At 70.5% G+C, this 46,299-nt stretch carries 42 protein-coding genes (1 of these 42 only partly in view); 21 read left to right on the top strand and 21 right to left on the bottom strand.

The features are described from left to right. The first annotated feature begins 252 nt into the window (after positions 1-252). The 4 genes from ABT025_RS10390 to ABT025_RS10375 all read left to right on the top strand — a co-directional run bounded on the left by ABT025_RS10390 (position 253) and on the right by ABT025_RS10375 (position 6,468). A complete protein-coding gene (locus ABT025_RS10390) occupies positions 253-912 on the top strand; it encodes a LuxR C-terminal-related transcriptional regulator (RefSeq protein WP_350992048.1) in 660 nt (219 codons plus the stop codon). Positions 913-1,242: 330 nt separating this feature from the next. Next, positions 1,243-3,198: a 2-oxoacid:acceptor oxidoreductase subunit alpha gene (locus tag ABT025_RS10385; protein WP_350992046.1), complete on the top strand. Its 1,956-nt coding sequence runs from the start codon at positions 1,243-1,245 to the stop codon at positions 3,196-3,198. Then, positions 3,191-4,249, top strand: a complete 1,059-nt coding sequence (locus ABT025_RS10380) for a 2-oxoacid:ferredoxin oxidoreductase subunit beta (RefSeq protein WP_350992044.1) — start codon at positions 3,191-3,193, stop codon at positions 4,247-4,249. Before ABT025_RS10385 ends, ABT025_RS10380 begins: the two co-directional genes overlap by 8 nt. A gap of 263 nt (positions 4,250-4,512) precedes the next feature. Then, positions 4,513-6,468: an APC family permease gene (locus ABT025_RS10375; RefSeq protein WP_350992042.1), complete on the top strand. Its 1,956-nt coding sequence runs from the start codon at positions 4,513-4,515 to the stop codon at positions 6,466-6,468. 29 nt (positions 6,469-6,497) lie between these two features. Here the strand turns inward: ABT025_RS10375 and ABT025_RS10370 are convergent, their stop codons facing one another. Then, positions 6,498-6,890: a winged helix-turn-helix transcriptional regulator gene (locus ABT025_RS10370; protein ID WP_350992040.1), complete on the bottom strand. Its 393-nt coding sequence runs from the start codon at positions 6,888-6,890 to the stop codon at positions 6,498-6,500. 110 nt (positions 6,891-7,000) lie between these two features. Here ABT025_RS10370 and ABT025_RS10365 point away from each other — a divergent pair, with 110 nt between their 5' ends. The 6 genes from ABT025_RS10365 to ABT025_RS10340 all read left to right on the top strand — a co-directional run bounded on the left by ABT025_RS10365 (position 7,001) and on the right by ABT025_RS10340 (position 13,482). After that, positions 7,001-7,861, top strand: coding sequence for an SDR family oxidoreductase (locus ABT025_RS10365; RefSeq protein ID WP_350992038.1), 861 nt, complete (start codon positions 7,001-7,003; stop codon positions 7,859-7,861). 142 nt (positions 7,862-8,003) lie between these two features. Next, positions 8,004-8,981, top strand: coding sequence for an EamA family transporter RarD (gene rarD, locus ABT025_RS10360; RefSeq protein WP_350992036.1), 978 nt, complete (start codon positions 8,004-8,006; stop codon positions 8,979-8,981). Positions 8,982-9,043: 62 nt separating this feature from the next. After that, the gene (locus ABT025_RS10355) at positions 9,044-10,612 is read left to right on the top strand and encodes an FAD-dependent monooxygenase (RefSeq protein ID WP_350992032.1); all 1,569 of its coding nucleotides are present in this window, start codon (positions 9,044-9,046) and stop codon (positions 10,610-10,612) included. Positions 10,613-10,650: 38 nt separating this feature from the next. Further along, positions 10,651-12,357 carry a hypothetical protein gene (locus ABT025_RS10350; RefSeq protein WP_350992030.1) on the top strand — a complete coding sequence of 569 codons (1,707 nt, stop codon included), beginning with the start codon at positions 10,651-10,653 and terminating at the stop codon, positions 12,355-12,357. Then, positions 12,354-13,043, top strand: coding sequence for a class F sortase (locus ABT025_RS10345; RefSeq protein ID WP_350992028.1), 690 nt, complete (start codon positions 12,354-12,356; stop codon positions 13,041-13,043). The genes ABT025_RS10350 and ABT025_RS10345 overlap by 4 nt, the downstream gene beginning before the upstream one ends. Continuing rightward, positions 13,024-13,482, top strand: a complete 459-nt coding sequence (locus tag ABT025_RS10340; RefSeq protein ID WP_350992026.1) for a VOC family protein — start codon at positions 13,024-13,026, stop codon at positions 13,480-13,482. The genes ABT025_RS10345 and ABT025_RS10340 overlap by 20 nt, the downstream gene beginning before the upstream one ends. A gap of 56 nt (positions 13,483-13,538) precedes the next feature. Here the strand turns inward: ABT025_RS10340 and ABT025_RS10335 are convergent, their stop codons facing one another. Beyond that, positions 13,539-14,396, bottom strand: coding sequence for a helix-turn-helix transcriptional regulator (locus tag ABT025_RS10335; RefSeq protein ID WP_350992024.1), 858 nt, complete (start codon positions 14,394-14,396; stop codon positions 13,539-13,541). Positions 14,397-14,542: 146 nt separating this feature from the next. Between ABT025_RS10335 and ABT025_RS10330 the strand changes: the two genes are divergently transcribed. Then, positions 14,543-15,322 (top strand): NAD(P)H-dependent oxidoreductase, encoded by a 780-nt coding sequence (locus ABT025_RS10330; protein WP_350992022.1) that lies wholly within the window; start codon positions 14,543-14,545, stop codon positions 15,320-15,322. Between the two features lie 130 nt (positions 15,323-15,452). Continuing rightward, entirely contained in the window at positions 15,453-16,739 is a 1,287-nt protein-coding gene (locus ABT025_RS10325) for a tetratricopeptide repeat protein (RefSeq protein ID WP_350992020.1), read from the top strand. Positions 16,740-16,774: 35 nt separating this feature from the next. Here the strand turns inward: ABT025_RS10325 and ABT025_RS10320 are convergent, their stop codons facing one another. Genes ABT025_RS10320 through ABT025_RS10310 form a run of 3 tightly spaced genes read right to left on the bottom strand, consistent with a single transcriptional unit; the run spans position 16,775 to position 17,426 of the window. Next, on the bottom strand, positions 16,775-17,005 hold the full coding sequence (locus ABT025_RS10320; protein WP_350992018.1) for a hypothetical protein: 231 nt from the start codon (positions 17,003-17,005) through the stop codon (positions 16,775-16,777). Then, the gene (locus tag ABT025_RS10315; RefSeq protein WP_350992016.1) at positions 17,002-17,163 is read right to left on the bottom strand and encodes a hypothetical protein; all 162 of its coding nucleotides are present in this window, start codon (positions 17,161-17,163) and stop codon (positions 17,002-17,004) included. The genes ABT025_RS10320 and ABT025_RS10315 overlap by 4 nt, the downstream gene beginning before the upstream one ends. Continuing rightward, the gene (locus tag ABT025_RS10310) at positions 17,160-17,426 is read right to left on the bottom strand and encodes a hypothetical protein (protein ID WP_350992014.1); all 267 of its coding nucleotides are present in this window, start codon (positions 17,424-17,426) and stop codon (positions 17,160-17,162) included. The genes ABT025_RS10315 and ABT025_RS10310 overlap by 4 nt, the downstream gene beginning before the upstream one ends. Positions 17,427-17,532: 106 nt before the next feature. Here ABT025_RS10310 and ABT025_RS10305 point away from each other — a divergent pair, with 106 nt between their 5' ends. The 3 genes from ABT025_RS10305 (at position 17,533) to ABT025_RS10295 (ending at position 19,101) form a co-directional block, all read left to right on the top strand. After that, complete coding sequence (locus ABT025_RS10305) at positions 17,533-18,360, top strand: helix-turn-helix domain-containing protein (protein ID WP_350992012.1); 828 nt, start codon at positions 17,533-17,535, stop codon at positions 18,358-18,360. Then, a complete protein-coding gene (locus tag ABT025_RS10300; protein WP_350992010.1) occupies positions 18,357-18,566 on the top strand; it encodes a DUF397 domain-containing protein in 210 nt (69 codons plus the stop codon). Before ABT025_RS10305 ends, ABT025_RS10300 begins: the two co-directional genes overlap by 4 nt. Positions 18,567-18,714: 148 nt before the next feature. Beyond that, a complete protein-coding gene (locus tag ABT025_RS10295) occupies positions 18,715-19,101 on the top strand; it encodes a nuclear transport factor 2 family protein (protein ID WP_350992008.1) in 387 nt (128 codons plus the stop codon). A 248-nt stretch (positions 19,102-19,349) separates the two neighbouring features. On the opposite strand, the gene ABT025_RS39475 is transcribed toward ABT025_RS10295, so the two are convergent. After that, positions 19,350-19,634, bottom strand: coding sequence for a helix-turn-helix domain-containing protein (locus ABT025_RS39475; RefSeq protein WP_502971914.1), 285 nt, complete (start codon positions 19,632-19,634; stop codon positions 19,350-19,352). Positions 19,635-19,822: 188 nt separating this feature from the next. Then, positions 19,823-20,425: a hypothetical protein gene (locus ABT025_RS10285; protein WP_350992003.1), complete on the bottom strand. Its 603-nt coding sequence runs from the start codon at positions 20,423-20,425 to the stop codon at positions 19,823-19,825. A gap of 365 nt (positions 20,426-20,790) precedes the next feature. Between ABT025_RS10285 and ABT025_RS10280 the strand changes: the two genes are divergently transcribed. Continuing rightward, positions 20,791-21,597, top strand: coding sequence for an HAD family hydrolase (locus tag ABT025_RS10280; protein WP_350992001.1), 807 nt, complete (start codon positions 20,791-20,793; stop codon positions 21,595-21,597). A 31-nt stretch (positions 21,598-21,628) separates the two neighbouring features. Here the strand turns inward: ABT025_RS10280 and ABT025_RS10275 are convergent, their stop codons facing one another. From ABT025_RS10275 to ABT025_RS10255, 5 genes are all read right to left on the bottom strand, one after another. Then, a complete protein-coding gene (locus ABT025_RS10275; RefSeq protein WP_350991999.1) occupies positions 21,629-22,219 on the bottom strand; it encodes a TetR/AcrR family transcriptional regulator in 591 nt (196 codons plus the stop codon). Between the two features lie 197 nt (positions 22,220-22,416). Beyond that, a complete protein-coding gene (locus tag ABT025_RS10270; RefSeq protein WP_350991997.1) occupies positions 22,417-23,307 on the bottom strand; it encodes an ABC transporter permease in 891 nt (296 codons plus the stop codon). Further along, complete coding sequence (locus tag ABT025_RS10265; RefSeq protein WP_350991995.1) at positions 23,294-24,286, bottom strand: ABC transporter ATP-binding protein; 993 nt, start codon at positions 24,284-24,286, stop codon at positions 23,294-23,296. Before ABT025_RS10265 ends, ABT025_RS10270 begins: the two co-directional genes overlap by 14 nt. Before the next feature lie 162 nt (positions 24,287-24,448). Beyond that, on the bottom strand, positions 24,449-25,687 hold the full coding sequence (locus ABT025_RS10260; protein ID WP_350991993.1) for a LolA family protein: 1,239 nt from the start codon (positions 25,685-25,687) through the stop codon (positions 24,449-24,451). 217 nt (positions 25,688-25,904) lie between these two features. Further along, positions 25,905-26,915: a polyprenyl synthetase family protein gene (locus ABT025_RS10255; protein WP_350991991.1), complete on the bottom strand. Its 1,011-nt coding sequence runs from the start codon at positions 26,913-26,915 to the stop codon at positions 25,905-25,907. Positions 26,916-27,071: 156 nt separating this feature from the next. Between ABT025_RS10255 and ABT025_RS10250 the strand changes: the two genes are divergently transcribed. The 5 genes from ABT025_RS10250 (at position 27,072) to ABT025_RS10230 (ending at position 33,400) form a co-directional block, all read left to right on the top strand. After that, complete coding sequence (locus ABT025_RS10250) at positions 27,072-28,571, top strand: peptide MFS transporter (protein ID WP_350991989.1); 1,500 nt, start codon at positions 27,072-27,074, stop codon at positions 28,569-28,571. Between the two features lie 9 nt (positions 28,572-28,580). Then, positions 28,581-30,575, top strand: coding sequence for a CocE/NonD family hydrolase (locus ABT025_RS10245; RefSeq protein ID WP_350991987.1), 1,995 nt, complete (start codon positions 28,581-28,583; stop codon positions 30,573-30,575). Between the two features lie 138 nt (positions 30,576-30,713). Next, the gene (gene fahA / locus ABT025_RS10240; protein ID WP_350991985.1) at positions 30,714-31,943 is read left to right on the top strand and encodes a fumarylacetoacetase; all 1,230 of its coding nucleotides are present in this window, start codon (positions 30,714-30,716) and stop codon (positions 31,941-31,943) included. Beyond that, positions 31,940-32,620, top strand: coding sequence for a GOLPH3/VPS74 family protein (locus tag ABT025_RS10235; protein ID WP_350991983.1), 681 nt, complete (start codon positions 31,940-31,942; stop codon positions 32,618-32,620). The genes fahA and ABT025_RS10235 overlap by 4 nt, the downstream gene beginning before the upstream one ends. A gap of 171 nt (positions 32,621-32,791) precedes the next feature. Next, complete coding sequence (locus ABT025_RS10230) at positions 32,792-33,400, top strand: Uma2 family endonuclease (protein WP_350992073.1); 609 nt, start codon at positions 32,792-32,794, stop codon at positions 33,398-33,400. 25 nt (positions 33,401-33,425) lie between these two features. On the opposite strand, the gene recQ is transcribed toward ABT025_RS10230, so the two are convergent. The 9 genes from recQ to ABT025_RS10185 all read right to left on the bottom strand — a co-directional run. After that, entirely contained in the window at positions 33,426-35,465 is a 2,040-nt protein-coding gene (recQ, locus tag ABT025_RS10225; protein WP_502971913.1) for a DNA helicase RecQ, read from the bottom strand. A 135-nt stretch (positions 35,466-35,600) separates the two neighbouring features. After that, the gene (nuoN, locus tag ABT025_RS10220) at positions 35,601-37,265 is read right to left on the bottom strand and encodes an NADH-quinone oxidoreductase subunit NuoN (RefSeq protein WP_350991979.1); all 1,665 of its coding nucleotides are present in this window, start codon (positions 37,263-37,265) and stop codon (positions 35,601-35,603) included. Next, a complete protein-coding gene (locus ABT025_RS10215) occupies positions 37,262-38,833 on the bottom strand; it encodes an NADH-quinone oxidoreductase subunit M (protein WP_350991977.1) in 1,572 nt (523 codons plus the stop codon). Before ABT025_RS10215 ends, nuoN begins: the two co-directional genes overlap by 4 nt. A 4-nt stretch (positions 38,834-38,837) precedes the next feature. Continuing rightward, positions 38,838-40,745 carry an NADH-quinone oxidoreductase subunit L gene (gene nuoL, locus ABT025_RS10210; RefSeq protein WP_350991975.1) on the bottom strand — a complete coding sequence of 636 codons (1,908 nt, stop codon included), beginning with the start codon at positions 40,743-40,745 and terminating at the stop codon, positions 38,838-38,840. Between the two features lie 15 nt (positions 40,746-40,760). After that, on the bottom strand, positions 40,761-41,060 hold the full coding sequence (nuoK, locus tag ABT025_RS10205; protein WP_018101339.1) for an NADH-quinone oxidoreductase subunit NuoK: 300 nt from the start codon (positions 41,058-41,060) through the stop codon (positions 40,761-40,763). Next, the gene (locus tag ABT025_RS10200) at positions 41,057-41,887 is read right to left on the bottom strand and encodes an NADH-quinone oxidoreductase subunit J (RefSeq protein WP_350991972.1); all 831 of its coding nucleotides are present in this window, start codon (positions 41,885-41,887) and stop codon (positions 41,057-41,059) included. The genes nuoK and ABT025_RS10200 overlap by 4 nt, the downstream gene beginning before the upstream one ends. Further along, entirely contained in the window at positions 41,884-42,594 is a 711-nt protein-coding gene (nuoI, locus tag ABT025_RS10195; protein ID WP_350991970.1) for an NADH-quinone oxidoreductase subunit NuoI, read from the bottom strand. The genes ABT025_RS10200 and nuoI overlap by 4 nt, the downstream gene beginning before the upstream one ends. Continuing rightward, entirely contained in the window at positions 42,587-43,990 is a 1,404-nt protein-coding gene (gene nuoH / locus ABT025_RS10190; RefSeq protein WP_350991968.1) for an NADH-quinone oxidoreductase subunit NuoH, read from the bottom strand. Before nuoH ends, nuoI begins: the two co-directional genes overlap by 8 nt. Beyond that, positions 43,987-46,299 carry the 3' portion of an NADH-quinone oxidoreductase subunit G gene (locus tag ABT025_RS10185; RefSeq protein WP_350991966.1) on the bottom strand. It continues 195 nt past the right edge of the window, so only the last 2,313 of its 2,508 coding nucleotides appear in the window; the start codon falls outside the window, past its right edge; the stop codon is at positions 43,987-43,989. Before ABT025_RS10185 ends, nuoH begins: the two co-directional genes overlap by 4 nt.

Below are 46,299 nucleotides of genomic sequence, written 5' to 3'. Positions count from 1 at the left end.
TGGGCGCCCTCGGTACGGGCCGGCCCCCCCCGGTGGTGGGCGGCCTCCGCGCCCGTACCGGCCGCCCCCCGCCGGGGGGGGGCGCCCGCCCCCCGGGGGCCGCCCGGCGGCCGGGCGTTCCGTCCGGGGACCGGACCGACCCGGCGCAACCCTGCGAACGTGCGCGGCGTCCCTGCCGATACTGGGATGCTGGACGGCATACGGGTGGGAACAGCGAGCAGTGGGGGATTCAGCGTCGTGGTGGAGGACAGGGTGCGTGTAGTCATCGCCGAGGATTCGGTACTGCTCCGGGAGGGACTCACCCGGCTGCTGACCGATCTCGGGCATGACGTCGTGGCGGGGGTGGGTGACGCGGAGGCGCTGATCAAGACGGTGGGCGACCTCGCCGGACAGGACGCGCTGCCCGATGTGGTGGTCGCCGACGTGCGGATGCCGCCGACGCACACCGACGAGGGCGTGCGGGCCGCGGTACGGCTGCGCAAGGAGTATCCGGGGATCGGGGTACTGGTCCTTTCGCAGTACGTCGAGGAGCAGTACGCCACCGAGCTGCTGGCCGGGTCCAGCCGGGGTGTGGGGTATCTGCTGAAGGACCGGGTCGCCGAGGTCCGCGAGTTCGTCGACGCGGTGGTCCGGGTGGCTCAGGGCGGCACCGCGCTGGACCCCGAGGTGGTGGCGCAGTTGCTGGGCCGGAGCCGTAAGCAGGACGTGCTGGCCGGGCTGACGCCGCGTGAGCGCGAGGTGCTCGGCCTGATGGCCGAGGGGCGGACGAACTCCGCGGTGGCCAGGCAGCTCGTGGTGAGCGACGGCGCGGTGGAGAAGCACGTCAGCAACATCTTCCTGAAGATGGGGCTGTCCCCCAGCGACGGCGACCACCGGCGTGTTCTGGCCGTCCTGACCTATCTGAACTCCTGATGCCGCACCCCTTTATCTGACACTCTGTCAGATGACTGCCGTCCGGGCCCGCCCCGGGCGGAATGCGACGGCCGCGCCCGGCTGCGGGAGGGGCCGGGGCGGGAGGGGAGGAGCGGAACCGGCCGTTCACCCCCGAATGCCTCCAGTGAGGGTCCAACGGGGATCCGGGCGGCTGGTGAATCATGGCGGAACAGCACCGAAAAAGCGTCTCAAAAAGCCGTCCACTATGTGATCGGCCAGAGGAAGGCGACCCTTACAGACGTAGGGTGGGGCTGGGACCGCCGGCGGGCCGGATGGTTCCGAGCCGCCGCGCCGAGGGAGGTCCAGTAAGTGACCAGCCAGGTCAGTAGCCCAGCCGAACAGGCCGACGAGGCCAGTGAGGCACTCGTAGGGGGACAGCGTGCCCCCCAGTCCGCAACAGCAGGCACCGGCGAGAAAGAGATCCGCCGCCTGGACCGGGTGATCATCCGTTTCGCGGGTGACTCCGGAGACGGTATGCAGCTCACGGGTGACCGGTTCACCTCGGAGACCGCTTCCTTCGGGAACGACCTCTCCACGCTGCCGAACTTCCCCGCCGAGATCCGCGCCCCCGCAGGCACCCTGCCGGGCGTGTCCTCGTTCCAGCTCCACTTCGCCGACCACGACATCCTGACCCCCGGCGACGCGCCGAACGTCCTGGTGGCGATGAACCCGGCCGCGCTCAGGGCCAACATCGACGACGTACCGCGCGGCGCCGAAATCATCGTCAACACCGATGAGTTCACCAAGCGGCCGATGGCGAAGGTGGGGTACGGGACCAGCCCGCTGGAGGACGGCTCGCTGGAGGCGTACAACGTCCATCCGGTGCCGCTGACCACGCTCACCATCGAGGCGCTGAAGGAGTTCGGGCTCTCCCGGAAGGAGGCCGAGCGCTCCAAGAACATGTTCGCGCTCGGACTGCTCTCCTGGATGTACCACCGGCCCACTGCGGGCACCGAGACCTTCCTGCGGGCCAAGTTCGCCAAGAAGCCGCAGATCGCCGAGGCGAACGTGGCGGCGTTCCGGGCCGGCTGGAACTTCGGTGAGACCACCGAGGACTTCGCGGTCAGCTACGAGGTGGCCCCGGCCACCCAGGCCTTCCCCACCGGCACCTACCGCAACATCTCGGGGAACCTCGCCCTGTCCTACGGCCTGATCGCCGCGGGCCGGCAGGCGGACCTGCCGGTCTATCTGGGCTCGTACCCCATCACCCCGGCCTCCGACATCCTGCACGAGCTCAGCAGGCACAAGAACTTCGGCGTCCGCACCTTCCAGGCCGAGGACGAGATCGCGGGCATCGGTGCCGCACTGGGTGCCGCCTTCGGCGGTGCGCTCGGGGTGACGACGACGTCCGGTCCCGGGGTGGCCCTGAAGTCGGAGACCATCGGCCTCGCGGTCTCCCTCGAACTCCCCCTGCTGATCATCGACATCCAGCGCGGCGGCCCCTCCACGGGGCTGCCGACCAAGACCGAACAGGCCGACCTGCTCCAGGCCATGTACGGGCGCAACGGCGAGGCCCCGGTGCCGATCGTGGCCCCGAAGACCCCGGCGGACTGCTTCGACGCGGCGCTCGACGCCGCCCGGATCGCCCTGACCTACCGCACCCCGGTCTTCCTGCTCTCCGACGGCTACCTGGCCAACGGCTCGGAGCCCTGGCGCATCCCGGAGACCGACAGCCTCCCGGACCTGCGCGTCCAGTTCGCCGGCGGCCCGAACCACGAACTGGCCGACGGCACCGAGGTCTTCTGGCCGTACAAGCGCGACCCGCAGACCCTGGCCCGCCCCTGGGCCGTCCCGGGCACGCCCGGTCTCGAACACCGTATCGGCGGCATCGAGAAGCAGGACGGCTCCGGCAACATCTCCTACGACCCCGCCAACCACGACTTCATGGTCCGCACCCGCCAGGCCAAGGTGGACGGCATCGAGGTCCCGGACCTGGAGGTCGACGACCCGGCGGGGGCGAAGACCCTGGTGCTCGGCTGGGGATCGACGTACGGCCCCATCACCGCCGCCGTCCGCCGGCTGCGCGCCGCCGGACACCCGATCGCGCAGGCGCACCTGCGTCACCTCAATCCGTTCCCGCGGAATCTCGGCGAGGTGCTGAAGCGTTACGACAAGGTGGTCGTCCCCGAGATGAACCTCGGGCAGCTGGCCACGCTCATCCGGGCCAAGTACCTGGTGGACGCGCACAGTTACAACCAGGTCAACGGCATGCCGTTCAAGGCCGAGCAGCTTGCGACGGCCCTCCAGGAGGCCATCGATGCCTGAGACCAACGAACTCCTCCAGCTGGTGCCGAAGACCGAGGCCAAGCAGTCCATGAAGGACTTCAAGTCCGACCAGGAAGTGCGCTGGTGCCCCGGCTGCGGTGACTACGCGGTCCTCGCCGCCGTGCAGGGCTTCATGCCCGAGCTCGGACTGGCGAAGGAGAACATCGTCTTCGTCTCCGGTATCGGCTGCTCCTCCCGTTTCCCGTACTACATGAACACCTACGGGATGCACTCGATCCACGGCCGCGCCCCGGCCATCGCGACGGGACTCGCCTCCTCCCGGCGGGACCTGTCCGTCTGGGTGGTCACCGGTGACGGCGACGCGCTGTCCATCGGCGGCAACCACCTCATCCACGCGCTGCGCCGCAATGTGAACCTGAAGATCCTGCTGTTCAACAACCGGATCTACGGGCTCACCAAGGGGCAGTACTCCCCCACCTCCGAGGTCGGCAAGATCACCAAGTCGACGCCTATGGGGTCGCTCGACGCGCCCTTCAACCCGGTGTCCCTCGCCATCGGCGCGGAGGCCTCGTTCGTCGCCCGTACCGTCGACTCCGACCGCAAGCACCTCACGAGCGTGCTGCGCGCGGCGGCCGACCACCCCGGAACGGCGCTGGTGGAGATCTACCAGAACTGCAACATCTTCAACGACGGCGCGTTCGAGGTCCTGAAGGACAAGGACCAGGCCCAGGAGGCGGTGATCCGCCTGGAGCACGGGCAGCCGATCCTCTTCGGCACGGACGACTCCAAGGGCGTCGTACGGGACTCGCTGACAGGTGATCTGAAGGTGGTCGCCGTCACCGAGGACAACCGGTCGCAGATCCTCGTCCACGACGCGCACGCCGCGTCTCCGACCACCGCCTTCGCGCTCAGCAGGCTGGCCGACCCGGACACGCTGCACCACACCCCGATCGGGGTGCTGCGCAGCGTCGAACGGCCGGTCTACGACACCCTCATGGCCGACCAGCTCGACACCGCGATCGAGCAGCAGGGCAAGGGCGACCTCGGCGCCCTGCTCGCGGGCAACGACAACTGGACGGTCGTCGGCTAGCCCCTTCGTCCGGAGCAGGCCGGGCCCCGCGAGCCCGGCCTGATCCGGACAACCGCCCTGATCCGAACGAGAGGCCCGATCCGAACGCGGGCCCTGGGAGGACTTCGTACGGGCCATGCGGTGCGGCCCCCGGGATCGGTTTCGATTCCCGGGGGCCGCTTCGCATTGCCGCGGGGGCGCTTCGCATTGCCGAACGGGCTGTCTTACGGAGTGTCCGGCGGCGCCGGACCGGGCACCGGCCGGCCGCCGCGCACCATGTGGCCATGGCTCTGGACCGTCCGGCGTACCGCATCAAACGACAGCTGCTCGGCAAACCGCTGACCACCGAGCACATCAGCGAGGAGAAGCTGAACAACCGGACGGCGCTCGGGGTGCTCGCCTCCGACTGCATCAGCTCGTCCGCGTACGGCTCCGAGGAGATGCTCAGGGTCCTGGTGCCCGTCGTGGGCGCCGCCGCGTTCACGCTGCTCATGCCGGTGACCTTCGCGATCCTCCTGGTCCTGGTGCTGCTGACGCTCTGTTACAGCGATGTGGTGACGATCTACACGCGGGCCGGAGGCTCGTACGTCGTCGCCCGGGAGAACTTCGGGCCGAACGTCGCGCAGATCGCCGCCGTGGCGCTGCTCGTCGACTACATCGTCACGGTCGCCGTACAGGTCTCGGCCGGCACGAACGCACTCATCTCGCTCGCCCATCTGGCCGGGGGCGGCTTCACCGGCCTGGACCATCTCCAGCTACCGGTCTCCGTCGCCGTGATCGTGATCCTCGCGTACGGGAATCTGCGCGGGGTCCGTGAGGCGGGCCGCCTCTTCGCGCTGCCCGCCTATCTCTTCATGGCCGCCGTCGGGCTGATCATGATCGCCGCCGCGCTGCGCGGTCTGACCGGCGAGCTGCCGCACGCCGATCTGCACGCCTCCGGCGTCGTACCGCTCGGCTCCCCGGGCGACGGCTGGCTCTACGGCGCCTCGCTCTTCATCGTGCTCCGCGCGTTCGCCAACGGCGGCTCGTCGCTCACCGGGCTCGAAGCGATCTCCAACGGCATCTCCGCGTTCCGCGAGCCCCAGGGCCGCAACGCCCGCCGGATCCTCCTCTCCATGAGCGTGATCCTCGGCATCCTGGTGCTCGGCGTCTCCACGCTGGCGCACTACACGCATGCCGTCCCGTACACCGACGGCACACCGACCGTCATCGCGCAGGAGGCCCATCTCGCCTTCGGCGGCGGGGCGCTCGGCACGGCCGGGCTGGTCTTCGTACAGCTGGCGACCGCGCTGGTCCTCTACACCGGGGCGAACACTCCGTTCACCGGCTTCCCCTACCTGGCCAGCTTCGTCGCCGAGGACCGGTTCCTGCCGCGGGTGCTGACCCGGCGCGGGCACCGCCTCGCCTTCTCCAACGGCATCATCGCGCTGACCGTCGTCTCACTGGCGCTGCTGCTGGCGACCGGCGCCAGCGTGGACAAGCTGGTGGCGCTGTACGCGATCGGTGTTTTCACCGCGTTCACCATGGCGGGGGCGGGCCTCACCGTCTACCACCTGCGCCGCCGGGAGCGGTACCGCAGGTGGAAGATCGCGCTCAACGGCCTCGCCGCGGTCACCTCGGCCGGCGTCGTGCTGATCTTCGCCGTCACCAAGTTCACCGAGGGCGCCTGGCTGGTCGTGGTGGTCTTCCCGCTCGGGGTGTGGGCGCTGATGCGGATCAACCGCGAGTACCGGCGCGAGGCCACCGTCCTCCAGGGCATCCAGGCGCCTGGCGCGGACCGCGCGGCCTTCCGCCGCCATCTGGTCATGGTCCTCGTCGAGACGCTCGACCTGGCAACGCTGAAGGCCCTGCGGTACGCCCATGAGCTGCGCCCCGACGAGATCCGGGCGGTGCACTTCTCGATCGACGAGGCCCACGCGAGGCGGCTGGCCTCCCGCTGGGAGGTGACGGCCGCGACCTCGGTGGCGCTGTCGGTGGTGGACTGCCCCGACCGGCGGCTGCGCCATGCGATGAAGGAGCTCGCGTACCGCACCACCGAGGACGGGGACACCTGGCTGACGGTGCTGGTCCCCCGGCGTACGTACAGCAATCCGCTCGGCAAGATGCTGCACCGGGGCACGGGCGAGAAGATGGCGAAGACGCTGACACAGCTCCCGCACGTCGTCGTGACCATCCTGCCCTTCGACGTCTCGCGGGAGCTGCGGGCGCTGGAGGAGCGGAACCCGCACGGTACGGCCTGAACGCCCGGCGGACGACCGGCCCCCTCGGCTCAGGCGGTACGGCTCTCCCTGCGGGCGTCGTACGCCGCGCGCGCCGTGCCCACCGCGTCAAGACTCCGCTCCGACCAGCGCGCCAGGGCCCACACCTGCTCCGCGGCCTCCCGGCCGAGGGGGGTGAGGGTGTAGTCCACGCGCGGCGGGATCACCGGCTTGGCGTCCCGGTCCACGAAGCCGTCGCGCTCCAGGGTCTGGAGGGTCTGCGCCAGCATCTTCTCGCTGACGCCGCCGACCTCGCGGCGCAGTTCGCTGAAGCGGTACGACCGCTCCAGCAGGGAGGCGAGGACGAGGACACCCCAGCGGCTGGTGACGTGTTCGAGCACCAGCCGGGCGGGGCACATCGGCTCCCGCACATCGGGCCGTCGCTCCAGGTTGCTTACGCTCATGCCAGTACCTTACTTCAAAGTGGGTACTTTCGTTTGGTTAGCGCCACCCTTAGGGTGAGTATCAGAACGCATGAACAGGAACATAAGTACCTGAAGAGGAGAAACACCCCATGAGCATCGTCGTCACCGGAGCCACCGGAGAGCTCGGCCGCCTTGTCGTCGAGCAGCTGCTGACCACCGTCCCCGCCGACGAGATCGCCGCCGTCGTGCGCGACAAGGAGAAGGCCGCCGGTCTCGCGGCCCGCGGCGTGGAGCTCCGGATCGCCGACTACAACCGCCCCGAGACGCTGGCCGGCGCCTTCCGGGCCGGCGACCGGGTGCTGCTCATCTCCGGCAACGAGGTCGGCAGCCGCGTCGCGCAGCACACCGCGGTCATCGACGCCGCCAAGGCGGCGGGCGTGGCCCAGCTCGCGTACACCGGCATCCTGGGCGGCCCCGACGCGGACTTCCGGCTGGCGGACGAGCACAAGGTGACCGAGCAGCTGATCCTCGACTCCGGTCTGCCGTACACGTTCCTGCGCAACGGCTGGTACACCGAGAACTACACCGCGAACCTGGCCCCCGTCCTGGCCCACGGCGCCGTCGTGGCCAACACGGGCGAGGGCAGGCTCGCCTCCGCCTCCCGCGCCGACTACGCCGCCGCGGCCGCCGCCGTCCTGACCGGCGAGGGCCACCTGGACGCGGCCTACGAGCTCAGCGGGGACGTCGCCTGGTCGCTCGCGGAGTACGCCGCGGAGGTCTCCAGGGCCTCCGGCAAGGAGATCGTCCACAACGACGTCCCGGCCGCCGTGCACCAGGAGATCCTGGTCGGCGCCGGCGTGCCCGAGTTCTTCGCGGCGATCCTCACCGACGTGGACGAGGCGGTCCGGCGCGGGCGGCTGGCCCACACCGGCGGCGAGCTGGCCCGGCTGATCGGCCGCCCGACGACGCCGCTCGCCGAGACCGTCGCCGCCGCGGTGGCCGCCCAGTAGGCGGCGCACCACAGGAAGCATCCACGGGACCCCGGGCCCGGTGTCATGACCGTCTGGCGATACGGCAATGACACCGGGCCCCGTCGGCGCTACCTTCGTCAAGGCGACGGAGTCGTCGACCGACACCTGCCAGGAGGGGCCCGTGAAGGGAAAGAACGAAGAGCGGGCCGGGCTCCTGTCCGGCATCACGGCCTACGGCATGTGGGGGGTCGTCCCGCTCTTCTGGCCCCTGCTGAAACCGTCCGGCGCGGTCGAGATCCTGGCCCACCGCATGGTCTGGTCCCTGGGCGTGGTCGGCATCGCGCTGCTGGCCCTGCGCCGCTGGTCCTGGATCGGTGAACTGGTGCGGCAGCCGCGGAAGCTGGCGCTGATCACCGTCGCCGCGGCCGTGATCACCGTCAACTGGGGCCTGTACATCTGGTCCGTGAACAACGGGCACGTCGTCGAGGCCTCCCTCGGCTACTTCATCAACCCCCTGGTCACCATCGCCATGGGCGTCCTGCTCCTCGGCGAACGGCTGCGCCCCGTGCAGTGGGTGGCGGTCGGCACCGGCGTGGCGGCGGTGCTCGTGCTGGCGATCGGCTACGGGCAGCCGCCGTGGATCTCGCTGGTCCTGGCGTTCTCCTTCGCGACGTACGGCCTGGTGAAGAAGAAGGTCAACATGGGCGGCCTGGAGTCGCTCACCGCCGAGACCGCCGTGCTGTTCGTGCCCGCGCTCGGCTACCTCGTGTGGCTGGGGACGCAGGGCGAGTCGACGTTCACCTCCGAGGGCGCCGGCCATGCGGCACTGCTGGCCGCCACGGGCCTGGTGACGGCCATCCCGCTGATCCTGTTCGGGGCGGCAGCGATCCGTGTGCCGCTCTCCACGCTCGGCCTGTTGCAGTACCTGGCGCCGGTCTTCCAGTTCATTCTCGGAATCGTGTACTTCCACGAGGCGATGCCCCCTGAGCGGTGGGCCGGCTTCGGGCTGGTCTGGCTGGCGCTCACCCTGCTGACCTGGGACGCGCTGCGGACATCGCGGCGCACACGGGCCCAGGCACAGACGGCACGGCTGGCAGCGGCGAAGCAGGCCGCCCCGGCTGCGATGGAGGCCCCCACCCCCACCCAGAGCATTACCTAGTTGCTTTTTTAACTCGGTTGCGTTTCCCTTGTCCTCCACGGACGCGCAACCGAGGAGTACGCATGCCCGCATCCCCGACCACCGTGCTGATCGTCGGCTCCGGGCCGACCGGACTGACCCTGGCCATCGATCTCGCCCGGCGGGCCGTCGACGTGACGATCATCGACAAGGCCCCGCAGTTCCCGCGCAGCTCCCGGGCCAAGGGCCCCAATCCGCGCTCGCTGGAGGTCCTGGAGGACCTCGGTGTCGCCGAGGAGGTGCTGTCCGCCGGATCGGCGCCGCTGCCGATGCGCAAGTACCGGGACGGCCGGATGATCGCCGACGCCGACCCGTTCGGTGCCGGGCGCCCGGCACCGGACGCCCCCTTCGACCGGCCCTGGCTGATCGCCCAGTGGGGGCTGGAGGAGATCCTGCGCACCCGGCTCGCGGAGTACGGCGTACGGGTCGGGCTCGGCACCGAACTCGTGGGGCTGACCCAGGACGAGGGCTCCGTGACGGCCACCCTGACCGGCGGCCGGGAGCTCGTGGCCCGGTACGCGGTGGGCTGCGACGGCGGCCACAGCGCGGTGCGCAGGATGCTCGGCCTCACGTTCGACGGGAAGACGGACGAGGAGCAGGTGATGGTCTGCGGCGACGTCGAGGCGGAGGGCCCGGACCGCGGCATCTGGCACCAGTGGTTCGACGAGGACGGCGGCGTGATGCTCTGCCCGATCCCCGGCACCCGGTCGGGCTGGTGGTTCCAGGCCGGCCCCGAGACGGACGCCTCCGGCAGCCCCGTACCTCCGTCGTTGGAGAGCTTCCGACGGCTGTTCGCCAAGCACACCCGGCTGCCCGGCGACCTCCTCACCCAGGCCACCCTGCTCTCCACCTACCGGGTCAACGAGCGCATGGTGGACCGCTATCGGGTGGGGCGGGTGTTCCTGGCGGGCGACGCCGCGCACGTGCACCCGATCGCGGGCGGGCTGGGTATGAACACCGGCATCCAGGACGCGTACAACCTCGGCTGGAAGCTCGCCCGGGTCGCCTCCGGCCGGGCCCTGCCGGACCTGCTCGACACATACGAGGAGGAGCGACTGCCGATCGCCGCCCGGACCCTGGACCTCACCTCGGAGCGACTGCGGGCCACGATGGAGGCGATCAGGAAGCCGGGCGGCGGCCTGGACTCGGCGGTCACCCCGCAGACCTACGGCCTGGGGGACGGCTACCGCTGGAGCTCCCTGGCCACCGGCGGCGGCACCGACCGCCTGCGCGCGGGCGACCGCGCCCCGGACGCGCCCTGCCGCGACGTGGCCACCGGCACCCCTCGCCGGCTGTTCGAGGCCTTCACCGGACCGCACTTCACCCTGCTCGGCTTCGGCCCGGGCACGGCAGGGTCCCTGCGGGAGGCGGCCGAGGCGCACGACGGCGACCTGCGGGCGTACGGCGTGGACGCGGGCGGCCCGCACGGCCTGGCCGACGACGGCGGCCACGCCCGCTCGGCGTACGGCATCGGGCCGGACGAGGGCGTCCTGGTCCTCGTCCGCCCGGACAACCACGTGGGCCTGATCACCTCGGCCGGGGACCTGGAGGCGGTCGACGCCTATCTGAACGGTGCGGCATTGGAGCGAGGTTGGGCGCGTCACGGTGGGTAATCCACCTCTAACGCTCCGTTTATATTTTCCTCATACTTATGACCCGATCCTTGCGCACCTCCGGAACGTCCCGAACGCTCCTGCGCACCGCGACCGCCACCGCCTCCCTGTCCGCTCTGACGCTCCTCGCCTGCGGCATCGCTCCCACCGCAGGCGCGGACGACACCGTGCAGACCGTCCACCCGTCGGGCCTCGGCCCGACGGGGCCCTGGTTCCGGCTTCATGAGACGACCCCTGACCGGGACCCCGGCATCCACGAGGTCTCCCCGAAGCCCGACCCGGTCCATCTGAACGGCAGCCTGCGCCTGGCCATCGGTCCCGGCGAACAGGCCCAGGCCGCCCACTACTTCAACGCGACCTGGACGCCCGAACCCCTGCAACCGCTCCTGGACGCGGGCATCTCGTACTGGGCCTACACCTCCAGCAAGGGCTCCAGCGTCACCAACATCGGCGCCAACCTCCAGCTCCCGGCTTCCTGCGGCGGATTCACCACCCTGTCGTTCGAACCCGGCAGCAACACGGACGAGCAGGGTGAGGCGCTGAAGCCGGACACCTGGCAGAAGTACCGGTTCACCGCCGACTCGGTGATGCGCACCTCGCGCGCCGTGGCCGGGATCCCGGCGGGCGGGGACGCCCCGCTGTCGCACTTCGTCGAGGAGTGCGAGGGCGCCTACGGGGTGATCGCCAACATCGGCCGGCTCGGCGACGCGAACGGCCGCCTCAACACCTTCGTCGACAACATCACCGCCAAGGGCACCACCTGGGACTTCGCCGTCACCGGCCGCGCGACGGCCGCGCTCACCGTCCCCGAGAGGATCGAGGCGGGGGACGGCCCCCGTCCGGCCGACGTCTCCTACAGCGACCCGGACGACGGACCGGAGTACCCCGGCATCGGCACCCGTCTGACCCTCAAGGGGCCGGCCGGCCTCCGGGCCGACCAGCTGACCGTCATGTCCGAGGGCGCCCAAGTCCCTCTGACGGAACAACCGGACGGGAACCTCACCGGTGAACTGAGGACCAACCTACGGGCGGGCGGCACGCTGGAGCCCGGCGGCAGGGCGGGCGCCGCGTTCACCCTCGCCGCCGCCGAGGGCGCACCGACAGGCCCGCTCGACGTGACGACCGAACTGACCGTCGCCATCGCCGGCGTCGACGGACGGCTTCGTACGGGCGTGACCGCGACGGAGAGCACCCGGATCACGGCCACCGCCAACGAGGAGCCCAGCCCCTCACCCAGCCCCACCCGCACCCACCACCCCAAGCCGACCCCGTCCGGCGGCGGCCATGGGAACGGCGGCGGCCACGAGAACGGCGGCGGCCATGAGAACGGTGGCGGCCACGGAAGCGGGAACGGGAACGGGAACGGCAACTGGGGCGGCGGCCACGGCAACGGGGAGCCCAGCCCCTCGCCCAGCCCCACCCGCACCCACCACCCCAAGCCGACCCCGTCCGGCGGCGGCCACGGCACCGGCAACGAGAGCACCGGCGGCGGCAGCGGCAGCCACGGCGGCGGCAACACCGGCAGCCACAGCGGCGGCAGCAGTACCGGTGGAAGCCACGGCGGCACCGGCAGCGTCTCGATGCCCAACGGCCCGGTCGACGCGGGCGACGGTTCCACCGCCCTGACCGACAGCGGCTCCTCCGGCCTCTCCGGTACGGGTGCGGCAGCCGCCGCAGCCGGGCTGCTGGCAGCGGCGGGCGCCGCTCTCGGCGGGCTCCGCACGGTCCGGCGCCGGCGCGGTTGAGCACCCGCACCTCGCGGGAACGGCCCTCACGGCGGCCGTTCCCGCGCCTGATCGCGGCGGCCGGGCTGATCCCGGCCGCCGCGGCGGCACTCGTCCTGCTCCTGGGCTCCCCCCTGACGGAGCCCGGCATCCCCGCCGCCGCCCCCCGGCCCGGCGCCGTCGCATCGAACGGGGCGCCCGCGCCCGCCTCCCGCCCCGTCCGCATCGACATCCCCGGCCTCCGGGTCAGCGCACCCCTGGTGGACCTGACCCTGGACAGCCGGGGCAAGCTCGGCGTCCCCGACCCGGCGGAACGCAATCTGGCCGGCTGGTACCGGGACGGGGTGACACCGGGCTCCCCCGGCACCGCCGTCGTGGTCGCCCACGTCGACACCCCGACCGGCCCGGCCGCCTTCGCCGGGCTCGACACACTGCGCCCCGGCGCGACGGTCGACGTGCACCGGGCGGACCGGGCCGTCGCGACCTTCCGCATCTACGCGATCGAGGAGTTCGAGAAGAGCGACTTCCCCAGCACCCGCGTCTACGGCCCGACGAAGGACGCCCAGCTCCGCCTTCTCACCTGCGGCGGCGCCTACGACCCCGATGCGGGCGGCTACCAGTCGAACGTGGTGGCGTTCGCCCGCCTGGTATCGGCAGACCCACCGGAATCCACTGTTCCGGGCAAGAATGTCCCTCATGACTCTTGAGTGGAAAGTCGTCGTCGACGCCGCCGACCCGCACGCCCAGGCCGGCTTCTGGTCGGCGGCCCTCGGATACGAGATCGAGGACAACAGCCCCCTCGTCGAACGCCTCCTGGGCCTCGGAGCCGTACCGGAGGCGATCACGACGACCGCGCACGGGCGGCGGGCCTGGCTCGACCTGGCCGCGGTGCGACACCCGGACGACCCCTACGAGGAGGAGAGCGGGACGGGGCTGGGGCGGCGGCTGCTGTTCCAGCGCGTACCGGAGCCCAAGACGGTGAAGAACCGGCTCCACCTCGACCTGCACGCCGGCCCGGAGCGCCGCGACGCGGAAGTGGCCCGGCTGGAGGGGCTGGGCGCGAAGGTGCTCCGCAAGGTGGCGGAGCCGGGCGGGACGTGGACGGTGCTCGCCGATCCGGAGGGCAACGAGTTCTGCGTCCAGTAGCCGTCGTGCCGCGTTCCCCGCGATGAAGGCCCTGCGGGCCGGGGCCCGGCGGCGGACTACTCGCGGTCCTGGCGGACGTCGGCCAGGGACGGGGACCGCGCGTCGCCGTAGTCCGCGCCCAGGCCCGCGAGCAGGCGGAGTCCGTCCTCGGTGGGGCTGCCGGGGGCCGCGGACAGCACCAGGAGCTCCATCCCCGATTCGTCCGGGAGCGCGAAGTTCTCCTGGTGCAGCTCCAGCAGTCCGACCAGCGGGTGCCGGTACGCCTTGCGTCCATGGGTGCGGGCGCGCACGTCCGCACGGGCCCAGAGACGGCGGAAGCGCTCGCTGCCCATCGCCAGCTCGCCGATCAGCGAGGCCAGCCGGGGGTCCTCGGGGTATTTGCCGGCGGCCAGGCGCAGGTGCCCGACCACGTCGAGGGTGCAGGTCTCCCAGTCCGCGTAGAGGCCGCGCTCGGCCTCCTCCAGGAAGATGTGCCGGGCGGTGTTCAGACCCGGCAGCGGACGGCCGTGGAGCAGCCCGGCGAGGCGGTTCCCGGCGAGCACGTCCAGGCGGTGGTCCATGATCAGCGCGGGTGCGCCGGGGACCAGGTCGAGGACGCGAAGCACCTCCGGCCGGACCCGCCCGCCCGGCGCCTTCGCGCGGCGGCGGCGCTGCCGGGCGAGCCGGTGGAGGTGCTCCCGCTCGGTCCCGTCGAGGCCGAGTACACGGGCGAGCGCGTCGAGGACCTGCTCGGAGGGCTGGGTCGCCCGGCCCTGCTCCAGGCGTACGTAGTAGTCGACGCTGACTCCGGACAGGTGGGCGACCTCTTCGCGGCGCAGCCCTTCGACGCGGCGGCGGCTGTCGGTGGGGATGCCGACGGCCGACGGGTCGACCCGGGAACGCCGGGTCCGCAGAAAGCCCGCGAGATCGTCCATTTCTCCAGTATCGCCTCGGGTGCCGCCCTCGAAGGTGGCCCTGCCGGTACCAGGAAGTCCGGTCCTACGGAAGAAGCGCCCCTGAACGCCGGGCGTCCGGCCCTCTTGAATCGGAGGCACCCGACACTCGACACGAAGGACGTCCCATGAAGACGCTGATCGTCCACGCCCACCCGGAGCCGAAGTCCCTCAACAGCTCGCTGAAGGACCTCGCGGTGTCCACCCTGGAGGCCGCCGGGCACGAGGTACGGGTGAGCGACCTGTACGCGATGAACTGGAAGGCGGTCGTGGACGCCTCGGACTACGGCCCCGACGCCTCGACCCCGCTGAAAGTCGCCCGCGACTCGGGCCGGGCCTTCGACGCCGGAACGCTCACCCCGGACGTCCGCGCCGAGCAGGAGAAGCTGCTGTGGGCCGACACGGTCATCTTCCAGTTCCCCCTGTGGTGGTACTCGATGCCCGCGATCCTGAAGGGCTGGGTGGACCGGGTGTTCACCTTCCACTTCGCGTACGGCGTCGGCGAGCACAGCGACACCAAGTACGGCGAGCGCTACGGCGAAGGCACCCTCGCGGGCCGCAGGGCGCTGCTGTCCGTAACGGTCGGCGGCCAGGAGTCGCACTACACCGCTCGCGGAATCAACGGCCCCATCCACGACCTGCTGTTCCCGATCCAGCACGGCATCCTCTACTACCCGGGCATCGAGGTACTGCCGCCGTTCGTGCTCTACGGCACCGACCGGATGACCGGCGAGGACTTCCCGGACGCGGCCAAGGCCTGGGAACAGCGCCTGCTCACCCTGGAGTCGACAGAGCCGATCGCGTTCCGCCACCAGAACTTCGGCGACTACGAGATCCCGTCCCTGCACCTGAAGGACGGTCTGGAGCCGGCGGGCCGCACGGGCTTCGGACTCCACGTGCGCGGCTGATCCGTGCAACTACGTTTCACGAAAGTTGAATTCGTACCCATCATGACAGGTCAGAGGGCCTTTTCGTAGGACGAAGCGCACAGGTGACCATGCTTGTTCGGCACGCTCGGGGACACCCAGAATCTCCGTCATGAATAAGTCGGGGAAAGTCGATCAGGACGACATCGTGCGGGCGCGGAATGTGCTGCTCGCGTCGGGGCGACGCACCCCGCGCGAGGAGGTCGACGCCTACCGGGTGCTCGCCCAGGTCAGCCCCGCCTCGTACCTGCCGCTCCTGGCCAGGGCCCTGCAACGTCTGAGTTACGACACCAACTCCGGGAAGAAGCACGCAGACTGTCTCGCTCTGCACGAGGAGGCGGTGGCCGCGGCACGGTCCATCGATCCGGCCGAGACCACTCGTGCGGATGTTCTGTACCGCGCCCTCGACAGTTGCCAGAACGAGCTGTATGCCCTGGGCCGACGCGTCGAAGGGCTCGCCATGCGCGCCGAGATGCTCGCCATTGGACGCGCCCAGGCGGAACGGTCCGGAGCCCCCGTGGCCTGGGGACTGCGCGAGTGGGCTGCCGGTCTTTCCGAGGAAGGCCGGTACGCCGAGGCCGCAGATGCCATGACCGAGTTGGTCACTGCGATCCTGCCCAATGGATCCCACAATGGGGGCCTCGCCTGGTACCTACTGGAGTGGATCGCCGCTCTCCACGATGCCGGCCGGTCCGCCAAGGCTCTCGCCGCATTCGAGACACTCGTCCGTTTGGAGGCGGCCGAGGCTGCGGGCGACAGCGGCCCGATGGCCTGTCACCTCTACGCGCTCATCGGGTACGCCCGGATGCTCGATACTCACGGCCGAGGAGAGCAGGCGGCTCGCGTCCGGCAAGAAGCACTCGACTTGCTTGCAGAACTGGCCGATACCGGGGAGCGGGAGTCCTGGAGTGGCTATCAGGCGTCGTTCTGGGCGGTGCTGCTGTCCTTCGCCGGCGCCGAGAGCGATCGGCCTGCACCCGATGGCCCCTGTCCGCCTTCGGGTGCCGCGCCCATGCCGTGGTCGCCCGACGCCAAGCGACGCTACTTCGAGGACAGCCATCATGCCCTCCACGAAGAGGTGAAAGCCCTTACGTCGCAGGCCACCGAGGACCCCGACCTGCACCTGGCCGAACTGGTCCGCCTGCACCGGGTGCTCACCATCCGCTCAGCCGTCCACTGGGAGCATCGAACCCATCTGTTCAGTGAGCGAGTGCGCTCCCTGTTCGACGATGGAGTGGACCTGGCCCGCCGCCTGTCCCAGCACGACCCGGCAGACGGAACGCGAACACTGGCCGACATCCTGATCGACCGATCGACCTTCCACACCGCTGCCCGCGAGTTCGGGGCCGCCCTCGATGACTTCCGCCAAGCCCTGAGCTGCCTGGGCGAAGCCACCTGACCCGCCGCGCGCCTCGGCGACGCGACCACCACCAGTCATGCGGTGCGCCCACCGCTGTCCGTACGGTCCAGGCTCCGCAACAGACCGGTTGCTGTCTCGACCTCAGCCTCCCGCACCGCATCCCGTTCGGCGATCGCGGCGTCCAGACCAGCGAGGAACAGCGCCCGGTACACGGGGTCCGACTCGATGCGCCGCAGCTCCGCGATTCGGGGGAAGCGGGCCCCCAGCCGGATCCCCACCGCCTCCACTACGCGAACGAGCCTCACGGCTGCGCCTCGTGCTCCGTCGCCCGGTGCCGCGCCCGCAGCACCCGGCAGTCGGTCTCCCGGCTGCCGTCCCGCTCGCTCCTGGCGACGGCTTCGGCGAGGTCGATCTCCTGGCACTCGTGGCACTCGCCGGGGCGGGGCTCATCCTGAGCGGTCATGCCACCTCACCCCGGCTCCGGGCGTTCTCCCGCGCGGTCCTGGCGGCGAGGCGCTCGGCGGGCGTGGCCGGGCGGACGTGCTCGGGAAGCACCTCCCACTCGGGACCGCCCTTGGCCGGGCGGAGCATCCAGTAGGGGCCGGCGACGCCTCGGAACTCCCCCACACGGCCGCGCTCACCACGGCTGGTGTCCACGACGAGTGTGCCGGGGGGAGGAGCCTGCGGGGGTTCCAGTGCGATCGACGCACCGCTCTCTTCGGACACGATCGTTCCTCTCCGTAGTCATTCCACTACCAAGGGGGTTGAGCGTGGCCTAGAGTCGGAGTGTCTTCAACTTGCGTCAGCCGCACGGAGAGTTGGGCAGAAACCGTTGAACCGCAAAGAGCTGAACCCTGAAAGTTCTCCGGTAGCAGCCTTCGGAGAACGTCTTCGCACGTTACGTGACGAGCGCGGCTGGACACAGGACGAGCTGGCAGAGCGCACGGGGTACTCCGGGACTCATATCTCAGCCGTCGAAACTGGGCGCCGCTCCCCAACTCCCCGCTTTTCGCGTAGCGTCGACAAAGCGTGCGGAACCGGTGATCAGTTCGAGCGTCAGGGGCGGGCCGCACGCCACACGGCCTTGCTGGAAGGGTTCCCGGAGTACGTAGGTCATGAGGCACGAGCGGCGGAGATCCGGCTCTACGAGGTGGGCGTCATGCCCGGCCTGCTTCAGACCCCGGAGTACGCGACAGCCCTCGCCGAGAGTGCCGTAAAGCGCGGGGCGATCACGCCCGACCAGGCAACTGAGCGCGTGGACCTCGTCGCCCAGCGACAAGCGTCACTGGTCCGCACGCCCACACCCTTGGTACTGGTCGTGCTCGACGAGAGCTGTATCCGCCGCCCCATCGGCGATCCCGCCGCCATGGACGCCCAGTTGGCGCGCCTGCTCGAGTTCGCCGAGCTGCCGACCACGGTGCTGCAGATCGCCCCGTTCGCCATGGGCGTCCGCCGTCCGTTCAACCTGCCCATCTACCTGCTGACTCTGCCGGACCGCTCGCTCATGTCCTACGCCGAGTCGACCCAACAGGGCCATCTGGAACGGGAAAGCACGTTCGTACTGCCGCTGCTTACGGCCTACCATCAGCTTCAGGCCGAGGCGCTCTCCCAGTCGGCGTCGGTGGCCATGATCGAGCAGTTACGAAAGGGCACCCCGTGACGACCGAATCCCTCCGCTGGTACACCTCCTCGTACAGCGACAACGGCGGCGCGTGCATCGAGGTCGCCACCAACCTCGTCGCCCCGCGCGGCGTCGTCCCCGTACGCGACTCCAAGAACCCGGCCGGCCCGACCCTGGACCTGCGGGCCGGCGCCTTCGTCTCCTTCGTGGCGGCCATCAAGCGCGGCGATCTCGACACCGTCTGACCTCCCGGCCGGAGCTGGACTGCGGCTCAACCGGCCCACCTGGCCCAGCGGGTCCTCGCGCCAGTGCTGCGACCGGGATGGTTCACCGTGGTCGGGAGACGGCTCACGGGACGAGCGCGGTCCGCGAGGCGACTGGTATTACTGGTGCATGCAGGAAGAGCAGGAAGAGACCGCGCGGTCCGCGATCGACACGTTCATCTCCGCGTTCAACGCCTCGGACGACAGCTATGTGACTGCGCTGCTCTCCCAGGCCCTGACCTCGGACGTGGTCTTCTGGGGACCGTTGGGCCGCAGTGAGGGGATCGAGGCGGTCGAGCGGTTCGTGCTGGACATCCGGCGCCACCCCGCGGGGACCGGCACGATGGTGCGCTGTTCGGCGGTGGACATGCCGGACGAGTGGGCCCGGTACCAGTGGGTCTTCACGACTCCGGACGGAGGCCCCCGCCTGGCGGGAACGGACGTCGTCCATCTGCGGCGGAGCCTCATCGACCAGGTCATCGTCTTCGCGGGGGAGATCGAGCCGTCCGTCTCCTGAGCCGTTCTCCTCTGGCGCCGTCCTTCTCCTGAACCGGCCCCGTTCGGGGCTCCGGGTCTGCCCGGCCGAGATCATCTTCACAACGCTTCGGTCGTCCGCGCTTGGCCACGAGCGGACCGGTGATGCGCTGTGGCTGTGTAAGTTCGGGGTTGGTCAGGCTGCGGTATTGGGGGCGTCCGCTCCAACGGATGCCCTTCTCGCTTCGTATGCGGGCGAGCAGGCCGCGTAAGCCTCGCGGCCGATACGGATCACTCGGCCGTGGACTGTGCGCAGGTAGGCGACGAGTTTGCGTAGCGACCGGCGAGTGAAGGTCGGCCGAGCTTGGTGGGGCGGGTGGTGGTCGTCTGGACGGCGAAGTCCTCGTCGTCATCGCTGAGCAGGCGGGGACGGTCTCCCGCCCACCGAGGGTCCAGGCAGGCCAGGCCGATCTCGTTGAACCGGTGGATCACATCGCGCACGGTGTCCTCGCCGGCCGCCAACAGCTGGGCGATCACCGGCACCCGATTCCCGCCGGCCGAGGCCAGCAGCACCATCGCGCGCCGATAGGAACCGAGTTGGTGCTGCCCCGGCGCACGGTCTGCTGCAGCCGCTGCCCCTTCTGGTCGGTCAGTCCGCGCACACGGACAGGGCTCGGCCACCGCGCCTCCAGCGGTCGGATCGAACGTCACCGCACATCCAACCGCCACGACGACCAACCCAGCGAACCTGTGCGGTCACAGCACTAGCGGGCCGCGCAGGCGGGGAAGTCGATCCGGCCGAGCTCTGCGTCGGGCCAGTCCGCCCCTGCGTAGGTATCGGTTTCCTCATCGCTCATGGAGATCCCGCCGCCGCGCTGACGACCGACATGGCGGACAGCCACGCCGTCCCCGCTCGACTGGAGGACCTGGAGCTCGGCGTGGCCGTCATGGTCGGTGTCGGTGACCCACACCCCGAACACGAACGCCGGGCTACCCATACGGATGCTGCCGGTCCGGTGACTGGTCAGGTCACGGGCGAGAGGCCCATAGCGCACCTCGTGCACCAGCATGGTGTCCCGCGGGCTGTCGCCCGCGTCGTGCTGACTGTTGAACAGCGCCAGATCGAGGTACCCGTCACCGTCGAAGTCACCGAAGGCTCCCCGTGTCGCCATGTCCTCCTTCAGCGCGCCTCGCAGCTTCTGCCAGAACCCGCGGGCATCGGCCACGCTGACGGTGGTGCGGTGATCGCCTCCCCGGAAGACCACCGAGCCGGCACCTTCGCCCTTCTGGTGGAGGATCTCGTCCAGGTGCCCATCCGCGTCCACGTCGGCGCGCAGGGTGGTGCCGTCGACGGCGCATACGGCCATGGGCGCATGGTCGCCCGGCTGCGGCCCGGTGCCCAGAAGAGGCCATAAGCCTCCGGCGATCACAGCGAGACCGGCTGTGGCAGCCGTGGCGAACCGACGCCGACGCGAGCGCCGCCGACGCTGCTGTCGCTGCCGCAGCGAGGAGATCTCTTCCCTGAGCGAGATTTTCCTTAGAACATCGGACGGAGGCATGGCCGCACTCTAGGTCGTGCCCGGATGTCCCCGCCTGCGCCCCGAAGCCCGGCACGCAGCCGGTACGTTTCCTCCCAGTACGCACCCAAATCCTCCGGGCCGCCTCCCCATACCGGACCATCGCCGCAGGTCAGGGCCGTACAGCGGGAATCGGAGATCCCTAGGCTTGACCCATGCCCATCCCGCCCGCATATGCCCTCGTCGCCACGGACCTGGACGGCACCCTGTTGCGCCGCGACGACTCCGTGAGCCCCCGCACCCGCGCCGCGCTCGGCCTCGCCGCAGCCGCCGGAGCCCGGCACCTCGTGGTCACCGGGCGGCCGGTGCCGGGAGTACGGGCGCTGCTCGCGGCTCTGGACTACCGCGGGCTGGCGGTCTGCGGTCAGGGGACGCAGTTGTACGACGCCGGGGCGGGTCGCATCGTGCGCACGGTCACCCTGGACCGGGAGTCGGCCGATGCCGCGCTCGGCAAGATAGAGGCGCAGGTCGGCCAGGTCTTCGCGGCGGTCGATCAGGACGGGGCCGAGGGCCGGACCCTGATCGAGCCCGGCTACCTGATGCCGCACCCCGCCCTGCCGGCCCACCGGGTCCTGCACCGGGCGGAGTTGTGGGCGGCTCCGGTCATCAAGGTACTGATCCGCCACCCGGAACTGGACGACGACGCCCTGGCAGCCGCCGCCCACGCGGCCGTCGGCGACCTGGCCACCGTCACACTGTCCGGCCCGGGGACCGTCGAGCTTCAGCCGTACGGGGTCGACAAGGGCGCCGGAATCGCGCTCGCCGCCGAGTACCTGGGTCTGGACCCCGCGACCGCGATCGCCTTCGGCGACATGCCCAACGATCTACCGATGTTCCGTAGCTGCGGGTACGGCGTGGCGATGGCGAACGCCCACCCGCTCCTGCGGGCGGCGGCGGACGAGGTGACGCTGTCCCACGAGGAGGACGGGGTCGCGGTGGTCCTGGAGCGCGTCTTCGGCTGACGCCGGCGAGGCGCCGACGGCGCCGCGCCCGTCAGCCCTCCCCAGCCCCCAGTGACCGCAGCACGTGCTCGACCAGCGCCCTCACCGTCTCCGCGTCCTGCATCGGCTTGCGCAGGACATGGCGGTAGTAGACCGGGCCGTACAGCATCTCCACCGCGAGGCGCAGGTCCGCCCCCGGCGGGACCTGACCCTGGTCCTGGGCGCTGCGCAGCCGTTCGACCGCCGCATCGAAGCGGGGATCGATCAACTGGGTGCGTACCGTTTCGGCCAGATCGTCGTCGTGATGGAGCTCGGAGAGTATTCCGGCGTACGCCGGGCCGTAGGGCGGATCGGCGAGGAACGCGACCGCGCTCGTGACATGGGAGCGCAGGTCCTCGGCGATGTCGCCGGTGTCGGCGAACGGCGTGGCAATGGCCAGCGCCTCCGTGAACGCCTCCAGCAGTACCGCGCTCTTCGACGGCCACCACCGGTAGATCGTCTTCTTGCTGACACCGGCCCGCGCCGCGATGGCCTCGACCGTGACGCGGCCGTACCCCTTCTCCGTACAGAGGTCCAGGGCGGCCTCCAGCGTCGCCCTGCGCGAGCTCTCGCTCCGGCGCAGCGAACTCGGCGATGTGATCATTCGGTGAGCATAGGTCTGTTTGAGCCAATCCTTGTTGACAGTCCGTCGCCAAAAGCCGAACAATACTCAGGCGGGAAACGGAACGTACCGTGTCGGCTCGTTCCTTACCTTTCGCACCGTTCGTGCCGTTCGTGCCGCGACGAGCCGATCGGGGGACGGCTCGCCGGCCGACGGTACGGCTGTCGGAGCCGCTCCCGTCACGCGGTGATGTCCTTCGCAGTGAACCTGGCCCAGGCCGCCGAGCCGAACACCGCCGCGTACAGCCCCTGCATCTCCAGGTTCTTCAGTACCTCGTCCCAGTACACAGGCGCGCGCATCAGGTCCGAGAAGGACAGCCAGTAGTGCGGGAAGAGATACGGGTGGATCCCGCTCAGCTGCGGGATGGTGTCCACGATCTGCACGGTGATCAGCACGCCGACCGTCGCCGCCATGGCCGCGATCCCGCTGTTGGTAAGGGTCGAGACGAAGAGTCCGAGCGCCGCGAAGCCGATCAGTGACGCCGCCACCGCCACCGCGACGAGCCCCGCCCGGAGCAGCCCCTCGCCGAAGCCGATCCGGGTCCCGGAGATCGTCGTGACCTCGCCGACGGGGAAGAGCAGCGCCCCCACGGCCAGTGCGGAGGCCGCGACGACGAGAGTGGCGACCAGGCAGAAGGCCAGGGTGGAGGCGTATTTGGCGAGGAGCAGCCGGGTCCGTCCGGCCGGTGCGACCAGCAGATAGCGCAGCGTTCCCGCGTTGGCCTCGCCCGCGACCGCGTCGCCCGCGATGACGCCCACCGCCATGGGGAGGAAGACCGGGAGGGTCGCGGCGAGGGAGGCGAAGACCAGGAAGAGGCCGTTGTTGGTCACCTGGGAGAGGAACGCGGGCCCTCCCCCGCCTCCGCCTGGACCGGGCGACGAGCCGTCCGCCGTCTCGATGCGCACCGCGATCCCGATCAGTACGGGGACGGCGGCCAGGACTCCGAGCAGGGCGATCGTGCGCCACCGGCGCAGCGTGGTGGTCAGTTCGGAGCGCAGGATGCCGAGTGTCCACAGCGGATTGCGCCGGACCGGAGCGGCCTCGGCGGGTGCGAGCTCAGCCTGCGACATCGAATCCCTCTCCGGTGAGTGCGACGAAGGCGTCTTCCAGCGAGGCCCGTTCGACGCCGAAGGACCGGACCCGGACCCCGCCGTGGACCAGGGCGGCGTTCAGGTCCGCGAGTTCGACGGAGCCCGGCGGGGCGTCGGCCCGTACCCGGTCGCCGTCCGGGGTGATGCCGGTGATCCCGTGCTCCTTGAGGATGCGGGCGGCGTCGGCCGGGTCCGGCGTGGTGACGGCGAGCCGGCCGAGGGTGCCCGCGGCGAGGTCGGCGACGGGCCCCTGGGTGATCAGCCGGCCCCTGGCCATGACTGCCGCGTGGGTGCAGATCTGCTCGATCTCGTCGAGGAGGTGGGAGGAGAGGAAGACCGTGGTGCCCTCGGCGGCCAGCTCCCGGACCAGTGCGCGGATCTCCCGCATGCCCTGCGGGTCCAGGCCGTTGGTCGGCTCGTCCAGGACGAGCAGCCTGCGGGGCCGGAGCAGGGCGGCGGCAAGGCCCAGGCGCTGCTTCATGCCCAGCGAGTAGGCCCGGGCCTTCTTGCCGGCCGCGGCGGCGAGACCGACCCGCTCCAGGGCGTCGCCGACGCGGGCGCTCCGGGTGCGCGGATCGGCGGTGGGGTCGGCCCGGTCGTAGCGCACGAGGTTGTCCCGGCCGCTCAGGAACCCGTACAGCGCGGGGCCTTCGATCAGCGCCCCGACCTGGGGCAGCACGGTGCGGGCCGCGCCCGGCATGGAGTGCCCGAGGACCGTCGCGGTGCCGGACGTCGGATCGATCAGGCCCATCAGCATCCGGATCGTGGTGGTCTTCCCGGAGCCGTTGGGCCCGAGGAAGCCGAAGACGCTGCCGCCCGGGACGGTGAGGTCGAGACCGTCGACGGCGAGCTGGCCGCCCCGGTAGCGCTTGGTCAGCCCCCTGGTCTCGATCACGGGCGCGGCCTCACTCACCGCCGGACGGGCCCTGGGCCCGCTCACGGTCCCGGACTCGGTCATGCGTACTCCCCTTGGTTCGGAAAGCGGTGGGTACGGAATGCGGTGGTACGGAAAGCGGCGGGTCCGGAAGGCGGCCGGTGCGGACAACGGCCGCGGATCGCACCCGCCCCGCCGTACGGAGGCTACGACGGGGTGGGGGCGAAAGGTGTACCGATCGGCGTGTCAGCCGGCGTTGTCCGCCGCCTTCACCAGCGCGTCCTTGGTGACCGCACCGACGTAGACACGGCCGTCGTCCGTCATCAGAGCGTTGACCAGGCGCGTCTTGAAGACCGTGCCCGAGCCGAACTTTCCGGTGACCTTGTCGCCGAGGGCGTCGAGGAACTGCTGCGCCTCGGCCGGTACGTCGCCCGACTCCGCCGACGGGAGGGCCGCCCCGCCGGGGGTCCTGATCTCGGCGATGGTGTTCCAGCCCTTGCCGATCACGTTCATCCCCTCGAACGCGCTCAGGTCGCCCTTCGCCTTCTCGGCCTCGGCCTTCCCGTGGCCCTCGGCCTCGTCCGCCTCGGTCACATCGGCGCCCTTGGGAGGGGTGAAGGAGAACAAGGACGCGTCGGGCTTGCCGAAGTCGACCGAGGTGAACCCGGCGTCGATCGCCGCCTTGCCGCCGCTGCTGGGCTGCAGGGTGAACTTGAGCGGTACGCCGTTCTCCGCGTCCACCGCGACGGTGATCGAGCCGATCGTGGAGCCGCTCTGCTCGGGCTTGATGACCAGCCGGTACGCGTCGCGCCCGGCGACCTGCGCGGTGCCGTCCACCGTGACGGACGTGGTGCCGTCGGCGGCCTTCAGCGCCTGCTCGGCCAGGGCCTTCGGAGTGGTGGGTACGCCGTCGGGGACGGCACGCTCGCCCTTCTCCGTCTCCTTCCGGTCCTCGCCCGCCTTCCGGGTGGCGTGGTGGACCGCGTTCGACTCGCTGTCGTACGCCCAGACCTGGTCCCCGTTGTGGATCAGGCTGTACTCGGACGCCCGGTCCAGGATCGACACCCGCTGCTTGTCGGGACCGTCGGCGGCCACCCGGAGGGTGTGCGTGCCGGAGGCCAGCTCCGTCAGCTTGGTCTGCGGGTCGGCGCTCGCCGAACCCTTGTCGCCCGCGCCGTCCGGGACGAAGGAGCCGACCAGGCCGCCCATCGACGGGATGCCGAGGTCGGTGCTGATCTTCACCGTGCCGGAGAGCTGCTGCGTGTCCGAGGCGGCGATCTTCTCGATGAGTTCCTGCGCGGTGATCTTCGGCAGATCGGGGTCTCCCGAGCTGGCGAGCGCCGGTACCAGCCCGATCGTCGCGGCCGCGACTCCCGCCACCGCGACCGGGACGATGTAGCGCACCGCCTTCCGGCGGCCCGCGACGGCGCCCTTGGTGCCGGGCGCTGCCGTGCCGTTGGTGCCTGCGCTGTCGTTCGGTGCCATGTGTGCCCTACCTCCGTGGTCGGCGGCTTCCGTCCGGATGCACTCGTCCACTCCGTGCCGCCATTCTCACCCGTTTTGGTCAGGAGTGGTTGTTCTCCATCTGACCAAATCGGGCGGCTCAAGGCGTCAGCCCGCGGGTGCAACTCCGCGTACCTCTCCGGGATGACGCCGAGGAGCGATTGCTCCACCGACCAGTAGGGGTCCCGTCGGAAGGCGCTCAGCCCGCGCGGTGCACCACGGCGTCGCACATCTCTTCGAGGGCGTCCTTGGCGTAGCACGAGGGCAGCGGCGCCAGGGTGGCCCTCGCCTCCTGGGCGTACCGGACAGTGTCGCGTCGTGCCTGGTCGAGCGCGGGGTGGGCGCGCAGCCGGCGCAGTGCCTCGTCGAGCCGGCCCGGCTCGTTCAGGTCGCTGTCCAGCAGCTCGACGAGCTCCAGGTCGTCCGGCTTGCCGTCGGCGGCGGCCTGCGCCCTCAGGTGGAGGACCGGCAGGGTCGGGATGCCTTCGAGGAGGTCGGTGCCAGGGGTCTTGCCGGACTCGTGGGAGTCGGACGCGATGTCGAGGACGTCGTCGGCGAGCTGGAAGGCGACGCCGAGGCGCTCGCCGTACTGGGTGAGGATGTCGGTCGCCGACACGTCGGCGCCGGACATCATGGCGCCGAACCGGCAGGCTACGGCGATCAGCGAGCCGGTCTTGCCGCGCATCACGTCGAGGTAGTGCTCGACCGGGTCGCGCCCGTCGCGCGGGCCGGCGGTCTCCAGGATCTGGCCGGTGACCAGACGCTCGAACGCCTCGGCCTGGATGCGGACGGCCTCGGGGCCGAGGTCGGCCAGGATGTGCGACGCGCGCGCGAAGAGGAAGTCGCCGGTCAGCACGGCCACCGAATTGCCCCAGCGGGAATTGGCGCTGTCGACGCCGCGGCGTACGTCGGCCTCGTCCATCACGTCGTCGTGGTAAAGCGTCGCGAGGTGGGTCAGCTCGACGACCACGGCGGCAGGCACCACGCCCGGGGCGTCGGCGTCACCGAACTGGGCGGCCAGCATCGCCAGGAGGGGCCGGAACCGCTTGCCGCCCGCGCGCACCAGGTGCTGGGCGGCCTCCGTGATGAAGGGCACCTCACTCTTGGTGGCATCGAGCAGCCCCGACTCGACAGCAGCCAAACCGGCCTGGACACCGGCCTCAAGAGCCTGGTCCCGCACGCTCAGTCCGAACGGCCCGACGACGGTCACGAGGGGATCTCCTGTCTGCTGACGATCACACGGAATGTCGATGTGTCGCTGTCATCACTCAAGTCAGCGTATCCGGTCCCCTTTGGATCACCGTGGGCGCCTTCCCGCCACCGCCGGTATGTTCGGGATCAGCTCATACGATCAGGAGTTGTCGCTTTGTCCCACACCGCCACCGACACCGAACCGGCCCAGCCGCCGCCGGGCGACGACCACGCCTTTTTCGGCCAGCCACGGGGTCTGATGACCCTGTCCGGCCTGGAGGTCTGGGAGCGGTTCTCGTTCCTCGGCATGCAGGCGATCCTGGTCCTCTACTTCGCCGACACCGTCGCCAACGGCGGCATGGGGATGGAGGCCGGCACCGCCGCGTCCGTCTCCGCCGCCTACGGCACCCTCGTCTACCTGGTCTCCGTGGCCGGCGGCTGGCTGGCCGACCGGATCCTCGGCTCGTACCGCGCCGTCCTGTACGGCGGCATCCTCATCGCCATCGGGCACTACGCCATGGCGGTGCCCACCGACGCCATGACCTGGGTCGGCCTGGGCCTGATCAGCGCCGGAACGGGCCTGCTCAAGCCCAATGTCGCCACCATGGTCGGCAAGCTCTACCGCACCGAGGACGAGCGCCGCGACGCCGGCTTCGCCCTCTATTACATGGCCATCAACATCGGCGCGTTCCTCGGCCCGCTGATCACCGGCTGGCTCGGTGACCACGCGAGCTGGCACTGGGGATTCTCGGCCGCCGCATTCGGTATGACGCTCGGCCTGATCCAGTACGTACTGGGCCGCCGTCACCTGGCCGGGCGTAAGAACACCGCCGAGTTCGCACTGGCCCCCGGACCCATGCGCCGGGCGGTCCGGCTCATCGTGGTCGGCGTCCTCGTGGTCGCCGCCCTCGCCACCGCGCTGGCCCTGGCGGGCTGGCTCACCATGGACCGCTTCGTCGACCTGCTCACGCTGATCTCCGTGATCGCGCCGATCGTCTACTTCGTGGTGATGTTCCGCAGCCCGCGGGTCACCGCGGAGGAGCGCGGCAGGCTGCGCCCGTACGTGGTGCTGTTCCTGGCCTCCGTCGTCTTCAACTTCATCCTCTTCCAGGCGTACTCGACGATGATGCTGCTCGCGTCGACCAACGCGCGCACGGAGATCTTCGGCTTCCACTTCCCGGCCAGCTGGTACGCCTCCGCGCTCGGCGCCTTCGAGGTGGCGCTCGCTCCGGTGGTCGCCGCCGTCTGGGCGAAGATGGGGCCCCGCCAGCCGCACGCGTCCAACAAGATCGCGTTCGGCGTGATCCTCGGCGGGCTCTCGTTCCTGCTGATGGTCCTGCCCACGTCGGGGCACTCCGACGACACGTACAAGATGGCCGCCTGGTGGATCGTCGGCTCGTACCTGCTGCTCGGGCTCGGCGACATCCTGCTGGAGACCTCCGGCATGTCCGCGACCACGAAGCTCGCCCCGAAGGCGTTCGCCAGCCAGACGATGGCGCTCTGGTTCCTCTCACTGGCCCTCGCCAACGGCATCCAGGCCCAGATCGTGAAGCTGTACGGCGAGGTCTCCAACCCCGCCTACTTCGGTGTCAATGGCGCTATCGCGGTGGTGGCCGGTGTGGCCGTCATCGCCGCCGCACCCTGGCTCAAGCGCACCATGCACCCCGTCCACTGAGGTACCCCCATGCACATCCAGACCGCGTTCCCGTACGAGACGACCCGCGAGGACCTCTATATCCCGCTCCCGGACGGCACCCAGCTGTACGCCCGGATCTGGCGGCCGGTCACGGACGAACCCGTCCCCGCGCTGCTGGAGTACCTGCCCTACCGGCTGAGCGACTGGACCGCGCCGCGCGACTGGCAGCGCCACCCCTGGTACGCGGGCCACGGCTACGCCTCGGTCCGGGTCGACGTGCGCGGGCACGGCAACAGCGAGGGCATGCCGGGCGACGAGTACGACGCGACGGAGCTCGCGGACGGGGTCGCCGTCATCCACTGGCTGGCCCAGCAGGAGTGGTGCTCCGGCCGGGTCGGCATGTTCGGCATCTCCTGGGGCGGATTCAACTCGCTCCAGATCGCCGCGCTCGCCCCCGAGCCCCTGAAGGCGATCGTCACGGTGTGCTCGGCCGACGACCGCTACGACAACGACGTCCACTACATGGGCGGATCGGTCCTCGCCGTGGACATGCACGCCTGGGCGGCGACCATGCTGGCCTTCGTCAGCCGGCCGCCCGACCCGGCGGACGTCGGCGGCGACTGGCGGGAGATGTGGCTGAACCGGCTCGAAGCCGTGGACCCCTTCATCCACACCTGGCTGGCCCATCAGACGCGCGACGACTACTGGAAGCACGGCAGCGTCTGCGAGGACTACTCCGCCATCACAGCGAACGTCCTCGCGGTCGGCGGCTGGCACGACCCGTACCGCGACACCGTGCTCCGGCTCGTCGAGCACCTGGACCCCGGGAAGGTCCGCGGGCTGATCGGTCCCTGGTCGCACCAGTACCCCGACCGCGGGCTCCCTCCGGGGCCCGGCATCGGCTTCCTCCAGGAGACGCTGCGCTGGTGGGACCAGCACCTGAAGGACAAGGACACCGGCGTCATGGCGGAGCCGCTGCTGCGGTCCTGGATCAGCGAGTCGCACCGGCCGGCCACGGTCTACGAGACGCTGCCCGGCCGCTGGGTCGGGGAGACCAGCTGGCCCTCGGAGAACGTCACGCCGGTCGCGTACGCCCTCCAGGGCGGGCCGCAGATCGTCGACTCGCCGCAGCAGACCGGGGTGGACGCCGGGCGGTTCTTCCCGTTCGGCAACGACGCCGATCTGCCGCCCGACCAGCGTGACGAGGACGCCAAGTCCGCGTGCTTCGAGTTCCCGGTCGAGGCCGCCCCGATCGAGATCCTGGGCCGCCCCCGGGTGAAGCTGCGCATCCGGATGGACGTACCGCGCGGCCAGGCGATCGCCCGGCTCTGCGACGTCGCCCCCGACGGCTCCTCCACCCTCGTCACCCGCGGCGTCCTCAACCTCGCCGCCCGCAACGGCCGGGACCGCACCGAGGACTGGCCCGTCGGCACCACCGAGGACGTGACGTTCGAGCTGAACGGCATCGGGCACACCTTCCCGCCCGGACACCGGATCAGGCTGGCGGTCTCCTCCTCGTACTGGCCGTGGATCTGGCCGCAGGCCGGCTCGAAGGGCTTCACCCTGGAGGCCGACGGCAGCCTCGTCGAGCTTCCGGTGCGCCGGCACACCGAGGACCCCTCGATCCGCTTCGAGGAGCCGGAGCAGTCGGAGCCGCTGGGCGTCGTCTTCCCCGTCACGCTCGACGAGCAGCGTCCCGAGCGGCTGGTGGTCCGCGATGTCGCCAAGGGCGAGTGGCGGATGGAGGTCGACCCCCGCTACGGCGGCACGCGCGTCTACCCGGACGGACTGGAGTTCACCGAGGACGCGGTGGAGACGTACACGATCCAGGAGAGCGACCCGCTCTCCGCGCGCACCCGTTCCGACTGGACGATCCGGCTGCACCGGCCGGAGATGGCCTGGGACGTGCTGGTCGAGACGCGCTCCGAGATCTCCGCCGACGCGGACGACTTCATCACCTCCAACGAGGTGGTCTGCAAGGACGGCGGCGAGGTCGTCTTCCACCGGACCTGGGAGAAGCGGATTCCGCGCACGTCGGGCTGAACTCCACCGCCGTATCCCCGTGTTCACGGGGATACGGCGGAACTTTCCGGGCATTGGGGATGATCGAGGCACTGCCGCTGGGGGATGTCCCCCACGTAACGTGTCCCCCAAGCGACCTGGAAAGCGAGGCAGCAACAGATGCCCGAGCAGAGCAGCCCGCTCGATGTGGCCGAGGGCGACCCCTTCGGCCCGCACAACCTTCCGTACGGTGTTTTCTCCACCCCCGACCGGCCCGGCGAGCGACGGGTCGGTGTCCGCATCGGCGGCCATGTGCTGGACGCCGGGGCGGCCGCGCACGCGCTGGGTTCGCCCTATGCGCAACTGCTGGCCCAGCCCGACCTGATGGCCCTGCTCGCGGCCGGCCGCACCGCCTGGAGCGACGTGCGCCGGGCGCTGACCGCCTGGGTGACGGTGCCGGCCCACCGCGCGGACATCGAACCGCTGCTGTACCCCGTCGACTCCGTGACGCTCCACCTGCCCTACCGGGTCGCGGACTACGTGGACTTCTACGCGAGCGAGCACCACGCCACCAACGTCGGCCGCATCTTCCGCCCGGACGGCGACGCGCTCACCCCCAACTGGAAGCACCTGCCGATCGGCTACCACGGCCGTGCGGGCACGGTCGTGGTCTCCGGTACGGACGTGGTGCGCCCGGCGGGGCAGCGCAAGGCCCCTGCCGACCCGGCGCCCGTCTTCGGCCCGTCCGTCAAGCTGGACATCGAGGCCGAGGTCGGATTCGTCGTCGGAGTCGGCTCGGAGCAGGGCCGCCCGGTGCCGCTCGCCGACTTCCGCGAGCACGTCTTCGGCCTGTCGCTCCTCAACGACTGGTCGGCGCGCGACATCCAGGCCTGGGAGTACGTCCCGCTGGGCCCCTTCCTCGGCAAGTCCTTCGCGACGTCCGTATCGGCGTGGGTGACACCGCTGGAGGCCCTGGACGCGGCCCGGACCGCACCCCCCGCACGCGACTTCCCGCTGCTGCCCTATCTCGACGACGCGGACGAGGAGGAGCCCGGCGGCTTCGACCTCCGGCTCTCCGTCGCGATCAACGGCCAGGTCGTCGCGGAGCCGCCGTTCTCCACGATGTACTGGACGGCGGCCCAGCAGCTGGCGCAGATGACGGTGAACGGCGCCTCGCTGCGCACCGGTGACCTGTACGGCTCCGGCACCATCAGCGGCGCCGAACCGGCCCAGCGCGGCTCCCTGCTCGAACTCACCTGGAACGGGCGCGATGCGCTCGAACTCCCGGAGGGCAAGCGCACGTTCCTGGAGGACGGCGACACGGTGACGCTGACGGCGTGGGCCCCCGGCCCCGACGGCACCCGGGTCGGTCTCGGCGAGGTGACCGGACGGATCGTGTCCGCGCCATGACCACACCGCCGCCCGGATCCACGCTGCCCGAGGAACTGCTGCTGCTCGCGCTGGACCCGCTGCGCGGCAAGCCGTACTGCCGCGGCCGTTCCCTGGAGTACGCGATGGCCGGGGCGGCCCTGGCGGAGCTGGAGCTCCAGGGACGGATCACCGCACAGCGCGACAGGATCCAGGTGGTCAACCCGCTGGAGCCGCCGGACCCGGTGCTCGCCGCGCTGATGCGGAGCCTGCCCGGACCGGGCAAGGGCCGCTCGGGCGTCCCGGCCGAGGGCTGGGTCCGGCGCGCCGGGCAGCCGGCCGGGGGCATGTATCTGGAGGCGGCGGTGCAGAGCGGGGTCCTGCTGCGGGAGACCCGGCGCTTCCTCGGCCTGGTGCCCCACCACCGCCACCCGGCGGGGCCGCAGAGCTACGCGGTCCACGTCCGGGAGCGGTTCGCGGCGGCCGAGCCGGCCGGGCTGCCGGACCACCGCAGCCGCGCGCCGGCCGCGCTCGTCTCGGCGGCCGGCCTCGACCCGCATGTGGCCGGGGGCGGCCGTCCGTCCCGTTCGGCGATGCGGTCACTGGTCCAGGAACGGTGGCCGGCCCATGCGGTGTACCGCAACGTCCGCCGGGACGCGCCGGATCGTTCCGGGAGGCGGGCGGGGCAGGCGGGGATGAGCTCCGGCAGCGACTCCTGAGGCGGCGGCGCCGGGCGGTGCGGGCGGGGGCGGGGGCAGGGGCGGGGCGGGGGCAGGGGCGGGGGCGGCGGTCAACGGCACGCGACTCGTTCACATGTTTGGGCAAGCCGGAGCCGGTTCCTTGCGGATACGCTGGAGCATTCCGCCAGACTCCGGCTCATGGGAGCACTGATGAGCGTCGAACCCGAGGGCCCCGAGCCGCGGTGGGCGGTCCCGCCCGTGGGCGGCTGGACCGCCGATGACCTGGACACACTCCCGAATCTGCCTCCGCACACGGAGCTGATCGACGGGAGCCTTGTTTTCGTGAGTCCGCAGACCCTGTTCCGTTCTCGGGCGGTCAGCTTCTTCGAGTGGCAGCTGCAGTCGCTGGCGCCGCCCGACCTGGAGGTCGTGCGTGAGTTCACGATCGACATCGACCGCTTCAACCGGCCCGAGCCCGATGTGATCGTCGTCGACGGCGAGATCATCCAGGACCCGGATCAGACCCGCTTCCCCGCCGCTTCCGTGAAGCTGGCCATCGAGGTCGTGTCGCCGGAGTCGCGGTCGCGTGACCGGGAGACCAAGCCGGTGAAGTACGCCCGGGTGAAGATCCCGCACTTCTGGCGGGTGGAGAACCACGACGGCCGAGCCGTGGTCTACGTCTTCGAGCTGGAGCCGGCCACCGGTGCCTATACCTCGACCGGGATCTTCCACGACCGGATGAAGGTGTCCGTCCCCTTCCCGGTCGATCTCGATCTCACGGCGATCACCCCGCGCCGCCGAGCGGCGGACCCGCAGTAGGTCCGCCGCCCGTCGCAGCCGGGGCTCACTCGTACTCCGGCGGCTCCTCGTCCCAGCCGAACTCCGGGTCGGCGGACGGAGCTGCGGACGGGGCCGTCACCCGGGCCGGGGCAGCGGGTGCCGGGGCCCGGGGCGCCTCCGAGGCCGCCTCCGCAGGGGTCACGGACGCCGCCGTATCGCCCGGGAGCCCCGCCAGGACCTCCAGCACGCCCTCCCCGTACGTCGCCAGCTTCTTCTCGCCCAGTCCGCTGATCCCACCCAGCTCGCCGAGCGACGACGGACGCAGGGTCGCGATCTCGCGCAGCGTCGCGTCGTGGAAGATCACATACGCGGGCAGGCCGAGCTCCTTGGCCTGGGCGCCGCGCCAGGCGCGCAGCGCCTCGAAGACCGGGAGGGCCTCCGCCGGGAGCTCGGCTGCGGCCGCCGAGGACTTCGCCTTCCGGTCGCCCTGCGACGACGAGGAGCGGGAAGCGGGCTTCGCGGCCTCCTTGCGGAGCAGCACCTCGCGCTCCCGGCCGAGCACGGTGCCGCTCTCCTCCGTCAGCACCAGCGTGCCGTACTCGCCCTCGACGGCGATCAGGCCCTGGGCCAGCAACTGCCGGACCACGCCGCGCCATTCCGCCTCGGCCAGCTCTTCTCCGATGCCGAACACCGAGAGCTGGTCGTGGTCGAACTGGATGACCTTCGCGGTCTTGCGGCCGAGCAGGATGTCGATGATCTGGCCGGCGCCGAACTTCTGTCCGCGCTCCCGCTTCAGCCGGACCACCGTGGACAGCAGCTTCTGGGAGACCACCGTGCCGTCCCAGGTCTCGGGCGGGGTCAGGCAGGTGTCGCAGTTGCCGCAGGAGGCCGCGGTGGGCTCCTGGCCGAAGTACGTGAGCAGCTGGGCCCGGCGGCACTGGACGGTCTCGCAGAGCGCCAGCATGGAGTCCAGGTGAGAGGCGGCACGGCGGCGGAACGCCTCGTCGCCCTCCCCGCCCTGGATGAGCTTGCGCTGCTGGACGACGTCCTGGAGTCCGTACGCCATCCAGGCCGTGGACGGGGCTCCGTCACGCCCGGCCCGGCCGGTCTCCTGGTAGTAGCCCTCGACGGACTTCGGCAGGTCCAGGTGGGCGACGAAGCGCACGTCCGGCTTGTCGATGCCCATGCCGAAGGCGATCGTCGCGACGACGACGAGGCCCTCCTCGCGCAGGAAGCGGGACTGGTGGGTCGCGCGGGTGCCGGCGTCCAGGCCCGCGTGGTACGGGACGGCCTCGATGCCGTTGCGGCAGAGGTACTCGGCGGTCTTCTCGGTGGAATTGCGCGAGAGGCAGTAGACGATGCCCGCGTCCCCGGTGTGCTCCTCCTTGAGGAAGGTGAGCAGCTGCTTCTTCGGGTCGGCCTTGGGCACGATGCGGTACTGGATGTTGGGCCGGTCGAAGCTGGCCACGAAGTGCTTGGCGTCGGGCATCCCGAGACGCTGGGTGATCTCGCGGTGCGTGGCACCGGTCGCCGTGGCCGTCAGGGCGATGCGCGGGACGTCGGGCCAGCGCTCGCCCAGCACGGACAGGGCCAGGTAGTCGGGCCGGAAGTCGTGGCCCCACTGGGCGACGCAGTGCGCCTCGTCGATCGCGAAGACGGAGATCTCGCCGCGGGAGAGCAGGCCGAGCGTGGAGTCCAGGCGCAGGCGCTCGGGCGCCAGGTACAGGAGGTCCAGCTCGCCGGCGAGGAACTGGGCCTCCATCGAGCGGCGCTCGTCGAAGTCCTGCGTGGAGTTGATGAACCCGGCCCGCACGCCGAGGGCCCGCAGCGCGTCCACCTGGTCCTGCATCAGGGCGATCAGCGGGGAGATGACGATGCCCGTGCCCCGTCTGACCAGGGACGGGATCTGGTAGCAGAGGGACTTTCCGCCTCCGGTGGGCATGAGGACGACGGCGTCACCGCCCGCCACCACGTGGTCGACGACCGATTCCTGCTCGCCGCGGAACGTCTCGTACCCGAAGACCCGGTGCAGCGTCTGCCGCGCATCGCTCTCGGTAACGCCCGTGGTCATGTCCGTCACGCCTGTCCCGCCCGTCATGCTCATCGCTCTGTTCCCCCGACGGCTGTCCCGTTCCTGTCCCTGCGCTCTCCCCTGCCACGATAGGCGCCGCCTACGACAAAGCCGGACGGGCTTGACTTCCAAGCCCGTCCGGCGCCGTCGAAGCGGTGGTGCGTCCGGCTACCTCACGAACACTCCGGCCTGGCTCGCCAGGTCCAGGAAGTACTGCGGGGCCAGGCCCAGCACCAGGGTGACCGCGACACCGACCGCGATCGTGGTCATCGTCAGCGGGGACGGGACGGCGACCGTGGGGCCGTCCGCCTTCGGCTCGCTGAAGAACATCAGCACGATGACCCGGATGTAGAAGAACGCGGCGATCGCCGAGGAGATCACACCGACGACGACGAGTCCGCCCGCACCGCCCTCGGCCGCGGCCTTGAACACCGCGAACTTCCCGGAGAAGCCCGAGGTGAGCGGGATACCGGCGAACGCCAGCAGGAACACCGCGAAGACCGCGGCGACCAGCGGGGAGCGCCGGCCGAGCCCGGCCCACTTCGACAGGTGCGTCGCCTCGCCGCCCGCGTCGCGCACCAGGGTGACGACGGCGAAGGCGCCGACGGTCACGAAGGAGTACGTGGCCAGGTAGAAGAGCACCGAGGAGATGCCCTGCGGGGTGGCCGCGATGACACCGGCGAGGATGAACCCGGCGTGCGCGATCGAGGAGTAGGCCAGCAGCCGCTTGATGTCGGTCTGGGTGATCGCGACGATGGCGCCGCCCACCATCGTGACGATGGCGATGCCCCACATGACCGGGCGCAGATCCCAGGTGAGGCCCGGCAGCACCACGTACAGCAGGCGCAGCAGCGCGCCGAAGGCGGCGACCTTCGTGGCCGCGGCCATGAAGCCGGTGACCGGGGTCGGGGCGCCCTGGTAGACGTCCGGGGTCCACATGTGGAACGGGACGGCGCCGACCTTGAAGAGCAGACCGGTCAGGATCATCGCGCCGCCGATGAGCAGCAGCGCGTCGTTGCCCATGGTGTCGGCGAGCGCAGGGTCGATCTGCTGGATGGAGCCGTCGACGACGGTGGCGATCTCGGCGTACGAGACGGAGCCCGCGTACCCGTAGAGCAGGGCGATCCCGAAGAGCAGGAACGCCGAGGAGAACGCGCCGAGCAGGAAGTACTTCACCGCGGCCTCCTGTGACATCAGCCGCTTGCGGCGGGCGACGGCACAGAGGAGGTAGAGCGGGAGCGAGAAGACTTCCAGCGCCACGAAGAGCGTCAGCAGGTCGTTGGCCGCCGGGAAGACCAGCATGCCCGCCACCGAGAAGAGGACGAGCGGGAAGACCTCGGTGGTGGTGAACCCGGCCTTGACTGCTGCCTTCTCGCTGTCGCTGCCGGGGACCGACGCGGCCTGCGCGGCGAACGAGTCGACCCGGCTGCCGTGCGACTCGGGGTCGAGCCGCCGCTCGGCGAAGGTGAAGACGGCGACCAGGGACGTCAGCAGGATGGTGCCCTGAAGGAACAGGGCGGGTCCGTCGACGGCGATGGCGCCCATCGCGGCGATGTGTGCCTTTGTCGTACCGTATCCGGCGGCCGCCAGGCCGATCACCGCGGCGAACGCGGCGACCAGGGCGACGACGGTCAGGAAGACCTGCGTGTAGTAGCGGGCCCGGCGCGGCACGAAGGCCTCGACGAGCACGCCCAGGACGGCGACTCCGATCACGATCAGGACCGGGGTCAGCTGGGTGTACTCGATGACCGGGGCCTTGAACTTCTCGTCCGGGGCGGCCGATGTCACCCCGCCCGCCATTGTCCACAGGCTGTGGACAGCTGTTGCGCTCACTTGGCGGCCTCCACCTCGGGCTGGGGGTCCTTCTTCTGTACGTCCGACATGGTGTGCTGCACCGCCGGGTTGACGATCTCCGTCAGCGGCTTCGGGTAGACACCCAGGAAGATCAGCAGAGCGATCAGCGGCACGACCACCACCAGCTCGCGGACCTTGAGGTCCGCCATGCCCTGGACCTCGGCCTTGACCGGTCCCGTCATCGTCCGCTGGTAGAGGACGAGGACGTAGATCGCGGCGAGCACGATGCCGGTGGTCGCGATGATGCCGACCGCCGGATACGCCGCGAACGCGCCGACCAGGACCAGGAACTCACTGACGAACGGGGCGAGCCCCGGCAGCGACAGCGTGGCCAGGCCGCCGATCAGGAACGTGCCGGCCAGGACGGGCGCCACCTTCTGCACTCCGCCGTAGTCCGCGATGAGCCGCGAACCGCGCCGGGTGATCAGGAAGCCCGCCACCAGCATCAGCGCGGCGGTCGAGATGCCGTGGTTGACCATGTAGAGCGTCGCGCCCGACTGGCCCTGACTGGTCATCGCGAAGATGCCCAGGATGATGAAGCCGAAGTGCGAGATCGACGCGTAGGCGATCAGCCGCTTGATGTCGCGCTGGCCGACGGCGAGCAGCGCACCGTAGATGATGCTGATCAGCGCCAGGACCAGGACCACCGGGGTGGCCCACTTGCTGGCCTCCGGGAAGAGCTGGAGGCAGAAGCGCAGCATCGCGAAGGTGCCGACCTTGTCGACGACCGCGGTGATCAGCACGGCGACCGGGGTGGTCGCCTCGCCCATGGCGTTGGGCAGCCAGGTGTGCAGCGGCCACAGCGGGGCCTTCACCGCGAAGGCGAAGAAGAACCCGAGGAAGAGCCACCGCTCGGTGCTCGTCGCCATGGAGAGCGAGCCGTCGGCGCGGGCCTCGGCGATCTCGGAGAGCGAGAACGTCCCCGTGACCACGTAGAGCCCGATCACCGCGGCCAGCATGATGAGGCCGCCGACCAGGTTGTAGAGGAGGAACTTGACTGCCGCGTACGAGCGTTGCGCGGCGGCGTTCTCGTCGCTGCCGGCGTGGGCCCGGTCCCCGAAGCCGCCGATGAGGAAGTACATCGGGATGAGCATGGCTTCGAAGAGGATGTAGAAGAGGAAGACGTCGGTGGCCACGAAGGAGAGGACCACCATCGCTTCGACCATCAGGATCAGGGCGAAGAATCCCTGAGTGGGGCGCCAGCGCGAGGAGTTCGTCTCCAGGGGGTCGGCGTCGTGCCAGCCGGCCAGGATGACGAAGGGGATCAGCAGGGCGGTGAGCGCCATGAGCGCCAGCCCGATGCCGTCCACCCCCAGCTCGTACCGCACGCCGAAGTCCTTGATCCAGGCGTGCGATTCGGTGAGCTGGTAGCGGCTGCCGCCCGGCTCGAACCGGACGAGCGCGATGCCCGCCAGGACGAGTGTGCCCAGCGAGAAGGCGAGCGCCAGCCACTTGGCGGCGGTGCGCCGGGCTGCCGGGACGGCGGCGGTGGCGACCGCGCCGATCGCGGGGAGCGCCGCCGTCGCTGTCAGGAGGGGAAAGGACATGTGATCAGACCGCCCTCATCAGCAGGGTCGCGGCGATGACGACCGCCGTACCGCCGAACATCGAGACCGCGTAGGAGCGGGCGTAGCCGTTCTGCAGCTTGCGCAGCCGGCCGGAGAGCCCGCCCATGGAGGCGGCCGTGCCGTTGACGACGCCGTCGACCAGGGAGTGGTCGACGTAGACCAGGGATCGGGTGAGGTGCTCGCCGCCGCGGACCAGGACCACGTGGTTGAAGTCGTCCTGGAGCAGATCGCGGCGGGCCGCCCGGGTGAGCAGCGAGCCGCGCGGGGCGACCGCGGGCACCGGCTTGCGTCCGTACATCGCCCAGGCGATGGCGACGCCGATGACGAGCACCACCATGGTGGCGGCGGTGACGGTGGTCGCGCCGACCGGGGAGTCCCCGTGCTCGTGACCGGTGACGGGCTCCAGCCAGTGCAGGAAGCGGTCGCCGATGGAGAAGAAGCCTCCGGCGAAGACCGAACCGAACGCCAGGACGATCATGGGGACGGTCATGGACTTCGGGGACTCGTGCGGATGCGGCTCGTGGCCCTCCGCGTCCGGGACCCAGCGCTTCTCGCCGAAGAACGTCAGCAGCATCACGCGCGTCATGTAGAACGCGGTGATCGCGGCGCCCAGCAGGGTCACCGCTCCGAGGATCCAGCCCTCGGTGCCGCCCTTGGCGAAGGCCGCCTCGATGATCTTGTCCTTGGAGAAGAAGCCGGACAGACCGGGGAAGCCGATGATCGCGAGGTAGCCGAGCCCGAAGGTGACGAAGGTGACCGGCATGTACTTCCGCAGTCCGCCGAACCTCCTCATGTCGACCTCGTCGTTCATGCCGTGCATGACCGAACCGGCGCCGAGGAAGAGCCCGGCCTTGAAGAAGCCGTGCGTCACCAGGTGCATGATCGCGAAGACGTAGCCGATCGGTCCTAGCCCGGCGGCCAGGATCATGTAGCCGATCTGCGACATCGTCGACCCGGCGAGGGCCTTCTTGATGTCGTCCTTCGCGCAACCGACGATCGCACCGAAGATCAGCGTGACCGCTCCGACGATCACGACGACCAGCTGTGCGTCCGGCGCCTCGTTGAAGATCGCGCCGGACCGGACGATGAGGTAGACGCCCGCGGTGACCATGGTGGCGGCGTGGATGAGGGCCGAGACCGGGGTCGGGCCCTCCATCGCGTCACCGAGCCAGGACTGCAGCGGCACCTGGGCGGACTTGCCGCAGGCCGCGAGCAACAGCATCAGGCCGATCGCCGTCAGCTTGCCCTCGCTCGCCTGACCGGCTTCGGCCGCGTCCAGGACGGGGGCGAAGGCGAACGTGCCGAAGGTGGTGAACATCAGCATGATCGCGATCGACAGGCCCATGTCGCCGACGCGGTTGACCAGGAAGGCCTTCTTCGCGGCGGTCGCCGCGCTGGGCTTGTGCTGCCAGAAGCCGATGAGCAGGTACGACGCCAGACCGACGCCCTCCCACCCGACGTACAGCAGCAGGTAGTTGTCGGCGATGACCAGGATCAGCATCGCCGCGACGAACAGGTTCAGATAGCCGAAGAAGCGACGCCGGCGCTCGTCGTGCTCCATGTAGCCGATCGAGTAGATGTGGATCAGGGTGCCCACACTCGTGATCAGCAGGACGAAGGTCATCGACAGCTGGTCGAGCTGGAAGGCCACATCGGCCTGGAAGCCCTCGACGGGAATCCAGCTGAACAGCTTCTGGTGCAGGGCGCGGTCGTCCGCGCTCTTGCCCAGCATGTCGATGAAGAGCACGACTGCGACGACGAAGGAGACGCCGGCGAGCGCGGTGCCGAGCCAGTGGCCCACGCGGTCGAGGCGTCGGCCGCCGCAGAGCAGCACCGCCGCTCCGAGCAGGGGCGCCGCTACGAGCAGCGCGATCAGATTCTCTGCGTTCATTGGGTCCAGCGCCCCTTACAGCTTCATCAGGCTGGCGTCGTCGACCGAGGCCGAGTGGCGGGAACGGAACAGCGACACGATGATCGCGAGCCCGACCACGACCTCCGCGGCGGCGACGACCATCGTGAAGAAGGCGATGATCTGGCCGTCGAGATTGCCGTGCATCCGGGAGAAGGTCACGAACGCGAGGTTGCAGGCGTTGAGCATCAGCTCCACGCACATGAACACCACGATCGCGTTCCGCCTGATCAGCACCCCGGCCGCGCCGATGGTGAACAGCAGAGCGGCGAGATAGAGGTAGTTGACCGGATTCACTTGGCGACCTCCTCTTCTTCTGCGGCATCCCGGCCGAGCCGCTCACCGGAGCGCTGCTCCAGTGCCTTGAGGCCGGCCAGCGACTCGTGGGACACATCGCGCATCTGGCCGCGCTTGCGCAGCGTCTGCATGACGGTGAGTTCGGACGGTGTGCCGTCCGGGAGCAGTCCGGCGATGTCCACGGCGTTGTGCCGGGCGTAGACGCCGGGTGCGGGCAGCGGCGGCAGGTGGTTGCTGCGCACGCGGTCCTCGGACATCTCCCGCTGGGTCCTGGCCCGTTCGGTGCGCTCGCGGTGCGTGAGCACCATCGCGCCGACCGTCGCGGTGATCAGCAGCGCGCCGGTGATCTCGAAGGCGAAGACGTACTTGGTGAAGATGAGGCTGGCGAGCCCCTCCACGTTTCCGCCGTGCTCCGCGTTGGCCGTGCCGAGTCCGTTGAAGCTGTTCAGCGAGGCGTTGCCGATACCGGCGATCAGGAGGACACCGAAGCCGAGCCCGCAGCCGGCGGCCAGCCAGCGCTGGCCCTTGAGCGTCTCCTTCAGCGAGTCCGCCGCCGTGACACCGACGAGCATGACCACGAAGAGGAACAGCATCATGATCGCGCCCGTGTAGACGACGATCTGTACGACGCCGAGGAAGTAGGCGCCGTTGGCGAGGTAGAACACCGCGAGGACGATCATGGTCCCGGCGAGGCTCAGCGCACTGTGCACGGCCTTCTTCATCAGTACGGTGGACAGGGCGCCGATCACGGCGACCGTGCCCAGCACCCAGAACTGGAAGGCCTCACCGGTCGAGGTCTGGGAGGCCGCTGCGGCCAGGCCGGTCATGCGTCCACCTCCTGTGCCGCGCCGTTGCTCTCGCTGCCCCCGTCGTCCGGCTTCTCGCCCTTGGAGACGGCGAGCTGGCGTTCGGTACCGGGGGCGGCCTCGGTCACCAGGCCCCGGTAGTAGTCCTGTTCGTCCATGCCGGGGAAGATCGCGTGCGGGCTGTCGACCATGCCTTCCTCCAGGCCCGCGAGCAGCTCGTCCTTGGTGTAGATGAGGCTCTCGCGGGTGGTGTTGGCGAGCTCGAACTCGTTGGTCATCGTCAGCGCCCGGGTCGGGCAGGCCTCGATGCACAGTCCGCAGAGAATGCAGCGCGCGTAGTTGATCTGGTAGACGCGGCCGTAGCGCTCCCCCGGGGAGTAGCGCTCCTCGTCGGTGTTGTCCGCGCCCTCGACGTAGATCGCGTCCGCCGGACAGGCCCAGGCGCACAGCTCGCAGCCGACGCACTTCTCCAGGCCGTCCGGGTGGCGGTTGAGCTGGTGCCGGCCGTGGAAGCGCGGCGCCGTCACCTTCGGCGTCTCCGGATACTGCTCGGTCAGCCGCTTCTTGAACATGGCCTTGAAGGTCACGCCGAAGCCGGCCACGGGATTCTGGAACTTCTCTTCCGGAGAATCCGAGGACCGCGAAGATCCCGAAGATCCCGAGGACCCGGAAGCCTGCGCGGACTTCGCCGGCCTCTTGGACCCCGGCGACTCAGACAGTTCAGACACCGTCGGCCTCCTTTCCGTCACTCGGATTTCCGTCACTCTGAGTATCCATGCCGCCACTGACAACGAGCTCCCGCTCGCGGCTCGGCCTGCGCCGCGGCACGGGCGGCAGGGTCTGTCCGGGCAGCGGCGGCACCGGGAATCCGCCCGCCATCGGGTCGAACGCAGGCTCCGGTTCCGCGTGGGCCGCGGCTTCCCGGCCCTTCTTGTCGCGGAAGATGTCGACCACGAAGGAGATCAGCAGGACCGCGATCACGGCCCCGGCCACGTAGAGCAGGATCTTCGAGAAGTCGTAGCCCTCGTTGCGCAGCGCCCGCACCGTCGCGACCATCATCAGCCAGACCACGGAGACCGGGATCAGGACCTTCCAGCCCAGCTTCATCAGCTGGTCGTAGCGGACGCGGGGCAGCGTGCCGCGCAGCCAGATGAAGAAGAACAGCAGCAGCTGGACCTTGAGGACGAACCAGAGCATCGGCCACCAGCCGTGGTTCGCGCCCTCCCAGAAGGTGCTGATCGGCCACGGGGCCCGCCAGCCGCCCAGGAACAGGGTCGTGGAGACCGCGGAGACGGTCACCATGTTGACGTACTCAGCGAGCATGAACATCGCGAACTTGATCGACGAGTACTCGGTGTTGAAGCCGCCGACCAGGTCGCCCTCGGACTCCGGCATGTCGAACGGGGCGCGGTTCGTCTCACCGACCATCGTGACGATGTAGATGATGAAGGAGACCGGCAGCAGGATGATGAACCAGCGGTCCTCCTGGGCCTCCACGATCTTCGAGGTCGACATCGACCCGGAGTAGAGGAAGACCGAGGCGAACGCGGCGCCCATCGCGATCTCGTAGGAGATCATCTGCGCGCAGGAGCGGAGACCGCCGAGCAGCGGGTACGTCGAGCCGGAGGACCAGCCGGCGAGCACGATGCCGTAGATCCCGACCGAGGCGACCGCGAGGACGTAGAGCATCGCGATCGGCAGGTCGGTGAGCTGCATCGCCGTACGGTGCCCGAAGATCGAGACCTCGTTGCCGGACGGTCCGAACGGGATGACCGCGATCGCCATGAACGCCGGGATCGCCGCGATGATCGGGGCGAGGACGTAGACGACCTTGTCCGCCCGCTTGACGATGACGTCTTCCTTCAGCATCAGCTTGATGCCGTCGGCGAGCGACTGGAGCATGCCCCAGGGGCCGTGCCGGTTGGGGCCGATGCGCAGCTGCATCCAGGCGACGACCTTGCGCTCCCACACGATGGAGAAGAGCACGGTCACCATCAGGAACGCGAAGCAGAAGACCGCCTTGATGACGACGAGCCACCAGGGGTCGGTGCCGAACATCGAGAGGTCCTCGGCGGCGAGCACGGCGCCGTGCGGACCCGCGGCCAGTTGAGCGAAGGCACTCACGCCCCCACCTCCGGTGTGACGTCGGGAATGCCGGGTGCGGCGGGGCCGATCCGGACCGGGCCGCCGGGCTGGGCACCGGTGTCGGCCGGGACACCCCGCCCGACGGAGTTCAGCGGCACCCAGACCACCCGGTCCGGCATCTCGGTGACCCGGAGCGGCAGTTGCACGCTGCCCGCCGGGCCGGACACGGCCAGCAGATCGCCGTCCTTGACGCCCGTCTCGGCCGCGGTGGCGGCGGAGAGCCGGGCGACCGCGGCGTGCCGGGTCCCGGCCAGCGCCTCGTCGCCCTCCTGGAGCCGGCCGAGGTCGAGCAGCATCCGGTGGCCCGCGAGGATCGCCTCGCCGTCGCCGGGCCGGGGCAGCGGCCGCGCCGAGGTGCGCGGGTCGTCCGCGTGTGCGCCCTGCCAGCCGCCGAGCCGGTCCAGCTCGCGGCGCACGGACTTCAGGTCCGGCAGCGCGAAGTGGACATCGAGGGCGTCGGCCAGCATGTGCAGCACCCGGGCGTCGCCCGGGGCCAGGCTGCGGGTCATCTGCTCGGGCTTCAGCGCGGCCTCGAACATCCGCGCCCTGCCCTCCCAGTTGAGGAAGGTGCCGGACTTCTCGGCGACCGCGGCCACCGGGAACACCACGTCGGCGCGGTCGGTGACCTCGCTCGGCCGGAGCTCCAGCGAGACCAGGAAGCCCACCTGGTCCAGGGCCTCCAGGGCCCGGGCGGGATCGGGCAGGTCGCCCGTCCCGACACCGGCGACGAGCAGCGCGCCCAGTTCGCCGGTGGCCGCGGCCTCGACGATCTGACCGGTGTCGCGGCCGAAGCGCGACGGGAGTTCGGCGACGCCCCACACGGCCGCCACCTCGTCCCGGGCCCGCGGGTCCGTGGCCGGGCGCCCGCCGGGCAGCAGCGACGGGAGCGCGCCCGCCTCCACCGCACCGCGCTCGCCGGCCCGGCGCGGAATCCACACCAGGGTGGCTCCGGTGGCGGTCGCCGCCCGTACCGCGGCGGTCAGCCCGCCCGGCACTCCGGCCAGCCGCTCACCCACCACGATCAGGGCGCCCGCACCGCGCAGCGCCTCGGCCGCGACGGCGCCCTCGCCATCGAGGCCGACACCGCCCGCGATCGCGTCCAGCCATTCCGTCTCGGTGCCGGGGGCTGCGGGCAGCAGCGTGCCGCCCGCCTTCGTGAGGCCGCGGGTGGCGTGCGAGGCGACGGCGAAGGTGCGCTGGCCGTGCTTGCGGTTCGCCTTGCGCAGCCGCAGGAAGACGCCGGGCGCCTCCTCCTCGGACTCGAACCCGACCAGCAGCACGGCCGGGGCCTTCTCCAGCGAGGTGTACGTGACACCGCTGCCGTCCAGGTCTCGGCCGCGTCCTGCGACGCGGGCGGCCAGGAAGTCGGCCTCCTCGTCGCTGTGCACCCGGGCCCGGAAGTCGATGTCGTTGGTGTCCAGGGCGATGCGGGCGAACTTGCTGTACGCGTACGCGTCCTCGACGGTCAGCCGGCCGCCCGTGAGGACACCGGTCCTGCCGCGTGCGGCGGAGAGCCCGGCGGCCGCGACGGCCAGCGCCTCGGGCCAGCTCGCCGGCTCCAGCTCACCGGACTCGCCCCGCACCAGCGGGGTGGTGAGCCGGTCGCGCTGCTGCGCGTAGCGGAAGCCGAACCGGCCCTTGTCGCAGAGCCACTCCTCGTTGACCTCGGGGTCGTTGGAGGCGAGGCGCCGCATGACCTTGCCGCGCCGGTGGTCGGTGCGGGTGGCGCAGCCGCCCGCGCAGTGCTCGCACACCGAAGGCGTCGACACGAGGTCGAAGGGGCGGGAGCGGAACCGGTACGCCGCCGAGGTCAGCGCGCCGACGGGGCAGATCTGGATGGTGTTGCCGGAGAAGTACGACTCGAACGGGTCGCCCTCGCCGGTGCCGACCTGCTGGAGCGCGCCGCGCTCGATCAGCTCGATCATCGGGTCGCCCGCCACCTGGTTGGAGAACCGGGTGCAGCGTGCGCAGAGCACGCACCGCTCGCGGTCCAGCAGCACCTGGGTGGAGATCGGGACGGGCTTCTCGTACGTCCGCTTCTTCCCGTCGAAGCGGGAGGTCGCGTCGCCGTGCGACATCGCCTGGTTCTGCAGCGGGCACTCGCCGCCCTTGTCGCAGACCGGACAGTCCAGCGGGTGGTTGATGAGCAGCAGCTCCATCACGCCGCGCTGCGCCTTGTCGGCGACCGGCGAGGTGATCTGCGACTTGACGACCATGCCGTCGGTGCAGGTGATGGTGCAGGACGCCATCGGCTTGCGCTGGCCCTCGACCTCGACGATGCACTGGCG

Origin of the sequence: Streptomyces sp. NPDC002809, assembly GCF_040295435.1 — a bacterium.
Taxonomy (GTDB): domain Bacteria; phylum Actinomycetota; class Actinomycetes; order Streptomycetales; family Streptomycetaceae; genus Streptomyces.
This window is presented reverse-complemented; position numbering and strand designations above follow the sequence as displayed.

Bases quoted from the DNA above. Each gene is read 5' to 3' on its own strand.
- ABT025_RS10245 (WP_350991987.1), top strand. From the start codon at position 28,581: ATGCACATCCAGACCGCGTTCCCGTACGAGACGACCCGCGAGGACCTC.
- ABT025_RS10335 (WP_350992024.1), bottom strand. From the start codon at position 14,396: ATGGACGATCTCGCGGGCTTTCTGCGGACCCGGCGTTCCCGGGTCGAC.
- ABT025_RS10275 (WP_350991999.1), bottom strand. From the start codon at position 22,219: ATGATCACATCGCCGAGTTCGCTGCGCCGGAGCGAGAGCTCGCGCAGG.
- ABT025_RS10215 (WP_350991977.1), bottom strand. From the start codon at position 38,833: ATGTCCTTTCCCCTCCTGACAGCGACGGCGGCGCTCCCCGCGATCGGC.
- ABT025_RS10200 (WP_350991972.1), bottom strand. From the start codon at position 41,887: ATGACCGGCCTGGCCGCAGCGGCCTCCCAGACCTCGACCGGTGAGGCC.
- ABT025_RS10235 (WP_350991983.1), top strand. From the start codon at position 31,940: ATGACCACACCGCCGCCCGGATCCACGCTGCCCGAGGAACTGCTGCTG.
- ABT025_RS10365 (WP_350992038.1), top strand. From the start codon at position 7,001: ATGAGCATCGTCGTCACCGGAGCCACCGGAGAGCTCGGCCGCCTTGTC.
- recQ (WP_502971913.1), bottom strand. From the start codon at position 35,465: ATGAGCATGACGGGCGGGACAGGCGTGACGGACATGACCACGGGCGTT.
- ABT025_RS10340 (WP_350992026.1), top strand. From the start codon at position 13,024: ATGTCCCTCATGACTCTTGAGTGGAAAGTCGTCGTCGACGCCGCCGAC.
- ABT025_RS10285 (WP_350992003.1), bottom strand. From the start codon at position 20,425: ATGGCCGTATGCGCCGTCGACGGCACCACCCTGCGCGCCGACGTGGAC.
- ABT025_RS10375 (WP_350992042.1), top strand. From the start codon at position 4,513: ATGGCTCTGGACCGTCCGGCGTACCGCATCAAACGACAGCTGCTCGGC.
- ABT025_RS10355 (WP_350992032.1), top strand. From the start codon at position 9,044: ATGCCCGCATCCCCGACCACCGTGCTGATCGTCGGCTCCGGGCCGACC.
- ABT025_RS10270 (WP_350991997.1), bottom strand. From the start codon at position 23,307: ATGTCGCAGGCTGAGCTCGCACCCGCCGAGGCCGCTCCGGTCCGGCGC.
- nuoL (WP_350991975.1), bottom strand. From the start codon at position 40,745: ATGAACGCAGAGAATCTGATCGCGCTGCTCGTAGCGGCGCCCCTGCTC.
- ABT025_RS10280 (WP_350992001.1), top strand. From the start codon at position 20,791: ATGCCCATCCCGCCCGCATATGCCCTCGTCGCCACGGACCTGGACGGC.
- ABT025_RS10230 (WP_350992073.1), top strand. From the start codon at position 32,792: ATGAGCGTCGAACCCGAGGGCCCCGAGCCGCGGTGGGCGGTCCCGCCC.
- ABT025_RS10260 (WP_350991993.1), bottom strand. From the start codon at position 25,687: ATGGCACCGAACGACAGCGCAGGCACCAACGGCACGGCAGCGCCCGGC.
- ABT025_RS10380 (WP_350992044.1), top strand. From the start codon at position 3,191: ATGCCTGAGACCAACGAACTCCTCCAGCTGGTGCCGAAGACCGAGGCC.
- ABT025_RS10350 (WP_350992030.1), top strand. From the start codon at position 10,651: ATGACCCGATCCTTGCGCACCTCCGGAACGTCCCGAACGCTCCTGCGC.
- ABT025_RS10325 (WP_350992020.1), top strand. From the start codon at position 15,453: ATGAATAAGTCGGGGAAAGTCGATCAGGACGACATCGTGCGGGCGCGG.
- ABT025_RS10370 (WP_350992040.1), bottom strand. From the start codon at position 6,890: ATGAGCGTAAGCAACCTGGAGCGACGGCCCGATGTGCGGGAGCCGATG.
- ABT025_RS10265 (WP_350991995.1), bottom strand. From the start codon at position 24,286: ATGACCGAGTCCGGGACCGTGAGCGGGCCCAGGGCCCGTCCGGCGGTG.
- ABT025_RS10315 (WP_350992016.1), bottom strand. From the start codon at position 17,163: ATGACCGCTCAGGATGAGCCCCGCCCCGGCGAGTGCCACGAGTGCCAG.
- ABT025_RS10295 (WP_350992008.1), top strand. From the start codon at position 18,715: ATGCAGGAAGAGCAGGAAGAGACCGCGCGGTCCGCGATCGACACGTTC.
- fahA (WP_350991985.1), top strand. From the start codon at position 30,714: ATGCCCGAGCAGAGCAGCCCGCTCGATGTGGCCGAGGGCGACCCCTTC.
- ABT025_RS39475 (WP_502971914.1), bottom strand. From the start codon at position 19,634: ATGGTGCTGCTGGCCTCGGCCGGCGGGAATCGGGTGCCGGTGATCGCC.
- ABT025_RS10330 (WP_350992022.1), top strand. From the start codon at position 14,543: ATGAAGACGCTGATCGTCCACGCCCACCCGGAGCCGAAGTCCCTCAAC.